We start from the raw sequence: 57,671 nt of genomic DNA on the forward strand, positions 1-57,671 counted from the left end.
ATACTTATATTAAAACAAATGATTTTCTTTAAAAATGTATCTTATCAAGTAGAGATAAAAGAGCTTTTTGATAATATTAACTTCTCAATCTTTCCTAATCAAAAAATAGGTCTTGTGGGCAAAAATGGTACGGGTAAAACGACACTTTTTAACCTTATAAAAGGCAATTTAACACCAGATAAGGGCGATATTGAGATTGCTAAAAATACCCGTATAGTTACTGTTAAGCAAGAAGTTGATGATTTCGATGCTAAAGTAATAGATTATGTAGTCAATGGTATAGAACCTTTAAAACAATTGAAGATCCAAATGCAAAAATCTTTAGAGTCTGAGAACTTTGTAGATTACTCAAAATATCATGAAGAATATGAATCTTTAGGAGGTTATGCAATAGAGTCTCAAGCTGGTAAATTGCTCTCAGGTTTAGGTTTTAGTATTAGCCATTTGCAACAAAAGGTAAAAGAACTCTCAGGTGGTTGGCAGATACGTTTAAATCTTGCTCAAGCACTGCTACAAGAGTCAGATATTTTACTACTCGATGAACCTACTAACCATTTAGATTTAGATGCTGTACTATGGTTAGAAGAGTATCTACAAGAATATAAAGGTTCTTTACTACTTATTTCACATGATAGAATCTTTCTAGATAATGTTGTCAAGCAAATATTTCATATCGATAATAAGAATATAGATACTTATACTGGTAACTATTCATCTTATGAAAAGCAGTCTTATGAGCAAAAAGTACTACAACAAAAGCAGTTTGAGAAACAACAAAAGCATATAGCTCATTTACAGAGTTTTGTTGATAGATTTAAAGCTAAAGCATCAAAAGCAAAACAAGCACAAAGTCGTGTCAAAATGTTAGAAAAAATACAGCGAATAGAAGCTGTTAAGTCAGATTCTGAATTTAGCTTTGAATTTAAGCAAGTTAAAGAGCATCTTGGAGGTACTTTGGTCAGTTTACAAAATACTGATCTTGGTTATGGCGATAAAAAAATTCTTAATAACGTAAAATTAAATATCTATAATGAAATGCGTATAGGTCTATTGGGTCTAAATGGGGCTGGTAAATCAACACTTATTAAATCTCTTATTGGAGATATTGAGATTTTATCAGGTAAGATAGAAAAACACCCAAATCTTAGAGTAGGGTATTTCTCGCAACATTCTTTAGATATGCTTGATCCTGAAGCCTCACCATTATTGCATATGCAACGCTTAGACTCACAAGCAACTCAAGAAAAGCTTAGAACTTTTTTGGGTAGTTTTAACTTTGTAGGAGACAAGGCTTTAGCAAAGGCAGGAACTTTTTCTGGTGGCGAGAAAGCTAGATTAGCTCTAGCAATGATTGTATATCAAGAGCCTAACTTTTTATTACTAGATGAACCAACAAACCACTTAGATATAGGCGTTCGAGAAGCTTTAACTGTAGCATTACAGAGCTTCCAAGGAGCTATAATATTAGTTTCGCATGATAGATTTTTATTAGAATCAACAGTTGATGAGTATATGCTAGTTGGTGAAGGGCAGGTTAAGCCTTTTGATGGTGATATGAAGGACTACTATAAGTACATTCTTGAAGTCAAAAAATCTGAGAATAATATATCAAATATAGCAGTACAATCTAATAATGATTCTAAAAATCAGGATAGAAAATTATCTGCTGATAAGAGAAAGCAACTTAAGCCACTTCAAGATAAAGTCAAAAAACTTGAAAGGGCATTAGAAAAATTACAACAGCAAGATCAACAAATGCAAGAGGCTCTCCAAAATCAGGATTTATATGATGATAAACAAAAACTTCAGCAAACTTTACTTGATCATTCTCAGCTAAAAGAAAAAATAGAACAAACTGAATTAGAATGGTTTGAAGCTTTAGAAGAACTTGAGGTTTTAAAAGAGTAAATAGTAGTTATGTTTTAAATTTTTGTAAGAGATATAAAAAAACTAATTATGAGAAAAATTAATAAAAAGTAGAATTAGTGCTGGTAAGCCTCATCCCAATTACCAGTTAGACCTGCAACCTCATATTCTGTTACTCGGTTTTCAAAGAAGTTTGTATGATCAGCACCGTTTAAGATCCACTCCAACCAAGTAAGAGGATTTTTATCAATATTATATATTTCATTCAAACCAAGCTGATTTAAACGTCTATCTGTAATATGACGAATATATTCTTTTACTTCATCAGCTTTTAGACCTTCGATAGTACCGATCTCATAAGCTAAATCAATAAATTTATCTTCAAGCTCAACGGCCTTGCTAGCCATTAGATATATTTCTTTTTTAAATTGATTATCAACTATATATGGATTTTCTTGGCAGTATATTCTAAATAATGCAGCATTACCTTCGACGTGCATAGATTCATCACGGATTGACCACTCAACGACTTTACCCATACCTTTCATTTTACCAAAGCGTTGGAAGTTAAGTAACATTGCAAATGATGCAAATAAGGCTACACCTTCATTAAATACTGTCTTAGCAAGACACAATCCCAAACCACGACGGGTATTAGGATTAGCATCCATCATAAAGTCAATTTTATCTGTCATTGCCTTATACTCTAAGAAAGCATGGTATTCAGAGTCAGGAAGACCAAGAGTATCATTTAGAAGGGCGTATGCTCTTTGATGAATACCTTCACGAGCAGCAAAGGAGCCGAGCATATTTCTAACTTCATTATTTTTGAACAATGGTATAAACTGATCATAGTAGTTTTGACCAACGGCTACATCAGATTGTGTGAATAGTCTAAGAATATTAGTAATATATTCTTTTTCAACTTTAGTGATTTTGCCATTTTTCCAATCAGTAACATCTTCTGACAAATCAATCTCATCTTCTATCCAGTGAGCTTTTTCATGTTTGACAGTTAGATCAACAGCCCAAGGATAGCTAAAAGGTTTATACGTTTTTGAAAAGGTTGTTAATGATGAACCTTTAACACGAGCGATAACCTCGCCAGCTCTAGCCATAAGGTTATCATAGCCACCTATATGAACATCGCCAATAAATATCTGTGGAACAGACTTAATATGCTCTTCAACAAGAAGAATATTCTTATTTACTTCAGCATAGAAATTTAATCTTTCTTGATCATCATCAAGAGTAATTTGTGTAAAAGGAATATCATTCGTGCCAAACCAGCTTTTAGCAAGGTCGCAAAAAGGGCAGTTCGTTTTTGTATATATTTTTACTTCCACCATTATTTACCTATTTTTTAGCTAAGATTTCTGTTGCATTGGCCTTAAGATCTGTAAAGCCACCAATATGCTCATCATCAATAAATATTTGAGGTACTGTTGAAATTGGGAATGCAACTTTACCACTTTGATTCATTTCTTCATAGAATCTAAGACGTTGAGAATGATCGTCTATTATAGTTTCTTCAAAAACTATTTCATTTTCATCAAACCACTGTTTAGCCCAAACACAAAATGGACAGCCATTTCTTGTATATATTTTTACTTTCATTTCTTATCCCTCACAAGCGACACATTCACTCTCAGATTGTTTTAGTTCTGAGAATTCTACAAGCCTATTCTTTTCAACTTTTTTAGAGATGTTTTCCGCTCTATTTGAAGTCTCAGTTCTCAAATAATATAGTCCCTTACAACCATATTTCCAAGCATTGAAATGCACTTTGTGAATATAACCACGTGAAGCACCAGCTGGAAAAAATATATTCAGAGACTGCCCTTGACACAGATGTTTTTGTCTTTGACCACCTAAGTATACTACCCAATCTTGATCCATTTCAATAGCTGTTTTGAATACAGACTTAATTTCATCGTTTAAGAAATCTAGTTGTTGGACCGAGCCACCATTAGTAATAATATCTGACCATACCTCTTCAGTATTTTTGCCAATTTTTTCTAGTTCTCTTTCTAGATATTTATTTTTTGTTAAGTGTGAGCCTACTCTAGTTCTAGATGTAAAAGCATTTGCTTTCCAAGGCTCTATACTTGGAGAAGTATTTAATATTAAGGAGCTATTAGCATTAGGAGCTATTGCTAGTAGATGAGCATTTCTGCGACCAGTACCAGCCATATCAGGAGCTTCTCCTTTTTCACGACCAAGTATTAGAGTTTCTTCTACAGCTTGTTCTTTTATACGCTTAAATATCTCTTCATTAATCTCTTCTGCTCTTTGAGATTCAAAAGGAACATTATGCTTTTGTAAATAAGAATGAAAACCCATAGCACCTAAGCCAAGACTTCTTTCACGAGAAGCACTATATCTAGCTTTAGCGATTTCATCACCTGCGTGATCTATAAAGAATTGTAGAACATTATCCAAAAATCTTATCAAATCTTTGATAAGAGAGGTATCTTTCCACTCATCATACTTTTCTAAATTAACTGAAGATAAACAACATACAGCTGTACGCTTTTCATCAGTTACTAAATGGATCTCGTTACATAAATTAGAACCTTTGATTCTTAAACCAAGTTCTTTTTGAGACTTTGGTAAAGCTCTATTTGCTGTATCAATAAAGTTTAGATATGGTTCACCAGTACGATAACGCGTTTCAAGTATAGTTTCCCATAATTTACGAGCTTTTATGGTATCTCTAACTGTTTTATCATCTGGATCTATAAGTTTCCAATCTTCATCATTAGCGACTGCCTGCATGAAGTCGTCAGTTAAGTTGACAGCATGGTGTAGGTTTAAGCATTTTCTATTTACATCACCTGTTGGAACACGTATTCCCACAAACTCAACTATATCAGGATGAGATATATCCATATATGCAGCATAAGAGCCTTTACGAGTTTTACCTTGTCTATAAGCAACCATGTCTGCATCAACAGTATGCATAAAAGGTATCGGTCCAGGTGCTTTGTCAGAGACAGCTCGGACACTTGACCAGTGACCGCCGACTCCACCACCTTTTACTGATAGCCATCTTAGTTCAGATGAGTGCTCAATAAGCCCCTCTAATGAATCAGGCACATAAGACAAGAAACAACTAATCGGTAATGATTTAACTTTTGCGCCTGGAAGTGGTGCATTTGAAAGCACCGGAGAAGCAAACATAAACCAGCCTTTAGATGCAGCATCATATATACGCTGAGCAAGATTAATATCGCCAAAAGAGTATGCTACAGAAGCTCTTGCAAAGGCATATTGTGGAGAAGGCTCATTCTCAAGACAATAATAATTAGTAAGTAGTTGCTGTGCTTGTTCTGAAAGCTCGCGATCCTTAGATATATCAATATCTATGCCAAGGTATTTTTCATTAGACATAATAAACAAAAACCCTATTTAATTTAAAGTATTTTCAATAAATACCAGATTACACATAAACTATACTAATCTAGTATAATTGAAATTTTAATTAGTGAAATTTTATCAATTTTTTATAATTTTAGAATACTAAAAAGTCAAATATTATACTTGACTTTGTTGAATCAGTTATGAGATGTAGACAGTACAACACTTACTGTCTAGACTTGTCAGAAAATTAATTTGCTAAAATTTCAGCAGCAGCTTTATTTAACTCTTTAACAGCGTTGATAGATACTTGTAGTTGCTCTTTTTCTTTTTCAGAAATTTCAACATGTATAGGTCTTACACCATTTGCAGAAATCTCAGTAGGCACCCCTACAAATAGATCTTCATCAACTCCATACATGCCAGCTTTTATTTTTGCAGCACATGGAAGAATCATTTTTTTATCTCTTAGATAACTTTCTGCCATTTGGATTCCTGCAGCAGCTGGAGCATAATAAGCAGAACCAGTTTTTAGTAGAGCTACAATCTCACCACCACCATTTCTAGTTCTAGCTACTATAGAGTCTAATCTTTCTTGGCTAATTTTACCTTCTTTGACTAGTTGCTCTAGAGATACACCCGCAACATTAGACATTTTTGTAAGAGGTACCATAGTATCACCATGTCCACCCATTACATAAGCTTGAACTTGTTGTACAGAAACATTTAGCTCATCTGCTAAGAAAGTTCTAAATCTAGCTGAATCTAGTACACCAGCCATCCCAACGATTTTATTATCAGGAACACCTGAGAATTTTTGTAGCATATTTACCATAATATCAAGAGGGTTTGTGATACATATTACAAATGCATCTGGGCAGTTGTGTTTGATACCTTCACCCACAGCCTGCATTACTTTGATATTAATGCCAAGTAAGTCATCGCGAGACATACCAGGTTTTCTTGGTACACCAGCTGTTACGATTACAACATCAGAGTGTTCTAGATCTTTATAATCATTTGTACCTCTAACTTTGAAATCAACCCCTTCGATAGGGCAAGTTTGTAATAAGTCTAGAGCTTTACCCTGAGGCATGCCTGGAGCTATATCAAAAAGAACTACATCGCCTAGTTGCTTGATTAGTGATAAATGAGCAAGTGTTCCACCAATATTACCAGCACCAATAAGCGCTATTTTTTTTCTAGCCATTAAAATCTCCTTAATTATGCTAAAAAATTAATCAAAAGATATCCGTGTAATTATAACTAATAGTTTGGCTGTTATCCAATGAAAACTTTTGTAACGATTATAGTTTATAATTATAATAGTTTTCAATAAAACTTATTTAATCATTTGTATGCTAAAAAAAGTCATCAACAATATTGGGTTACTGGTAGGGATTTGTGGTCTAATTATATTTATGTTTGGCTTGACTGAAACAAATATTAATCATAAAAACCTTATAGTATTTTTTGCAACTTTTTTCTTGTTTTTATCAGCCATCATTCAAAAAGAACCATTTTTTAGTGGTTTGCAAGGTATTGCATTTGTAAGTGCTATAATGGTTTTTTTTAATTTTTCTCAAATATATAACTTGGCAATATTTGTATTGCTTGCAGTTGTTTTTTTAATTATTTATTTTAGTAAATATAAAATAAATATCGCTAGAGTTTGTGCTTTTATAGGGCTTGTGGCTTTGTGTTTTGGTATACTATTAGGTAGAAATGAGCCTATGGTAGTATGTGGTATAGTGTTAGCTGTATATGCGATATTTTCTATTAGAGAAGGCTATTCTGTGGGTTGGGTATTTTTGATACTTAATCTGCTTTTTTCAGTTGTCGCTGCTAATGCGCTATTTGGTTTTATTTAACTAGGAAGATCAGTTATGAGAAAATTATCTTTTTTAGATAGAGTTGTAGAAGAAATTGATAGTTATGCAAGATTTACAAAATATCCTCTTAATCCTAATAGAAAGTCACCAAGCGCTAATACAGTAGATGGTCAATTATCGGATAATGATAAAAAACACGCTGCTGGATTAATGCGAGTGGATTATACAGGAGAGATTTGTGCTCAAGGACTTTATAGAGGGCAGGCATCTGTAGCAAAATCGGCACAAACCAAAGAACATTTATATCATGCTGCTGATGAGGAATATGACCATCTAGCATGGTGTGCGGAACGACTAGAAGAACTAGGGGCTAAGCCAAGTTTACTTAATCCTTTTTGGTATTGGGCATCATTTGGAATAGGGGCAACTGCGGGCTCTATTAGTGATAGTTTAAGTTATGGTTTCGTTGTAGAGACAGAAAAACAGGTTATGAAACACTTGGATTCACATTTGAAAAATTTGCCAGTGAATGATAATCGCTCACGAGAGATACTTAAACAAATGTATCTTGATGAATCAGAGCATGCTGTAGAAGCACAGAAGGCAGGGGGTAAAAAGTTACCTAAACCTGTAAAAGCTATAATGAAACTTCAGTCAAAAGTAATGACTACATTGGCGTATAGATTTTAGATCTTACAGTCTTTAAGCTGAGATTTATAAAGAGCTGTATAAGCTTTAACTTTATTTGCTATATTTTTATCCTCTTCAATCTTGGCTTTATTTTTGAATGTACCATCTTTGTAGCGTTTGAACCCAGTTGCTCCAAGCATATATGCGATATATAGATTTTCGCTATCACTCATTTTAAGTTTTAAAGATTTTGCAAGTTGCGACATATACCAGCCTATAAATTGTACGCTATCATCAAAATTATTTCTTTTGGCATTTGGCTTAACTTCATCTTGAAAATGTTTCCATGTGCTATTTATTGCTTGGGCATAACCGTAAGCTGTTGAATAGTTACTTTTTGCCTCAGCATCAAAGCGAGATTCTTGATAGATTAATCCCATTGCAAAAGCAGGAGAGAGGTTATATTTGTCTTGAGCTTTTTTAAGAGATGATTTCCAGCTAGGATTCTGATCTAGTATTTCACAAGCTCCCATATTAGCGTCAACTTGTATATCAGATGAAGTATTTGAGAAAAAAACTGCGACAATAACAATTATTATAATAAGTAGTATGTACCTAAGTCTGATCTTTTTTGGCATTCTTTAAATAAATTTTGGTTGTATTCTATTTATTAGGGTAAATGATATAGAAACGTATTTCTAGGGTTTGAAATATTTTTATTTATTAAATTCATCGCCAACAATATCGTTGATAACAATGCCTGCTATTGTGAGACCAAATAGTGATGGCATATAGCTGAGGGTTCCATTTGTTGCTCTAGATCTACCTTGTTGATTTGGCTCTGGATCACTTGGTGGAAGAGGATCAATGCCTTTTTGTGTTGAGAATACTGCTTTGATGCCCTTAGAAACATACTGTTTTTTTAATCTTGTTCGCATCGTTCGTGCTAGGGGGCATACGTCAGTTTTATATATATCTGTGACTTTTATTTGTGTGGGATCAGTTTTGCCTCCAGCTCCCATACTTGATATTGTTTTTAAACCTAGATCTTGATGAGCTATTTTCACGAGATTAACTTTAGCATTAAGAGTATCTATAGCATCAATTACATAGTCGTACTTCTCATTGCTAAGTAGCTCAAGGGTATTTTCTGGATTTATAAAAGTTTCTAAAGCATTAACCTTACAAAGTGGATTAATATCAATGATGCGTTGCTTCATAACTTCTACCTTAGGCTTACCAATAGTGCTATGTAAAGCAATAAGTTGGCGGTTAATATTTGATGAATCAACTCTGTCCATATCAACTATAGTAAGATTACCAATCCCCGCTCTAGCAAGAGCTTCAATCACATAAGAACCAACGCCACCACAACCTGCTACAAAAATATTTGCATTCTCAAGTTTTGTAATTCCAATTTCATTTACTAAAATACTAGTTCTTTGAGTAATTGCATCAATCATAATCTTATAAGTATACCTTATTCATATCATCAATATATTTATATGCGAAAATATTAGCATAAATTTCACCAGATATATGATCAACATCAGATATATTGAAGTTTGTAAATGGAATCCAGCTTAAAATACTAGTAGCTATTATTTGTTTATTATCTAGAGTGAAACCTGTGACATTATCATTGGCATCTTTCATGAATTTATCATAATTGAGAACTGTAACCACAGAATCCTCTTTAAGACTGAATAGAAATAGTGGTGTAGTTGTAGTTTTACCATAATCTATTATATCTGCATCTTTCATGGTTTGTATAAGTTCGTGATCTTTGAAAGTTTCTTTATTAAATAAATCATACATTGAATTATTTCCACTAGGAAAATAGTAATGAGATGCTGACTTTTGAGGATATTTACGATAGATAGAGTTATAAAATATGGCTAAAACAAAAGAAAATTCTGAAAACCTCTTTAATTTAAAGATATCTTGTAAATTATATTGTTTCCCATTTATATTACATAAAAATTGAAATGTACAATCCATGTTGAAGAAATTTTTATCAAAATCATTTATGCTAATATTTTTTTCAATATTACTATAGAATAGATATCCTATCATCGCATTAGTAATTAGAGCAGGCTTGAGCATAGTAGTTAATGATTTGTTATGTAGTTTATATTCTTTTACATTATTATTATCGATTAAAAAATTAAGAGTAATATTTGATATGTCGTAAGCTCCTGCTAAACCAGCTGCTGCTATGTAGTTATATAGAGTATCTAATTTACTTACATTCGGACAGTTTTTTTCATTTTCAAAACATTTTGCTGTCCATATTGAGTATGCACCGCCCTCAGAGTAACCAGCAGAAAAAAAGTTTATTTTTGTAGTAGATGATAAATCATATTTTTCTCTAATAATATTTGCAGAGCTATTAAGTAAATCAATAGCAGAATTAACAGTTTGTTTCGGATAAAAAACATAGGGATGATAATTAGAATAGTCTATGCCTTGGCCAATATAATCAGGAGCAACAACTATATAGCCATTTAAAGCATATATGGCAGCATATAAGTTATCGAACATTTGTGTAGTTATATTTTTACTTTTAAAGTTTGATGGAATGCCTGAATTATTAAAAACAGTTGGATGATAATATAAAATTATACCTTTGGGTTTATTTGTATTTGGCATCATTAAAAGTCCAGAGACTTTTGATGTAATTTCACCTGTGGCTGGGAAAGTATTTGTTGTGTAATATGAAATTTTGTCTAATGTAACTTCATTGATATTTTTATCTGCAAAATTATCAATATCTATTCCAGATAGTTTAGTTATATTTGTAACATTATTATTACATGCACTTTCAGAAACAGTTAGATTACAGAAATATTTATTTCTATAATTATCCTTGATGTCTTTAGCTTGCCATATACCAGTAGCTATTACATTTGCAGAAAGTAATTGGTAACTGATAGTTATGATTATTAAACAAAATAAGAGTTTTTTATACATTGATATCAATATTGTAAAAATGATATATTGATTATATCTATAGGAAGTTTAAATTACCATATGAAGCTAACTTAGATATAAACCCTATTCATATCATCAATATATTTATATGCAAATAGATTTGCATAAGTCTCACCAGTAACGTGATCTACTTCATTGATATCAAGTTGAACTGGTAGCCAATCTGTAGTATTCGTTAGAATTTTGTTGTTATCTAATACAAAACCATCAACAATAGCATTAGCATTTCGCATGAATTTATTATAATTAAGTCGAGTTACTACAGAGTCCTCTTTGAGTGCAAATAGATATAAAGGAGTTCTAGTTTTTTTACCAAAATCAACAATATCCGCAGCTTTCATGGTTTCAATGAGTTCTTTATTGGTAAATATTTTTTCATTAAATAAATCATACATTGAGTTATTACCAGTAGGTATGGCATAGTGAGAAGCTGATTCTTGGTTAGGAAATTTTTTATATAATGCACTATTAAATATAGCAGCAGCAAACTGATTGTTTGGTAAATGCTTTTGTAAGAATAATGTGTCAAAGTTATAATGCTTGCCTTCAATATCACATTTTTCTTGAGAGAAGGTTGAGCATTGCATTTCAAAGAAACCTTTATCAAAATCATTTATACTAATGGTTTTTGAAACGTTACTATAATTTAGGTAGCTCATAAAAGTATTTGCCATTAAATCAGGTTTTAGCATTGATGTGATAAGTTTGCTATGTAGGAAATACTTACTAGAATCATTGTTATCAGTCATGAAATTTAAAGTGGTCTTACTGACATCGTAGGCTCCACTTAAGCCAGCAGCAGCCCTATATCTGTATAGTGTATCTAACTTATCTACTCCTTCACAGTCGCCACGCCAGCCTAGACACTTGGCTGTCCATATAGAGTATGCACCACCTTCAGAATAACCAACAGAGAAAAGATTTAGCGTAGAGTTATCTTTTAGACTATATTTCTTACGAATATTAGAACTGACATCATTCAATAAATCGACAGCTGTATTTATGGTTTGTCTTGGATATAAAACATAAGGGTGATAGTTTTTATAGTCATCTCCCTGCCCAATATAATCAGGAGCAACAACAATATATCCATTAGCTGCATATACTCCAGCATAAACAGTGTTTAGATATAAACTAGTCTTATTTTCTTTATCTAGATTAGAAGGGACGCCAGCATTATCAAACACAGTAGGGTGATAGTATAAGACTACTCCCTTTGGATGATTGGTGTTAGGAAGCATTACAAGTCCAGATACATGAGATGTTATCTCCCCAGTAGCTGGGAAAGAATTAGTTGTCGTATATGATATTTTGTCAAGTTGGATATCTTTTATGTCTTGATTACCGAGAGAGCTAACATCTATACCATACTCGTTCATGTTTTTAAAATTTTTATCACAATCCTCTTTTGATAAATTTTTATTACAAAAATATTTTGTTTTAAAATTCTTTTCAATATCTTGAGTTGTCCATGTTGCTGTATTTACAACCTGTGAATATCCTAAACAGGAGAATAACATCACGCTCAAAAGTATACTTTTTTTCATAGTTTAAATCTGCTCTTTCTTATCTTAAGTTAATGTTTCTAACATCAGTGATAGTCATTCCAGCCTGTAATGCGCTAATAAGACCTGGTACGCCATCTTCAAACACGTGACATTCACGAGGTTTGAGATTGTATTGATTAGCTAATAGTGTAAATGCTTCAGGTGAGCTCTTGTTTGGGTGTGAGTCATCTGCTGTAATTATCTTATCAAAATAATCAGTAAGCCCTAAAACATCCAGAGATCTAAGTACATTGATTTTCTTACCACCAGATATGACAACCATAGGCATTTTATTATGATAATGTATAACCAAATCAACTATAGGTTGGATAGGTTTGGTTTGAATTAGTAGCTCATAAGAGGCTTCTTTAATTTTTTCAGCGATTATTGGGGTTTTAATATCACTAAACTTAAATACTTCTTTGAGTATGTACTCACTAGGAAGTCCGTTATATTTATCAAAGTCGATAGATTCTACTTCTGGTTTGGTATTTTTAAGTACACTAAGCCAAGCATCAATATGAATGTTCATATTATTTGCAATTGTGCCATCACAGTCAAAAATTAGAAGTTTAGTGTCATCATGAACAGGTAAAAGCATATTAAATTTTGTTAATAAGTATTATTATCAATATTATATACGATAAATACAGTTGACATAAGTATAATTAGTAAGCAAAATTACAAGCGCTAAATTCAAAAGAATAGACCGTAAAACTTTATATAAATGGAGGAAAAATTATGGTATTAGTAGGTAAAAAAGCCCCTTTATTCAATGCACCAGCTGTATTGGGAACTGGTGAGATTGTTGATAGCTATGACTTTGCTAAAGCTATGCAAGGCAAATATGCAGTTGTGGTATTCTATCCTTTAGACTTCACATTTGTTTGTCCATCTGAGCTTATCGCTTTAGATAAAAGAACAGCTAAGTTAAAAGAACTTGGTGTTGAAGTGGTTTCTGTATCTATAGATTCTCATTTTACTCATAATGCTTGGAGAAATACTCCAATTAATGAAGGTGGTATTGGCCCAGTTAAGTACACTATGGTTGCAGATATTAATCAAGAAATTGTTAAAGCTTATGATGTACAATCAGAAGGTGGTATGGCATTTAGAGGTACTTTTTTGATTGATAAATCTGGTGTTGTTCGTCATCAGGTTGTTAACGATCTTCCTCTAGGCAGAAACATGGATGAAGTGATCAGAATGGTAGAAGCACTACAATTCCATGAACAGCATGGTGAAGTTTGTCCAGCTGGTTGGAACAAAGGTGATGAGGGTATGAAAGCATCTCCTGAAGGTGTAGCTGAGTACTTATCAGGTCACGTTGTAGATTTATAATTTATCAATTACTCTATTATTCTCTATTTAAATTTTAATCAAAATTATAGCGCATAGATGAAAAATATTTTTCTAATACTAATAAGTTTGCTTATGCTGACTTATGATGCCTATGCCACAACTGATGTCGCAGATATAGATACTCAACAAAAATTAGTGAATACTGATGAGTCAAAAGGAAATGTTACTCAAGATGATTCAGCTCTAGATACTGTTGAGCAGTATGAAGGAGAATCTATCGCTCCAGGATCAACTTTTGATGTAGGAAAATCTCTTTTAAAGCTATCTCATGCAGATAAGGTTAAACCACCATTCTATCAAGGAATAAAAAATAATGTAATATTCTCTCAAGCAATGCTTAATACACAGCAAGAAACCGGTGATCCAGAATTTATTATTTTATCGCGTCAGAATGGTTTATTAAAAGAGGATTACTTATATGTAGGTGGTATGGCTTCCTTTACACCCACTTGGGGTAGAAATTCTCAAAATGGTGTATCTGCAAATTCAATTAATAATTATGCACTAGAATATTATGTGGCGAGTACATTGGGTGAGTGGACTTCTATATATGCCTCTTTAAGTACCTACACGATTAATGGTGAATGGTCTGCAACTCCGGGCGGAGTATATTTTATATTGGGTAATCTCAATAGATTACCTGTTTATACTTACGCTGCATTATCAACAGTAAACTTTGGTAGTTTTGATGAAACTACTAATATTATACCAACATTAACACGTTTATATTTTATGCAATCAGGTGGGAATGTTAATCTTTCATATAACAAAGATGGTTTGCAGACCAATTTTGTGTTTTTGGCTACATCTAAAGATGGTTTTTTGAAGGTAGCTAATGCATATGAGGGTAACTCCAAATTAAGCTTTTCTGTAAATATGAAATATACCCAAGACTTACAAAATGTTGGGGATTACTGGTATGCTGGTGCTGCTTACTCAAATGTTTCGGGTTTTACAAATGATCAAAATGATAATGTTGGTGTAGTAAATTTTAATTTCGGAATGAATATTAGTAAACTTGAATTTGTTAATGAATTTGTATTTACAGATAAAGGAGTGACATCTTTGACAGATGTATCCGGAGGTTTTAATTTAAGAGAAGCTTTTGCTTCATCAATATTTCCAGATTTAACTTCAAATCAATTTTTAACAAGTGGTGGTAATGTTTTTGGCTGGTCATCACAGCTTGATTATACTGCAAATGTAATGAATAAAGATCTAGTACCCTTTGTTAGTTATTCTCAGATTCAACAAGCATCGGATAATTACGCAGCATCAGTTGCTACTGGATTTAGATACAATGTTTTTGCTGATGGATGGCTAGGTTTTAGTTATACATATGTTAGAGGACAAGCAAAAAACTTCTCTGAACAAGATAACATTATGACTATGTACTTAAGAATATTTATTTAAAAATAGATTGCAAATAATATAATAAGATAAATAAATATAATGGATAGTAATTAGAGGTCTATAATGTTATATTAATCCACACTAAAGAAATTATAGGAATTTTATGTCTAGTTATCCTTTGTGTCCTAAATGTCAATCGGAATATGTTTATCAAGTTGATGAAATCTTAATATGTCCAGAGTGTGGTTATGAATGGCAACCAAATGAAAGTGCTGATGAGCAATTAGTTGTCAAAGATTCAAATGGCAATCTTCTTGTTGATGGTGATACAGTTACTGTGATTAAAGATCTAAAGCTTAAGGGCTCTTCGCAAGTTATCAAAGTAGGTACTAAAGTTAAAAATATTCGCTTGGTCAGCGGTGATCATGATATTGACTGTAAGGTCGATGGTTTTGGTGCTATGAAATTAAAATCTCAATTTGTAAAAAAAGTATAAAATGAAGCCTACGAGAATACTTTTTATTATAATTTTTGGATTTATATGTAGTTTTTGTTATGCATATTATATAGAAGAAAATGGTAAAAAAATTCCCGTAAGCAAAAGAGCAGCTGATACTATAGATGATATTGAAATAAAAGAAGGTGAAGCACTAACTCAGCAACAGATTGTTGACATAATACAACAAAATGACAAGGACTTAGATAATAAAGAATTGTAGTTTCATGTTTATAAAATTAGTGACCTTAGCAAGTATTTTAACAATATCTACATTTAGTGTGGCAGTTAGTGCTATGCCGGGCACGTATTCAAATACAAATACAAATACAAATACAAATACAAATACAAATACAAATACAAATACAAATACAAATACATCTAGCCTTGTTGGAAATAGTTATGATCCTGATAATATCCGTAGACTTGAATCTAATGCTTATAGAAGAGTTTTTCCTAACCAAGACTATATATTTAACAAAGCACCATTAAGTGTTGAACAACAAGAAAAAATCGAAAAGCAAGCAATTCAGGACTTATCAGTTAAAGAAGGTGAAGCTCTAACAGACAGTGAAAAACGCGCATTAGCTAAGAAGACCTTTGATACTAAAATCAATGAAGCTTTAAATATTGATGCTATAAAAACTTCATGGTTTAATGGTTTTAGGGTTAGTGAGACACTAACTCACGCGATGTTAAACGTACAATCAGATACTGGTGATCCATTGTTTATGCTTCAGGCAAGACAACAAGGCATTTTAGATGATAACTATATCTACTTTGGTACTAAAGTCGCTCTAATTGATTGGCAAAGACTAAATAAGGTACCTCCTGGTGGAGAGAGAAAATTTTTCTCGTATGCTGTAGATTTTTATGCCGCTTCAACAATTTCCAAGTGGTTTACATCTTTAGTTGGTTTTACATTATATCAAGATCATCGTGATGGTTTTAATATAGATCCCAATACTATATATTTGATTGTTGGTAATCTTTCTGAAAGTCCATTTTTTGGATATGTTGCCAACTCCACAGTAATGTATGGTAATTTTGATATTGTATCAAACTATGTATCAACTCTTACTAGAACATACTTTATGCAGTCAGGTGGTAATATTAATTTTTCTTATCATACTGATGATTTACATTTAAATGCTGTGCTTTTAGATGCAAATCCTAATAGCTATTTTGGAGTTACTAATGCACAAAGTAAAAGTGGCGTTGGATTTTCTCTAAATGGTAAATATGTTTATGAGATGGGGAATGTAGGAGATTATCAATATCTTGGAGCAGCATATTCTAATGTATCAGGTTTTCAGACCAAAAATGGTGGAAATGTTGGTGCATTTGATATTAACTATGGTCTTGCTATTTCAGATATAAACTTTGAAGCTGAGGCTCTTTTGACAGATAAAGGAGTTGGGGGTGTTAATAACTCTTCTTCAGTCAGTCCAAATAATATCGCTGGAGTTCCATTTTTTGGTTCTGTAAGACCTAGTGCTGCACTGATATATGATAATTTCTTAGGTACAGGAGAAAGCGTAGCTTCTTGGTCTTTACAATCGAGTTATACAGCTACAGTCTATGGTAAAAGACTTATCCCTTATATTGACTACTCACAGGTTTTGCAAAATAAATCAAACTTCGCTTATCAATATGGTGCTGGCGTAAGATATAATGCTTTCTATGGTTCTTGGTTAGGTCTAGATTATACAAATATTTATTCACGTAGTAGTAATTTTAGAGAAAGACAGAACTACCTTTCTCTAAGCTATACTATATATTTGTAGATAAGTATTGTTATAATTAAACATTAATAGTGTTAATGAGGTTTTTTTGATGTCTAGACAAGTTTTTATAGATACTGAGACAACTGGTTTTGATTATAAAATAGGTAACAGGATTATAGAATTTGGGGCAGTTGAGGTTATAGATAGAAAAGTTACAGGTAATAATCTACATTTCTATTGTAATCCTAATTATGAAGTAGAAGCAGGTGCCTTAGCTGTCCATGGTTTGACTAACGAATTTTTAGCAGATAAACCATCATTTGAAGAAAATGTTGACCAAATGATAGATTTTCTTAGAGGTGCTGAGATTATTATACATAATGCAGCATTTGATGTACCATTTATAAACTGGGAGCTTGGGCTTCTAAAAAACAATAAATACGGCACATTAGAGCAACATGTTGCAAAAATTGTTGATAGCTTAGAACTTGCTAGAAAAAAACATCCTCTTCAAAAAAATAATCTTGATGCTCTTTGTAAGAGATATCACATTAGAAATGATCATCGTACTTTTCACGGAGCTTTATTAGATAGTGAATTGTTAGCGGATGTCTATCTTGCTATGACTGGTGGACAGACTAATCTTGTCTTGCAAACTACAAAAAATGCTAGTAAGGATACTATAGATATAGATTTTGATAAATTAAAATTACGTTCAGCTAATGAAACCATTATTAATATATCTGAACATGATAAGTATCTTTGTAATATATTGAAATTAGAAGAGTCTGCTAAATGGTAAAAAAGATAATATTTCCTGAAGCCGATAAAGAAAATCTTACTTATGTGGGAGAGGATTTTTTTTCTAGAGATTTGTTTTTGGAAAAGACTACTTATCAAGCATGGTTGAAACTAAAACAAGCTGCAGAAAATGAAGGTGTTTGTTTATATATAGTATCAGGTTTTAGAAGCTATGAGTATCAGCAAAAAATAATAGATAGAAAACTAGCTAGTGGTCAAACTCTAGAACAAATCATGAAGGTGAATGCATTGCCAGGAGAAAGTGAACATCACACAGGTAGGGCAATTGATTTAACTACTGATGGTGAAAAAGAGGTCTTAACAGAGTTGTTTGAGGACACATTAGCTTTTAAATGGTTAAGTAAAAATGCTCATAGATTTGGATTTAAAATGAGTTTTCCTCGTAATAATGAATATGGATACATTTATGAACCTTGGCATTGGTGTTATCAAAATGAAGAGAAGTAAAGTAAATAAACTCCTAATACTATTTGTATCTATAGTTTTTTTAAGTTCATGCACAACTCCAAACAAAGAAGTGACAAAAATAAAATTTGCTTCTTATGACTATCCTTGGATATTTGCTCCTGTAAGAAAAGATCTTGTAGAAAATAATATATCTGAAGCAATAAACAAAAATAATGATATTGCCAACATAAAGCAGCTAAAAAATCTTAACTATCTTGAATCAGGAAGATTGCTTCAGCTTAATGATAATTACCCAGAATCAATAAAATTCTATGATCTAGCAATTCAATCTATACCCAAAAATCAAGAAGAATCATTAGAGCAAGCAAAAAAAATCTTATTAGACAAAAATACATACAATTATTATGATATTAAAACAGCTTATAATATACCAGACTATGCTATAAGTTTTTTATATACATACCAAGCTCTAAATTATTTAAAAACAAATGATGTTAATCAAGCTCTTAAGTCACTAGATAGTTTGGATACTGCTAAGATATGGCGTGATGAACAAGAGTTAATAGCAGGTGGTATGAAAGAACTTGCTAAGGAAGATCTTGACAGGAATGATATTACTAATGACAACTTAGGTTTAGATAGTTTCAAATCATTAAAGTCAATGCTTGAGTTTTCAGCAGTGATTCCAAATGCTTATGGTAATCCAATGACTTACTATCTAAAAAGTTTATTAGATTCAGCAGTTTCAAAAAACTATCAAGAATCATTAAATGATCTTGAAAATGCTCAAAAATATACAGTTGGTAATAGATACCTTGATCAAACTGCAAATGAATATCGATCTGCAGTAATTGGTCAAATATCACCTTTTTCTATGGGGATGGGTAGGATTGTAGTTTTTTATGAGCAGGGACTTGTTAATATTCGCAAGTCAGCTAAAGCTAATCTTGATCTAGGAAATATTGGTATCAGAAAGATGGAGTTTCCTGTATATAAAACTAAATATAGCTTTTTTGATCCTAAGAGAGTAACAATTTCTTCAGGTAAGAGTACATTAGTCGATACTTACACAGAAACTCTACTAGATACAACTTTGTATGCTATGAAGTCTCTCATCGAGAGTTATTCAAAGGTTGTTACTCAGAATGTTGTGATTGAGGCATTCAAGTATGATTATGATAAAAAATTTCCTTTAGGAGGTATTTTAGGAAGTCATCTTAAGTTTGATTTGTCAAATACAGATCCTAAAAGAGCAGATATGAGGTCTTGGCTATTATTACCAAATAGTATTGATTTATTTGAACAGCAAATCGATAGTGGTAATTATACAATTCAAGTTAATAATGTTCGTCAGAAGATAGATGTAAAGCAGGGTAAGACCACTTTACTTTGGATTGTAGACATTGGTAAGTTTAAGAAAGTATATTATTTTATTTTCTAGAATTATAAAATCTCACTTTAAAAACCACTTTAATTTTTTAAATAAATATATTTGTAATACTACAATAGATAGTAATATTATTAAAAAAATCCAAAAAGCATGAGTATTTTGAGAACCCGGTATTCCAGCAACATTTACTCCCATTAAGCCTGTTAAGAAACTCGAAGGCAGAAATAAAGCAGCTATTATGGAGAGGAAATACATTTTTTTGTTAATTTTATCACTAAGACTATTGCTAATTTGATCTTTAACTTCCTGCAAACGAGCATTGACTTCATCTAAATCTTCTACATATCTTATTTCACGATTATATATTTCAACTAAATAGCGTTTATGTGAATCTAATAGCCAGCTTAAATCACTCAAGCGTAATTGTTCAATTATATCTTTTTGTGGAACTATATAACGTCTTAAGACTATTATCTGTCTGCGTAAATTAGCTACAGATTCTCTTAGATCTGAATCAATTACATCTATAGTTTGTTCTTCTATATCTATAAGTTTATCATCAATATTAGCTAAGACAGGTTCAATACGAACCGATAATTTCTCTATCAAAAAAACTATAAAGTCAGCAGAGTTTTTAGGTCCTGTATTTTTTTTGAAACTTTCTATAATATCGTCGAATAAATCTAGATATTCAAAACTTGTACTAATTATACGATTTTTATCTATCCATAATCTTATTGAAGTCATATTATTTAGACAATCATTTCCGTTTGAATTAATACCTCTTAGAGTGATTAGCATGCCATCATTTATCTGTGTAAATCTGGATCTTGTTTTTTCAGCAATTAAAGCATCAGTGATAAAAGGATCTGATGAAGATAATTCTTTATTCAACCATTCTTTACTTTGAGGATCTTTTGCATCTAAATGTGTCCAAGTGATTTGTTCATTTACATCTAGTTCATTATGCTTTGGTTGTAATAATTTAGTTCCTCCTACACCATCTAAAATATAAGAAAATAATGTATTATTCATGTTATATAAAATATAAAACTAACCCATATAATAAATTCTAGCATTATTAATCAGATTTTATTAGGTTATATAAACAAAACTTTGTATGAAAGGGCCTGACTGTGTTTAAATGTTTTTGCCAAAAAATATATGCTAGATTATAAAGAGCTATATTGCTAAATAATCGATATCAGCTATATTAGCTTGAGGATCATAGTTTGATATGTAGAATTAATATAATTTATTAACAAAATCTAAATATAAAAAAGCTGATTCAATCAATAGTCCATAATATATAATCAATCTAACACGAATTATATTTACTCATAGCAGTCCAAGTGATATAAATTAAAGTACAAGAGGCGTAATTTTGAGGTATTTATGAAAAATATCGTAATACTTGGTGCCGGCAGAGTCGGGTCTTTAGTTAGTTGCTTACTGGTTGAAAGTGGTGATTATACTGTTCATTTAATTGATAGATACATTCCTCATGACAAACCAGTTTTAGAAAAAAATGTAGATAATTTGATATACGTGGAACTAGATGCCACTAACTCTTCAGACTTAAAAAACTATATGCAGCAGAATGATATAAAAACTATAGTTTCATGTTTACCGTTTTTTCTTAATAAAGATATAGCTAAGATAGCAGGCGAGTTAGAGCTTAACTACTTTGATTTGACAGAAGATGTAGAGGCTACTAACTATATCAAAAGTATAGCAGATAAAGCAGAAAATAGTTTCTTTGCACCTCAATGTGGCCTAGCTCCAGGATTTATAAGTATTGTATCTAATAATCTTATGCAAGAGTTCGACTCAATTGATACCGTACGTATGAGGGTAGGAGCTTTGCCTTTAAATGTTTCGAATACACTTCAATATGGTTTGACTTGGTCTACAGAAGGCCTAATAAATGAATATGCGAAGCCTTGCGAAGGAGTCGTTGATGGTGAAAAAAGAACTCTAGCGCCATTAGCAGATATTGAAGAAATAAAAATAGATGGACTTACTTATGAGGCTTTTAATACCTCTGGTGGTATCGGTTCGATGATCGAGACTTATGCAGGTAAGGTTAAAAACATAAACTACAAAAGTATCCGTCATCCGGGGCATTGTGATAAGATGAAATTCTTAATGCAAGATATGAAGTTAGGTGAAGATTTGGATACTATGGTTAAGATTATGGAGAGAGCAATTCCAAGAATTAATCAAGATGTAGTTCTTATATATGTATCAGTTGATGGTATCCGAAAAGGCTTAAAAGCAGAGCGTCATTTTGCGCAAAAATATCCCTCAAAACGTATGTTTGGTAAATATTTCTCAGCATTACAATTAACTACTGCAACAAGCTTGTGTGTAAGTATAGATCTATTGCTTAACTCTAAAGATAATCCTACAGGATTTATAAACCAAGAGTCTATATGTTTACAAGAGTTTTATGATAATAGATTCGGTAAGTACTATAGAAATTCAGGACTTTTGATACAAGCAGATTAATTTCGGGGGAAATAATGAGTATTTTACAAGAATTAAATTTAGGTTTAGAAGCACATATAACTGATGATAATAAAAATGTTATAGAAACTTTAAGTCCAGCAACTGGTGAGCTTTTAGCTAAAGTTAAAAATCAAAACCTAGATGATATGCAATATGCTATTACAAAGGCTGCTGAGGTTGCTAAACAATGGCGTCAAATTCCAGCACCTAAAAGAGGAGAGTTAGTTAGACTTATTGGCGAAGAGCTCCGTAAAAATAAAGATCATCTAGGAAGCTTAGTATCTCTTGAGATGGGTAAATCTAAGCAAGAAGGTGATGGCGAAGTTCAAGAGATGATTGATATGGCAGATTTTGCTGTAGGACAATCACGTATGTTATACGGTGTGATGATGAATTCTGAGCGTCACGATCATAGAATGTATGAGCAATGGCATCCATTAGGAGTAGTTGGAGTTATTTCTGCATTTAATTTCCCAGTAGCTGTGTGGTCTTGGAATGCTTTTATAGCTGTCATTTGTGGTAATACTGTAGTGTGGAAACCTTCAGAAAAGACACCATTATGCTCAATTGCTGTACACAATATATGTCAAAAAGTAATTCAAGAGCATGGTTATCCTGAAATTTTTTATACAATAATTTCTAAAGACATTGAGGTTTCAAAGGCATTAGTTAATGATGAAAGGGTAAATCTAATATCTTTCACAGGTTCTACAAAGGTTGGTCAAGATGTAGGACAACAAGTCGCTAAAAGATTTGGTAAGTCAATTTTAGAGCTAGGTGGTAATAATGCTACAATTATTGATGAATCAGCTAACCTAAAATTAGCAATACCAGCAGCTGTTTTTGGAGCAGTTGGTACAGCAGGGCAGAGATGTACTTCTCTAAGAAGACTATTTGTGCATGAATCAATCTATGATTTGGTCAAAGATAAAATGGTCAATGCCTACAAACAAGTTACAGTTGGAGATCCGCTAGATCAAAAAAATCTTATGGGACCTCTTATAGATCAAGCATCAGTTGATAATTTCTTAAAAACTGTAGATCAAGCTACAATAGAAGGCGGTAAAATTTTAACTGGTGGTAAAAAAATCGCAAAAACTGGTTTCTTTGTTGAGCCAACAATAATTGAGGCAAATGCTAATATGCCAATAGTAGCAGAAGAGAATTTCTGTCCTATTTTGTACATAATGTCTTTCAAAGATATTGATGAAGCAATCAAACTCAACAATAGTGTTAGATATGGTTTATCAAGCTCTATATTTACTGATAACATCCAAAATGCTGAGAAGTTTCTATCAAGTTTAGGTAGTGATTGTGGTATTGCTAATGTAAACATTGGTACATCAGGTGCTGAAATTGGAGGCGCGTTTGGTGGTGAAAAGCATACTGGAGGCGGTCGTGAAGCTGGTTCGGATGCGTGGAAGGCATATATGCGACGTCAAACTAGCACGATTAATTATGGTAAAGATTTACCATTAGCACAAGGAATCAAATTTAATCTGGAGGATTAGTTATGAGTTTTAATATTATAGATAAACTTTGGGATCAGTATATTGAGACTAATCCACATGTTAAGCAAGTTTATGAGGCATTTGTAGAGGAAGGTGAAAAGCCTGTCAATGATCATATAGCATTAAGAACCTTAGACAATCCAAAGATAGATATAAATGTATTATCAAAACCTTTTATAAATATTGGATATAAAGTATGTGGACATTATGACTTTGAGGTTAAGAAGCTAAAAGCGATACATCTTGAGCATAATGATCCTACTCAGCCTAAAGTGTTCATTAGTCAGCTTCTAGTTAGTGAATTTAGCCCGTTTTTACAAAAAACAATGGAAGCTTGTGTAGAAGCTATACCTAACAGTTTACTAAAGAATCCTGAAGCTTTGTTAACATCAGGTGCAAGTTGGAGTTTTATAAGTTACAAAACTTATCAAAAACTTCTCGAAGAGTCTGAGTATGCTGCTTGGTTTTATGCTTTTGGTTTTAGAGCAAATCATTTTACTGTTTTTATCAATGATTTGAAAAAATTTAGTGAAGTTTCTGAAGTTAATGATTTTCTAAAATTAAATGGCTTTGTATTAAATACTTCAGGCGGAGAAATCAAAGGGTCACCAGCAGATTATTTAGAACAATCAAGTACGGTTTCTGGAAAAGCAGAAGTTAAATTTATAGAAGGCAAGAAAGAGATTCCTTGTTGCTACTATGAGTTTGCAAAACGTTATCCTGATAATAGTGGTAAGCTGTATCAAGGATTCGTAGCCAAATCAGCAGATAAAATATTTGAAAGCACAAATGCTAAATAATCTATTTATAGTTTTTTGAGATTATTTCACTAACTTTGAGAAATAAATCTTCATAAATCGAGCTTTTACGCATGACTAAATCTATTTCTCTAAAGAAGTCACCATTATCAATATCTATATATTTAACATTTTCAGTTTTTGTACAAGCTGTTTTAGGAATTAATGTAATACCTTCATCAATAGATACCATCTGTCTTAGAGTTTCTATACTACTGCCTTTAAAGTCATTATTATTAAAATCTTTTAATGAACATAATCTTAAAGTTTGGTCTCTTAGACAGTGTCCTTCATCAAGCAACATAAGATTTTGTTTAACAATTTCAGTTATACAGATTTTTTTATTTTTTGCTAGTGGATTAGTTTTTGCAACAGCTACATAAAATTTATCGTCAAAAACTTTTTTTCTTTTAAATTGATAGTTATCCGTAGGAGTCGCCAAAAGAGCAAAGTCGATCTTGCCTTGGTCAAGCATATTTACAAGAGTATCAGTTTTTTCTTCAATTATAGATATACTTAAATTAGGGAATTCTTTTTTGATTTCAGGCAAAACCTTTGGCATTAAATATGGGCATAATGTTGGGAAAGCACCTATTGATATGCTTATTTTTCCATTATTTAAATGTAGTTCGGATATCTTTTTTAAGTTTTTTACTTCATCTAAGATCTTATAAGCTTGATTAACTATTTTCATACCAGCTTTTGTTATAAGTACTTGTTTTGTACCTCTTTCAAAAATTTGTATACCTATAAGCTCTTCAAATTTTTTTATCTGCATACTTAGGGCTGGTTGACTAACATAACACTTTTCTGATGCTGTAATAAAGCTTTTAGTTTCATATACAGAAATGATATATTCAAGAGTACGAGTATTCATATAAGTAAATCTTATAGCTAGTATAAATATAATATATTTTAAATTATTTATTAAAGCAATACAATAACAGTGTAACTTAACAAAACACAAGGAGTTAGACATGACTAAAAGAGTTCCTAATGTAACTTTTAAGACTAGAGTAAGAGATGAAAGTATCGGTGGATCAAACCCATTTAGATGGCAAGATGTAACATCTGCTGATATTTTTGATAACAAAAGAGTAATTGTTTTTTCATTACCTGGAGCGTTTACTCCGACTTGTTCTACTTATCAACTACCTGGTTTTGAAAATAATGCAGCTAGGTTTAAAGAGCTAGGAATAGATGAAATTTATGTTTTATCTGTAAATGATAGCTTTGTAATGAATAAGTGGATACAAGCACTAGATGTTAAAAATATTAAACCAATTCCTGATGGTAATGGAGAGTTTACAGAGGCTTTAGATATGTTAGTAGACAAATCAAACCTAGGTTTTGGCAAAAGGTCTTGGAGATATGCGATGATCGTTAACAATCACGAAATCGAAAAGATGTTTGTAGAGCCAGGTAAGCGTGATAATGCTGAAGATGATCCTTACGGAGAGTCTTCTCCTGAGAATCTTCTAAAATATTTAGAAGCTAAATAGCGATAAATGGAGTCTCTAATGAGCAATAAAGTAGTTCTAATAGGTGCAAGCGGAGTAATAGGATCAGCAACTTATAATAAATTTATAAATGCAGGTTATGAAGTTATTCCAGCAACATTTAGTGGAAGCAATGGTTCACACCGTATTGATATAGAGGATATAGAATCTATCGAAAATTTCTTTGAAAAAGTAGGTTCTTTTGATGCTTTAGTATCTACTACTGGTAAAGTAGCTTTTAAAGCTGTTGATGAACTAACTCAAGAAGACTGGAGTTTTAGTTTTAGAAGTAAGCTACTTGGACAAATTAATCTAGTGCAAATTGGTGCAAAGTATATCAATAAGGGCGGTTCATTTACTCTAACTACTGGGATATTAAATGTTGAGCCAATTGCTTTGGGTGTTGCAGCAGCTACAGTAAATGCTGCAGTAGAAGGATTTGTAAAAGCAGCAACTCTTGAATATAAAGATTTCCGTATAAATACTGTTAGTCCAACTGTAGTCAAAGAGGCGTTAGCAAAGTATGGGCCATTCTTTGTAGGCTATGAACCTATAGAAGCAGAAAAAGTAGCTAATGCATATCTTAAGTCAGTAGCAGGGATTGCTAATGGTAGTATTATAAAAGCCGGCTATTAATTTATAATTATTAAAAAACTATTCTACATTTAATTTCCTAATAATATTGACCAACTCTATTCATATATATACTATTTTATTAAGTATCTATTTTAAGATTGCATTCAATAAGTATTGTTGCGCTTAATAATGATTGATATTTATTTCAATAAGGAGAAAACATGAATAAGATATTAACTACAGCAAATGGCGCTCCAATTCCTAATGATAATACAAGTATTAGTGCAGGTACAAATGGTTCGCTAACATTTGATAACTTTCGATTATTTGAGAAGTTAGCACATTTTAATCGCGAGAGAATTCCTGAGCGTGTAGTACATGCAAGAGGTACTGGCGCATATGGTACTTTTACCCTTGAAAAAGACTTATCAGATTTGACAGTAGCTGATTTTTTAAGAGATCAGAACAAGCAGACTGAGGTTTTTGTGCGATTTTCTACTGTTGGAGGAGGTCAAGATTCTAGTGATTATGTTAGGGATGTGCGTGGTGCAGCTATCAAATTTTATACCAAACAAGGCAATTTTGATATTGTAGGAAATAACACACCAGTATTTTTTATAAGGGATCCCAATAAATTCCCTGACTTTGTACACTCACAAAAAAAGAATCCTCGAACTAATCTACCAGATCCTGTAGCACAGTTTGAATTTTGGTCAAGAAACCCTCAGTCTTTGCATCAGATGACAATATTGATGTCTGATAGAGGTATCCCAAAGAACTATAGGCATATGCATTTATTTAGCTCACATACATTAAGCTTTTATAATGAAAATGGTGAACGTTTTTGGGTTAAGTGGCATTTTAAAACACAACAAGGAATTAAAAATCTCACAAATGAAGAAGCATCTAGGCAGCCAAGCTATGGAGCTCAAAAAGATTTGTTTGATGCTATAGAGAGTGGTAACTATCCAAAGTGGGATGTTAAATTGCAAATTATGACTGAAGACCAAGCAAAGCAATACAGTATAAATCCTTTTGATTTAACTAAGGTTTGGTCTCATAAAGATTTTCCACTTCAAAAAATAGGTGTTTTAGAGTTAAACCGTAATGTTAATAATTATTTCGCTGAAGTAGAGCAAGCTACTTTTGCTCCTAATAATCTAGTGCCTGGTGTTGGTGCATCTCCAGATAAGATGTTACAAGCTAGACTACTAGCTTATCAAGATGCTCATAGATATCGAGTAGGTGTAAATGCAAGTCATATACCGGTAAATGCTTCAAAATGCCCCATGCATAATTATCAGCGTGATGGAGCAATGGCTGGTACAGCTCTTAATGTATCACAGAATGAAATGCCTAATTTTTATCCAAATGCGCATTCTGATTCACCTTCAGATGCTAAGCAATATATAGAGCCACCTTTAGAAATAGAGGGTTATATTGCTTATTATGATGCACAAGGCGAAGATAACTACTCACAAGCTGGAAATCTTTTTAGATTAATGAGCGAATCTCAGCAGCAACAGTTAGCTAATAATATTGCAGAAGGATTGGTACATGCTAGTCAAGAGATTCAAGAAATAATGCTTGACCAGTTTGCTCAAGCTGATGAAAACTATAGAGTTAAGGTCGAAAAAGCCCTTCAAGACATCTAGTTAGAAATTATTTTTGCTCAGATTATCTGACATCGGTAGAAATAACTCAAAATAGAACTGTGATATAAAATAAGTTTTTATTTTCTAATAGTAACTATTAAATGAAATTTTATATACTATTGACTTTCAAAAGTTTTTATAAAACATTATAGTATTAAAATCGAACCATAAATTTTGTACTTTATGAAAAAATACATATTAATCTTACTCAGTGTAGCTACTTTTAGTTTATCTTTTGCTATGAGTCCAAGTAGCTTTATCGCTAAACCGACTTCAGAGAAATATGAATCTGAAATTATGGATGCAGATGAACAAATCATAAAGTTCATAGCAAAGCGTCAAGAGTTAAGAAATCAAATGTTAGATCTTCAGAAAAATCAGAAGTTACCTAGTAATGATCCATTTGAAGATAAAGACTTGGCGGCTACGCGTACTAACTTTGCAATACAGTATAATGTAAGCCCTAAGCTGGTCGATCAAGTATTTGATATTCTAAATTCTTCGGCTCAAAAACCAGCAAAATAATATTTTAAATAAAGTTTATAAGAGGTGGTAATACAATGTCAATTTATGACTTTAAATTAACTAAGAATGATGGCTCAGAATATTCTTTACCTAATAATAAAGTTCTTTTGATAGTTAATGTTGCAAGTAAGTGCGGATTTACTAAGCAATATAAAGGACTTCAGCATTTACATAAATTATATCCTGATCTAGAGATAGTGGCTTTTCCATGTAACTCATTTGGCGGACAAGAACCTGGTAGTGATGAAGAAATCAAAAGTTTTTGTGAAACTAACTATGATGTTACATTTCCAATAATGAAAAAGACAAAAGTAAATGGTAAAGATGCGGAACCATTATTTGAATATCTTAAAGAAAGAGCAAAAGGTGTGCTTGGTACCGAAGCTATAAAATGGAACTTTACAAAATTTTTAGTATCAAAAGATGGTGAGACTGTCATTAGGTATGCACCTAAAACAATTCCTGAAGATCTAATATCTGATATCGAGAATTTTCTTAAAGATTAAGTCCAAAAATCTGTATAATTTATTTATCTCTGTTTTAAATTCTAAAATATGATTTCAACTTCATTATCTTATATATCATCTTTATTACTTATATGTAGTCTTATAGTTTTGTTATCAAGTAAGTCAAAATCAAAATTATTTGAATATTTTCCAGCGATTGTAATTATTTATTTTGTCATAGTAGTACTTTCAGCTATGGGATTTTGGGATTCAAAATCTTCAGAAATTATTCAAACAAGATTACAGCTTCAAGATTTAATATTGCCTGTGATGTTATTTTTGATGCTTATTCGTTGTGATATTAGAGTCGTTATAAAGCTCGGTAGAAAATTACTTATAGCATTTTTTGGAGCTACAGTAAGTATCATAATAGCTTTTGTCATAATGTATTTGACTGTTGGTAAGTATATATCGCCAGATGCTTGGAAAGGATTCTCAGCTTTATCAGCAAGTTGGATGGGTGGTACTGGTAATATGATAGCTGTTAAGCAAGCTCTTAGTACTCCTGATAATCAGATGGGCTATATACTATTGACAGATTCTATTAGTTATTCTATTTGGTTTGCTTTTCTGTTTGCGCTTATTTCTCGAGCAAATATATTTGATAAATGGACTAAAGCAGGTTGTATTGAAGAGCATATAAGTAAAGTTGATATTAACAATCCTTATGATGTCAAAGGCGATATTAACTTTGTTGGAATATTTGTATTAATTGCAATGGCATTTACTGCTACTGATATAGCAAAGATTTTATCAAGTTATTTACCAGCAACAGATTTAATATCTGCTAAGACTTGGACAATATTGCTAGTAACACTATTTGGGTTTGTAGGTGCTATGACTCCATTAGCCAAAATTAGAAGTGATAGTATTATTGCAAGTATCTTCTTATATTTTTTGGTCGCACTTATAGCATCAGGCTCAAGTTTCAAAGGGTTTTCTCAAGCACCGATATACATAGTTTGTGGACTTATGGTTCTTGTTATTCATGCTATACTTATGGTAATAATTGCCAAGATATTTAGGCTAAACTTAGCAATGTGCTCTATTGCCTCTTTAGCAAATATTGGTGGAATAGCAGGAGCACCAATATTAGCAAGTGCATATACTAGAAGTTTGGTATCTATCGCAGTTGTTATGGCTTTACTTGGGTTTTTGATTGGTACCCAAGGTGGATTAATTGTAGCTAAGATACTTTCAGGATTTGCAATATGAGTAAGATAATTGATATAAAAACATCTATCATAAAAATACCTCTTAAAAGAACATTTATAACAGCTGTACGAAGTACAAACCATATTGATTCCTTAGCAGTTGAGTTAACTTTAGATAATCAAGTTAAAGGTTATGGTGTAGCTCCAGCAACCACAGCGATTACTGGAGATACGTTGCAGGGTATGCAATATATTATTCGTGAGATATTTGCTCCAGTGATACTTGGCTCAGATTTATCTGATTACAAACAAACTTTAGAACTAGCTTTTAAAAAAGTGATGTTTAACTCCGCTGCTAAAATGGCTATAGATTTGGCGTATTATGATTTATTAGCCAAAGAGCAAAATATATCTGTTGCTAAATTACTTGGAGCTAAAGCAAATTCTATAGTAACTGATGTTTCTATAAGTTGTGGAAGTGATGCAGAAACTATACAAAATATTCAAAATGGTGTCGAAGCTAACTTTACAGCTATTAAGGTTAAAACAGGTGCTGATTTTAATAGAGATATCCTGTTGCTTAAAGCTCTTGATAATGAGTTTAGTAAAAACATTAAATTTAGGTTTGATGCTAATCAAGGTTGGAATCTAGCACAGACAAAGCAGTTTATCGAGGAGATAAACAAATATAGTTTAAATGTAGAGATAATCGAGCAACCTGTTAAATATTACGATATAAAAGCAATGGCAGAGATTACTAAATTTAGTAATATTCCTGTAGTTGCAGATGAGTCAGTATTTGATGCCAAAGATGCAGAACGAGTTATAGATGAACAAGCATGTAACATGATTAATATTAAACTTGCAAAAACAGGTGGTATTTTAGAAGCTCAAAAAATCAAGAAATTAGCAGACTGTGCAGGTATATCATGTATGGTGGGTTGTATGATGGAGTCACCAGCAGGTATTTTAGCTACAGCGAGTTTTGCATTAGCAGAAGGTATTACAGTGGCTGATCTTGATCCTTTAGACTGGGTAGCTAAAGATTTGTATAGTGATTATATTACATTTAATGAGCCTAATATTATTCTAAAAGATAATCTAAATGGTTTTGGTTTTAATCTTTAAGTAATACATATAACGATGAGTAAAGATAAAGTTATAATTTTGGTACATGGTTTTATTAAAAATAGTAAAGACATGTCATCTTTAGCTAATTTTTTAAAAGATGGTTATGATGAGGTTATAGCAGTTGACTTACCAACAACATTTGTAAGTGTTGATGTGGCAGTTAATAAACTATGTCAAATTGTAAAAAGTATTCCATCATCAAAGTCGTTGATATTTGTAGCTCATAGTATGGGTGGGATAATATCATGCATGACTATTGATAAATTACAGCTTACGAATGTTGAAAAATGTGTATTTATAGCTTCTCCATTTGCTGGCTCAAGAGTCGCAGATTTTGGTGATAGGATTCCTTTTTATTCTAGAGTACTAAAACCAAATAAAGATCTCAAAGTAACAGATAAGTATTTAGAAATCTGCAATAGAGTAGCAGAGAAAGTATCAGTAGGTCTTATTGCTGGTAATAAGTATTCTAAACTTAATTTTTTAGCAAGACTATGTCTGAGAAGTGAGCATGATGGTTTGGTAGAAGTATCATCAGTATTTTCTATAAACAGTCTTGATAGAATTACTATAAATAAAAATCATAGTCAAATTCATCATGATGAAGAAACTCTTACTAAAGTATCATTTTTCTTGAAGACAGGTAGGTTTATATCTTAAAAAATAATTTATATGCATATTATTCAGAACGAGGCTTACATGCCAGATTCATTTTTGGCTCTGAGAATGAATTGTGACCTACCTCATGAGCGTATCGACAATTTTTGTTGTTAAACTGAGTAGCTTCAAAGAATTTGTTATCATTAGTGTGTATTGAGAATCCTAGATTAAATAAGATCAAAGAGATGATCAATATAGCTATTTTTTTCATATTATTTCCGTCAAATTTTAATTTCATAGCTATTATGTCAGGTAATTTATATATGTAAAACTAATGATTTTTATACTATATATAAGATATACTTATATGCATGGTGTTTTCTAATTTCTAAAATTTGCTTTATGTGAATTTTGTCATGTAATTTGTGTTGGGTATAAAGATAATTTTATCTTATTATAGACTGTAGTAATTAAATTAATTGTTTGTAACGTGCAATTTTTAACAGAAAAACAAAACCGTGAAATTGAAGAGTATGCTATTTCTCAAGGATTAAACCTAATCGAAAATGCTTCAGATGAAATTGTTAAACTTATCTGTAATAAGTTTGATAAACAAAGTAAAGTTATAGTAATAGCGGGTTCTGGGAATAATGGCAGTGATGGAATTGCCGCAGCTATCAAGTTATTTAATTTAGGATATGATGTTGATGTTTATCGAGTTTTTCCAAAAGGCAATCAAGACAACCAAAACTATTATCAAGAGTTTTTAAAGTTAGAGACTCCTTTAGATAAATTGCCGGATATTAATAATTATGATGTCGTAATCGATGGAATATTCGGTATAGGATTAGATAGAGATTTACAAGGAGATATTTTAGAACTTGTTAAAGTTATAAATCAAAATTCAAAATACACATTAGCTATAGATGTACCAAGTGGATTAGGTGCTTTTAATGCCAAAGTATATGGTGAGGCTATCCAAGCTAATGAAACAATTACATTTTTAGCTGATAAGCAAGGGCTACATACTGGCGATGGTTTAGATTATGCTGGTCAGGTAACTGTCAAAGAGCTGATTGATAATCAAAATATCAATATTACTCAATCGGAGTATCAAGTTTATAAAAATGATATTCAAGATATAAATCTTGATAATATCCTTAGGAAAAAGAAAAATACCAATAAAGGTACTTATGGAAATCTAGCTATAATAGGTGGTAATATTGGTATGAATGGAGCTTTGCAATTAGCAGGTAAAAGCTCGTTATATAGTGGCTGTGGTAAGGTCTCGATGATATCTTTAGATAAAGACTTTCATGCCGATATGCCTATACCTGAGCTAATGACAAAATCTCTAGAAGATATTCCTAAAAATCTAAATACTTTCTCAGCTTTGGTAGTAGGTGTTGGTTTTGATACAACTGATGACTCTCAACAAGTTTTACAGTTAATAATTGATAATTTAACTCAACCAGCAATTTTTGATGCAGATGCCCTAAATATAATCTCAACTAATCAACAAATTAGAGAAAAATTTATCCGGTTAGAAAATAAAATAATAACACCACATCCTGCAGAAGCAGCAAGACTACTTGGTTGCACTACCAATGAAGTCCAAGATGATAGATTTGTAGCAGTTAGAGCGTTAGCTAAAAAATATAACTCCACAGTAGTACTAAAAGGAGCTGGTAGCTTAATTTGTAAAGATTATGAAATCTATATAAATACTACAGGAAATCAAGGTATGGCAGTAGCAGGTCAAGGAGATGTATTATCTGGAATCATTGGAGCGTTCTTAGCTCAAGGTTTAGATACGCTATCAGCAAGTAGATTAGCAGTATATGTTCATGGTTTAGCTGGAGATAATATCGTTAAAAAACTAGGTGGCTATGTTGGAATATTTCCTAGTAGAGTGGCTGAGGAGATTAGTATTATTTTGAATAATTATTAGTTGTCAATAAGTCATTTTTAAAACTCTTATCCAAAATCGTCAACACATCATCATGAAATCTTTCTCTTTTTTGCTGTGTGGATCTACCACAGAACAACTCAGCGAATCTACTAGTTGGCCATTCAGCGTCGACATGGATAGCTCCATCAATTTTGACAAGAGTATTATCTTTTAGACTTATTATGAAGTCTTTGTAGTTATTATTGGCATTACATGCGCTTGCTGGGGCAGCTATTATATAGGTTGGGCAATTTATATTCTTGGCGGCTTGAGAGCCAAGATTGCCTACATCTACAGGGTCTAATTCTATCCAAAGCTTGACTCTAGTATTCTCTGATGTCACTATCAAAGTAGCTAATCCTCCAGCAGAGAAACCAACTAAAGCAAGATCATTATTTATAATGCTCTTATAGTCGCTATTGCTATAGATATAGTTTATTAGCTCAGATATAAACTCAGCATTTTTACTATGATTAGCCCAAAATGGTAGATTGGGTACTACTACAAAATATCCATGATCTGCAAGGAAATTCCCCCAACCAGACATATTATCTTTTGATCTTGAGAAACCATATACTACGATAACTACTGGTAAACTTCGATTAGATTTTTGATAAAAAATATCGTAGTTGGAGCCAGCAATATTTAGAGAAATATTAGCCGTTTCTTTGATAGTTTTAGATGAGTTTTTGCTATTTTGAGCATTTGACATACTAAAAGTAAAAACTGTTGCAAATATAGAAGATAAAACAAAACTAAGAAAAAACTTAGTTTTTATCATGAGATTTAATCAAGAATCAATTTCGATATCGCTAAACTGTATATCCATAACGTTATTTTGAGCATCAACTACTTCTACATAAGTTATAGTTTCACCACCTTTTAGAGTTACTTCTTTAAGAGCTTTTGATAGTAATTCAGTCTTAGGAGTTAGTACTAATGTCCAGTTATCTGTAGTACCGCTGAATTTAGTATTGAAATTATCGTAGATTACTTTTGAGTCACCCTCTAATACAGACAAGAATATCTTAGTGAATGAGAACACCATTGGGCTATCTTCTTCACCAAATACAGATTTTGGACTATCTGCAGTCTTAATTGTAATAGTATCTTTTGTTGCTTTTAGAGAAGATTTAAACGGTTTCTCTTGGTTCCACTCTAAACCATCTTTCTTAGATAGCTCAAATTCACCAGATGCAAGAATAGGCTTGTCTAAACCTTGAATTTTGCGTGATTGGATGAAGTGACCAGAGTAGTTATCATTTTTGACTAGCTGTTCTTCTACTTTAGCAAAGTCTGCTGACGGAGCAGCATAGACTAATCCACTAACTAATATACTTGTAGCAATCACAACTTTTTTGAACATTATATATTCTCCTGTATATTCTATAAATTAACAACATCAGCTTTACAAACTAAGCATTGTAAATATTACATTTATTCGCTGAATATACTAGAGCTATAGTATAGATATTAACAAAAATTAATAATCTGCTTGTGCTTTAGTAGATGTTATTGTTAATTTTTTTTAGATTAAAAAGGTGTAACATCATCAATTACATTACCAACAATTTGGAAGGGAAGCTTTAATATGCAGCTATTTAAACTAATACAATAAACAGTTAATGTAGCAACTAAAAATATTTTCTTTAAATTCATTTTTTATAGGATAGTATTTAACATTTATTTATATAATACCTAAGTAATTTATACATTTGTAGATCTTATTTATTAGTAATACTTGTTCAATTAGATATTTGTTATAATTAATGCTAATAAATTTAGATTGTCTATTTGGATAAATATTGTGAAACATCAACTTAAATGGATGGCATGGGAGACAACTAGGCGTTGTAATCTTAAATGTGTACATTGTCGTTCATCTTCAGAATGTGAAGTAGTAGGACATCGAGATTTTTCTACCGAGGAAGGCTTTAGAATCATTGATAATATAGTTGAGTTTGCTAAACCTGTATTAGTACTCTCTGGAGGAGAGCCTCTTTTACGAGCAGATATTTTTGAGCTAGCTGAATATGGTGCTAGTAAAGGTCTACGTATGGCTTTAGCTACTAACGGCTCATTAGTCACTGATGAGATTTGTGAGAAAATTAAAAACTCAAGCATAAGTATAGTATCTCTAAGTATAGATGGAGCTACAGCTGAGACTCATGATGATTTTCGTAGCCAAAAAGGTGCCTTTGAAGCAACAGTAAATGCTGCAAAACTATTTAAGAAACATGGTATACCATTCTTGATAAATTCATCATTTACCAAACGTAATCAACACGAGATCAAGGATGTTTATAAACTAGCAAAATCTCTTGAGGCTACAGCATGGTATCTATTTATGATAGTGCCAACAGGGCGTGGTGAAGAGCTTATGCAAGAGCTAATAGATATAGATGATTATCAAGATATTCTAAACTGGCATTACGATATGGAAGCAGATGAGCAAGATATGCTTGTGCGTCCAACTTGTGCGCCACATTATTATCGTATTCGTTTTGAGCGTAATAAAGAAGATGGAGCAAAAGTTCGATCAAGAGCTCTTAGCTTTGGTACTGGTGGTGGTAAAGGTTGTATAGCTGGGCAAAGTATATGTTTGCTAGATGTTGATGGTAATGTCTACCCGTGTAGCTATCTACCTGTTAGTGCAGGGAATGTTAAAGAAAAATCATTTGCAGATATTTGGAAAAATAGTGATGTGATGCATGATATGCGTGATTTTAGTGCTTATGAAGGTAAATGTGGTTCATGTGAATTTATCAAAATTTGCGGAGGTTGTAGAGCTAGAGCTTATAATATTCATGGTAGCTATCTTGCAGAAGAGCCATTTTGTAATCATATGCCAATTAAGCTGAAACAATCAGAAAACAACAAAAATAAATAAGTCATTAAAGCCAAGTATCGCGAATAAATCTTGAAGTTACTGTCTTTCTAAACCAACAACAGCTGACATATCTATGATCTGTTTGATTTCATTCGGAGATGTTACTTTTAGCCCAGAATCTTGCTCAGCTGGCGGGATATCATAGAAGTTCATCGCATTTAGATCATAAGTAACATAACCGTTATCTATATTCATAGCATAAACTCCTACAGGACCTGTGCCTTGATATACAGCATTATCTTTATATGCTACAGTTAGATTCTTGAGATCTTTAATAGTTGTCCATAGTGTCATAGATTTCTCATAAGGTGGTACAGAAGCATTGGCAATTATTGATGCTGCATGAAATATAGCTTCTCTATTAGATTTTGGCTCAAGCATCAGTTCAGATAATATATAAGATCTAACAAATCTTGCAGCTGCACTAAAATCTCCAGGTAGTCCAACTAATTGAGCTACTTCTGGACGAGAACTTGAAATTGTATCAGCATAATTAATAACTCTATCACTAAATTTAGGATTACTATTATTTACTGATGGTTGTAGTAGTGATTTATATTCTTCGATATTGCTTAGATGCCATTCGTAAGTAGGTGCATTAGTTAAGACATTACCAGCATTTTTATGAATGTACATTTTACCATCAATAAACTCTATCACAGCACTGTTGCCATTAGCATCTCTTAGACACATGTGAAGAGGAATATTTTTTATATATATGCCATCTTTTAACTTTACAGCACTATTCACTATCTGACACTCAGATATTAATTTAAGAGCATCTGCTACATCTTTTGCCATAGCTAACAAAAAATTACCTAACTCATACACCGCTAGTGCAGGCCTATTATCATTATCATCATAACTTGGATATACCGTACCATCTAAATACAAGATACTATATGAAAAGCCTTGAGTGTTTAAACCATCTGTTACATAACTCTCAAATCCTAATCTACAAAAGTAACCATATTTTGAAGTCCACTTAGCGATTCTGCTTTCAGGAATTTTATCAGCATCTATTACAACATCTGTTACATTTTCAATACCGACATAACCCCAACCATTTTTAAAGGCAATATTTATTGGAAAATCCATAGATCTTGCTTCGATTTTGTATTGATTTTTATTTATAAAAACATTAGTACACATATTAATCTTACCTTTCAAATTTCATTGCTGGTGCTATACTTACAATATTAATACTACATTATTTTGGAATATAAGAGAATGACTCAAGAGTTTAATAAGATTGTTTTGTACCGAATGGTAACACCAGAAAAAACTTGTCCGTATGGTTTAAAAGCAAAAGCGTTATTTGAAGAAAAGGGGTGGTGTTTTGAAGACCATATTTTAAAAACTAGAGCTGAAACAGATGCTTTTAAACATAAGTATAATTTAGAAACTACACCTTTAATATTTATTGATGATAAACAAATTGGTGGTTATAGTGATTTGCTTGAGTTCTTAGGTCAGAAATGAATCAGCAGTTAAAATACTTTGTTTTGTCAACTAAGGTATTACCTGAACATATCGATCCAAATAATCATCTTAATAATATTGTCTATCTTCAATGGATGCAGGATGTGGCTATTGAGCATGTCAAGGCTAATAAGGTTTTTGACTTAACGGAGTCTCAAGGACTTACATGGTTTGCTAAGAAGCATACTATAGAGTATCTATCTCAAGGATTCTTAGGTGATGATATCGCTGTAGTTACGTGGGTAGAGAGTATTACTAAAATTTCTACATTTAGAAAATATCATATTTATAGAAAGTCAGATAAAGCTCTACTGTGTAAAGCAGATACACTGTGGGTAATGATAAATGCTCAGAAGGGCAGACCTGCAAAAATCCCAACAGAACTGGTTGAAATATTTGATAAGTATAATGATTTTGAGATTGATAATATTGAGAGCTTAATTTAAGTAGGGTTCTAAACTATTTTTTATTATTTTTAATAACCTCAACTGGACCGTGATCATCACAATGATTACCATGAGGATGATGTAATCTACCATCAACAATATAGTCTATGTGATCACCATGTGGTACTGCTTCATGACCACAATCCGGACCATGTACGTGATCACAGCATTCATCTTTGATTGGTTTACATTCATCAGGATTCTTAGTTGTGACATCTAGAGTATGTTCATCATAATGCCCATTATGTTCATGATGAAGGTGACCATCGTGTAGATAGTCGTAATGATCGCCATGTTTGATTTTTGTATGACCGCAGTTATCTTGGTGTTTATGTTCGTGGTTTTGATGTGTTTTACATTTGCTCATGGCACTTCTCCTCTTTAGTTTTGTACATTTATTTTAGCATTTTTTGCCTTAGACCCTCAAATAAATATATCGTAGCCGCTTGAGCTACATTTAAAGATTCAATATTACTTAGAGTAGGAATCATTGTCTTTTCACCTACTGAAAAGTCCTCTATACCATTGGCTTCTTCTCCAAAGACTAAGACACTGTTACTCAACTTAAATTCTTTAGAATAACAAGAAACTCCCTCATGTGGTGTTGTCAGCCAAATTTTTCGTTCTTTTAGTGTGGGGTAATTCCTTACAGCGCTTAGATTTTCAAAATATCTGAATTTCAGACTAAATTGTGCACCCATACCAGCTCTTATAGCTTTGGGGTTAAAAGGATCTACAGTACCATTTATAAGTACAATCTCTGTCAAACCAACTGCTATAGCAGTTCTCAATATAGTACCAATATTACCAGGATCTTGTATTCTATCTAGCACTAGTATGAAATCATCTTTAAATTCAAAATCAGATGATGTATCTTTTTTCTTGGCTAAGATTAGCACTCCTTGAGAGTTTTGTGTTTGTGTCAATTCATTAAGATCTTTTTCAGAGAGAATATATTTTTTATCTACAGGGTAGCTAATGTTATCAGTGTTTTCTGTTGTCAATAGTGCAATCAAGTCTTCTTTAGGTAATCTTGATAAGGCTTCATCACAGCATCTTAATCCTTCTATAACATAGTAGATAGATTTTTTTCTACCTTGAGGTGAGTGAAGCTTCTTTATTTCTTTGATTAATTTTTGACTTAGATTTTTCATTAAGCTATTAGCTATAATATTTTGCTAGATATTGTATGTTTTTTAGTACTTAGAATAAATAGTTACGGTATGTATTTTTGATATAGGTAGCTATAAATGTTAAGGTAATACAACTGTTATCAAAAAATAGGAATATTATGCAACGAGAAAAAGGTGCTTATGCTCCAGTTTTTTATCCTGCTATTATTTTAGCTATTGTCCTGTCATTGTCAGGAATTTTTTATCCGAATCAATTTGCTAGTCATATCCAAAATCTACAAAATTTAATTCTAGAAAAATTTGGTTGGGCTTATATATTGGCAATGAGTGTTTTTTTATGTTTATGTTTGATCCTAATGTTCAGTCGCTTTGGCGATATCAAGTTAGGTCAAGAACATGATTTACCTGAGTACTCTAATATTTCATGGTTTGCTATGCTGTTTGCAGCGGGTATGGGAATTGGTTTGATGTTTTATGGAGTAGCAGAACCATTGAAGCATTTTTTAGCTCCTCCTAATATGTCTTCAGATGAGTTAGTACTTGTTAAAGAAGCTATGAATACCACATTTTTCCACTGGGGTATAGAAGCATGGTCAGTATATGCAATTGTAGGTTTATCATTAGCATATTTTGCTTATAGACATGATTTACCTTTATTACCTCGATCGGTACTTTATCCAATATTAGGCAGACATATATATGGTCCCTTAGGTCATGCTATTGATGTTTTTGCAGTACTAGGAACATTGTTTGGTGTAGCAACATCTCTAGGATTTGGTGCAATGCAGGTGAGTGCGGGGATGAGCTTTTTGACAGGTTTACCAGATACTGTAAATATGCAAGTTATTTATATCGTAGTTATAGTCGCATTAGCAACAATATCTGTAGGATTAGGACTTGAAAAAGGCATTAAGGCACTAAGTAATTTTAATATTATATTGGCAGTATTATTACTAGTTTTTATACTATTGTTGGGTAATTCATCAGTATTGGTACGCGATTATATTCAAAATATTGGTTACTATTTAAGTACTATAGTAAATCAGACCTTTAATTTGTATGCTTACAATCAAGAAAATCAAGAATGGCTAAAAAGTTGGACATTATTTTATTGGGGATGGTGGATAGCTTGGTCGCCATTTGTCGGAATGTTTATTGCTAAAGTATCTAGAGGTAGAACAATCCGCCAGTTTACTATAGGTGTATTGTTTATCCCTGTTGGGTTTACATTTTTATGGATGACAGTCTTTGGCAATTCTGCTATTGAAATAGCTATGAGTGGTAATGGTGAAGCTCTTATTAATGCTGCAAATAATAATATACCTGTAGCATTGTTTGAATTTTTACAACATTTTCCATTCTCAACACTATTATCAGTTTTGGCAGTATTTTTAATAGTGACATTTTTTGTAACATCTGCTGATAGTGGAGCCTTAGTTATAGATATTTTAGCTACAGGTAATGCCAAACAATCAATAACATTACAGCGTATTGCTTGGTCAGTACTTAGCGGTTTACTTGCAATATCATTAATTTTAGCAGGTGGTTTACAAGCTTTACAATCAGCTACTATAATTAGTGCTTTTCCATTGTTGTTTATTTTATTTTTGATGTGTGTTTCACTAATTAAATCTTTAAGATTAGATTATCTAAGGCTTAAAAGTATTGAGACACATTCAACTGTTGTTCAATTTGCAAAAGCAAACACATCTTGGCAGAAAAGATTAGAAGCTATTGCTCATAAACCATCAAAAGATCAGGCTATAGAGTTTTTACAAAAAGATGTTACAACAGCTATAATTGAGGTTGCAACTGAAATGGGAAAAAATGGTATTAATACAGAAGTGATTAAAGACCATGATCATATACAACTAGCTATTTCAATAGAAGGTAATGAAGATTTTATATATAGTGTGATGCTAAGATCATATCAGTCAAAATTAGGTAATTATAATAGGGTAGAAGTACTTCTAAGTCATGGAGGTCAGTATTATGATATTATGGGGTATTCAAAAGACCAAGTCATTGCAGATATTGTCAACCAATATGATAAGCATTTGCACTATTTGCACCTAGTTGTTGCAGATAAGGATATTGTTAATTAAGCATCGCATAGTTAAGATTAAGTATCCATGCAAAACCTACCCATAAAAGATATGGTATAAGCAAATATCCAGCAACTTTATTTATATCCATAAATATTTTAAGATTCCATGCAATAAATATCCATAAAATAGAAATTTCTAAAAGAGCTAAATCAATATTATGCCAGCAAAAAAATATAAAGCTCCATAAGAAGTTTAAACCTAGCTGTATTGCGTAGATAATAAATACCTTTTCTCTAAGAGCTTTTTGTTTGAATACTAGCCATCCAGATATTGCAATCATAATATACAAAACCGTCCAAACTGGAGCAAATATCCAGTTAGGTGGAGCAAAAAAGGGATATTTTAGTTTTGCAAACCATGTTGGAATACTTGTTGCGGTTAAAGCCCCAACAGACATACCTATACCCAAAATAACTATTATGAATACAGCGAGTGAGATGTAGTCTTTATTTTTTATATTACAATTCATACCAATTTCTCCAATATTGTGCTAAAAAATAGCTTTTAATATCATATAAATATTGTAGATTAGAATATACATTTTTTTGAGTTTATATGATAATTATTAACAATATTTAACAGCTAGGAATATTTTAATGTTAAAAACGAAGAGCTTAACATCACATCAATACGAGATAATAATTAACAAAGATACAGAGCATCCTTTTACAGGTAGATACAATGATATAGATCAAAAGGGTACATATATCTGTCGTAATTGCGGTACGCCGTTATTCAAGGCTGATAGCAAATTCATCTCAACTTGCGGTTGGCCAAGTTATGATATTCATATTGATAATAATGTAAAACAATTACCCGATGCTGATGGCAGAAGGACAGAAATTCTATGTAATAATTGTGATGGCCATCTTGGACATATATTTCATGGAGAAGGATATACTAAGTTAAATACACGTTACTGTGTGAATTCAGCATCTGTAGATTTTGTACCAGTAGAAAGTCTGGGAGAAACAGAAGAGATTATTGTAGCTGCAGGATGTTTTTGGGGTGTAGAATATTACATGAAAAAACTGGATGGAGTTGTATTTGCAGAATCTGGATATTGTGGTGGAGATCAGCCAAACCCTGATTATAGAAAAGTTTGTGCAGGGAATACTGGATATTTAGAAGTTGTTAGAATAATTGTTGAGAAGAAAAAAATATCTTTAGAAGAAGTTTTAAAATATTTCTTTGAAATACACGATTTTGAGCAGGTTGATGGCCAAGGTCCAGATATTGGCGAGCAATATAAATCGGCTATATTTTATTATGATGATAAACAAAAACAGATTGCAGAAGATATAAAATCTGAACTTAGTGATAAAGGCTACAAGGTAGCTACAGATATTAGAGAGGCTAAACCTTATTATGTAGCGGAAGACTATCATCTAGACTACTATATGAAGAAAGGGACACTGCCATATTGTCATACTCGTAAAAAAATATTTTAAATCAAATTATTACACATCTTTAATTGGCGAAAAGTCTATTTTTAATACCCATGAATATGACAACTGAAATTACTATAAATGCTAATTGTTGAACAGGGATACCGACCATTAGCTTTGATATTGATAGAAAACTTAAGAAAAAACCCGCCAAAGCAGCAACCATAAATTTAACTAGTCTAATTATCGCATTGCCAGCAGCATAACCTTCTTTGAGAATATCAAGGGCTTTTGATGTTGTTATAATATTCACTAGTGCAAAACAGCCTGTTGCTAGAGCGTTTAATACAATAAATATATAAATATCATTCAAGAAATATGAGTTTAATATATTAAGTAATATTACTATTATAGCCAAGTAATAACCAATAATAATAAGCTCTCTTTGATTATGTGCGGTCTGTTTTCTTTTGATAAAGTTACCAGCAAAGATTATGCCAAACATATTTAATGCAAACAATATACAGTATTGAGTATACCCAAGATGAAAATATTCAATAATTAGATTTGATGATGTGCTAATAAAACTAAACAATGCACCAAAACATAGGGCTCCAGTCAGAGCTGCGATGACAAATGGTAAGTTAGCCATATGAATGAGATATACCTTAAAGCTTCTAGCTAAGCTCTTAGAACGTTTATGTATAGGATGAGTTTCTGGCATAACAATTGTAATAACCAACAAAATAACACCATAAATAGTTAAGAAATGGAAAATATCTTGCCATCTTCCAGTTGTGTAAATAATAATACTGCCTATTATAGGTGCAACTATTGGCGCAATCATAAATATCATAACCATTGTTGCTACAGTTTTTACTAACCTTTGACCTCTATAGCAGTCTTTTAGTATGGCCATAGCCGCAACAGACGCTGGAGAGTCTCCAAGACCTTGTAAGAATCTCATTAATATCAAAGTATCAAAGCTATGTGTAAATGAGCATAAGATAGTACTTACTATATAAATAAGCATACCAATAATAAGTATTTTTTTACGACCAAAACTATCTGATAATGCACCCCAAAAAAACATACCTACACCAAAACCTATAAAGTATGTAGATATAGTAATAGCGAGCTTATTTACATCAACATTAAAGAAACTACCAATATTACCAAAAGCAGGAATATAAGCATCTATAGCAAAGGGTGGTAGTGCCACAAAGATTACAACAAAGAAAACAAGATATTTGCTACCTTTTCTAATTTGAAACATAAGAATTATAGTGATTAATTTTGATGATATATTTTAACAGATAAAGTCGCTAATATTTAGTAGTTAAATATCATGATTAGGAATAGAAGTAATATAAAGAATATGTAAGATTAATTATGCCTCAATATCATCTTTATTATTAGATTGATCTGCTGTTATTGAGCTACCAGAATCTGTTACTGGAGATTCTGTTACATTTGATTGAGCTTGAGTATCATTTACTGCAGCAGTAGCAGTAGCAGTAGCAGTAGCAGTAGCAGTAGCAGTAGGGGTTGTAACTACTGTAGTATTGTTTGTAGCAGTTACAGTTTTTGGAGCTGTTTTAGCTTTATCTATCGCAGATTGGATATTATCAGCATCTGTATAACCACCTATTACAGTTGTATTATCAGCATTAGCATTGACAGCTGGAGCAATCACTAAGAATGGCGTACCTTGAATACCTAGATTTTCAAAACCTAGTTTTAAAGTATCTCTTAGATGATCAGCAATTTTATCATCTTTGATAGCCTTTTTAACTTTAGTTAAATCAGCTCCACATTGAACTGCAACCTTATCAATAGTAGAGTCTTTTAGTTTACCCTCATCTTCACCTGTAGCGAAGATACCATTATGATACTTAACATAAGCATCTGTACCATATAATTTATATATTGCAGTACCTACTTCAGCAGCATATTCAGAGGCAGGAGCTCTTTCACCAAATATAGGGAATTCCGCAAAAACTACTTGTACGTTACTGTTATCTTGCATTACTTTTTCAATTTGTGGAGCAAGTTTTGAGCAGTACATACACTGATAATCAAAGAACTCATATACAACTACTTCTGGATCTTTTACATCAGATTTAGGTGTAAGATCAGAGCCATAAATGCTATCTTTAACTTTTAGGAAGCTAGAAACTCTTTCCTCACTCATTTTCTGTTGTACTTTATTACGTAGATTATCCATGTTTTTTGCTATTTCTTCTGGAGATATAGCTGGTTTTTTTGCATTTAAAGCGTCAGAAAAACCTTCAATAATTTTATCATTGTTTAGATTGTATGATTTTACATTTTTATCAGCTTCGATAGTTGCACCCATGCCATAACCAATAGTATAGCTAGCATTTTTTGTAACAGCATCAGTACCTTGCACAACCGGAGCTGTAGTAGCTACAGAAGATCCGGAATTTGTAGCAACATCCTTAGCCGACTTATCTTTACTTGAACTATCTGAACATGCAACCAAGCTTGTTGCAATTGCAGCAACGGCCAAAGCCTTTAATAATTTCTTTTTAGTCATTATAATTAGCTCCCTTAATTATTTTTTCTGAGCAGCTACTGCTTGTTGTTGAAATTGTAACATTGCATTTTGCATTTGATCTGGAGTAAGTTTAGACTTGCTTCCAGATATTCCATCTGTTAGACCACTAACCACTTCTTGGTTATCTGTCGTTATGTTGTTTTGATCCATTTGAGTTTTTAAAGCTTGTCCCATAGTATAGCCAACAGAGTAGCTAAGATCATCTTGATTATCTGCTGCTGCGAAAGCACCACCAATAAGTGAACCAGCAACTAATGGCGCTAAAAATAGAGTTTTAGTTAATTTCATTATTTAATTTCTCCTTTAGTTTGGAAATGTCTATCCTAAGTTATTCTAACAAACCGGGATTAAATCACAATCATTTATCTATTTTACTTAGATTAATTTGTTTATTTAACGCCCATTTTATATGTTCTAAGACAATTTCTCTGTCTAGAAATTCATTTTTCTTATTTTCTAATGATAGTATATTTTCTGGTTTATATGGTGAGTTTCCGATACCAATAGCTATATTTCTTATCCAAGCATCATAACCAATTCTTCTGATTGCCGAACCTTGTGTATATTTATCAAAATCTTTTCTAGTCCATGAGAATAGTTCAAGAAGAGGTTTATTTATTAAAAAAGCTCTCTGTTGGAAGTCCTTTTCTGTAGTTATGGGGGCATTATTGTTAAAAGGACAAACTAATTGACAATCATCACAACCATATATTCTTGTGCCAATTTTATCTCGAAGCTCTAGAGGTATAGATCCTTTGTTTTCTATTGTTAGATACGAGATACATTTTCGCGAATCGATCATTTTACCATGTTGAATTGCTCCAGTTGGACATAGCTTGATACATGCTTGGCATTTGCCACAAGAATCTTGATGCTTTGGAAGAGTAGGTAAATCTGACAAATCAAGATTACTATAAATTACACCAATAAAGAAAAATGAACCTTGTATTTTATTCATAAGCATAGAGCTTTTGCCTTGCCAGCCTAATCCTGCTTTTTCAGCTAGCGGACGTTCAAGTACTGGAGCACTATCTGTAAAAACTCTGAATTGATGATCACCTGTAAGCTCATTTATATACTCACCTAATCGTTGAAGTTTTTTCTTCATTACTTTGTGATAATCTCTACCATGAGCATATATAGATATGTCTGCAATATCTGTTGAGGATTTTAGTCTCTTAACTTCATTTTTGATAGCTATAGTTCTGTTAAGATAGTTTAATGTGGCAACAATTACGCTATTAGTGCCAGGTACTAATTCATTTGGAACAAATCTCTTTGAGCCATGCTTTATCATGTACTCAAGATCTGCATGATAGTTATTTTCTATCCATTTGTTATAGTAAGGAATATATTCAGATAAATTGCAGTCAGCTTTAGATATAGATGATAAACCAAGGCTATCAGTAGCAAAATTTTGTACTTGTTGCCACTGCATTGCAGAAAGCTTTAGCTTCATTATTAGTCTTCTTTGCGTTTGATATCCCAAAGTTTTTCTAGTGCGTAAAGTTCCCTAGTTTCTTCTAGCATTATATGTACAACAATGTCACCGATATCAACTAAAACCCAGTCAGATTTATTATCGCCTTCAATACCTAGTATTGTAATTTTGTTATCTTTAAGTTCTTGTTCTAAATTTCTTGCTAGTGATTTAGCGTGAGTAGTAGATGATGCTGTAGTAATTACTATGTTATCCATCATATCAGTAAGATGTTCAACGTTAATAGATTGAATATCTTGGCCTTTTAAATTATCTAAAGCTTCTAGAACGATTTGTAGTCTTTGATCAGTCGTCATGAATTATTTTAATTATTGTTTCATAAATTTGGACTAAGATTATAACATAAGTTAGCTTAAATAATGATATCATTATATAAACAAATAGTTTCAGGAGATCATAGATGAAGAATAAGAATCTATTTCTATTCGTACTTTTAGTTATTTTAACTGTGATAGTTTTGGTTTTATTTTATAGGTTTGCTCAATGGTATGAGCAGATATTAGGGACTATATTTTCTTATATTGTAATGATTACAATATTGTTATTTGTATTTGCGCCTTTTAAGTTTATCAAAGATAAGAAAGCAAAAGTAAATATGCTCAACTATTTCAAATATTTAGGTATAACCATTCTAGAAATAGTTAAGATAATAGTTAATATAGTTAAGCAAGCAGCCTTAACCTTGGTATATCTTGTCTCTCGATTATTTGCCAAAGATCTACAAGAAAAATAATCAAATTCGAATTTTTAAATGCAATATACAGCTGAACAACAAAAAATAATAACTCATGATTTAGATAAACATGCCTTAGTTTCTGCAGTTGCTGGGAGTGGAAAAACTCAAACTTTAATAGCAAGAATTGAGTATCTAATTGACAATAAAGTTCCACCAAATAAGATATTGGTTCTAATGTATAACAAATCAGCTCAACTTGATTTTGCAGAGAGACTTAAAAAGGTTATTAAAGCTGATATTGCAAGGTTAGTTAACGTAAGAACAATGCACTCATTAGGAAATAGTTTCTTACAAGCTTTTGCAAAAGCAGGATTTGTTAAGGCAGATAAGATTCTTAAAGAGTATGAAATAGATGCAATTATTTCAAAGCTACTTAAGCTATATCAAAAAGAATTTAAAATAACTAAAGATATTGATAACGAAAGAGTCGAAACATTTAAAGAATATATTTCATTATTGAAATCAGACTTATCTCTTACTAACAAAAAACTCAATGAACTTAATACTAAAGAGAAAAAACTTTTAGATAAAGTGTTTTTAGAGTTTAGCAAAGAATGTGAGCAACAAAAAGCTATTACTTATGATGATATGATTTATCTTCCAGCAAAGCTTTTTGAAAAAGATAAAAATAGCATAGCTCAAGCAAGTAGCTTATATTCTCATATAATCATAGATGAATATCAGGATATCAATCAGGCACAACAGTTTTTTTTGAAGTGTTTAGTTGGAGAAAACACTTATGTTATGGCCGTAGGAGATGTTGATCAGACAATATATCAATGGCGTGGTTCTACTCCATATTATATGTTAGAAGGTTTCAAAAAAGATTTTAAAAATGTAAAACAATATAGTTTATCTTACACATTTAGATATGGTGATTTAGTATCTTTGATGGCAAATAATATTATTACTAATAATAAAAAACGCCATGATAATCTATGTATTACATACCCTAAATTAAATAAAACAACTGATATTAGTATCCTCGATAGTAGTGATAAAGTTGTCCTTAAACTTAAAGCATTGATTGATAGTGGTGTCAAAGCTAGCGATATAGCTATTCTTGTGCGTAAGTATAATTCAACAACGGTATTTGAGTTAAGCTGCCTGTATCATGATCTAGCTTATAGCGTGGTTGCAGATAAGAATATTTTTAGTGAAAATCTATTTAAAGCTATATATGGGTATTTGATGCTGTTTAACAAGGGTAGGGGTTTTGCTAAACACAGTATCGATCAACGAATTGAGTTTATAAAAGCTATGCTTGATTATCCGTCACTATATCTCAAAAAAGATGTTAAGCAAAATTTGGCAAATAAAATAGCTCAAGATATTTCAGCTAGCATGAATATAATTTCAGAATTGACCAAAACAGTTGATAAACCATTTAAAGAAAAAAATATATTAGCAGTATCAGCTAGTTGGAGAGCTATTTTTAATAATACTCGGATTAAAAAGTCAGAAAGAGCGATAAGTTTTATATTAGAAACTTTAGATCTCGAAAAACAAATTTCTAAAGTCTCTGGAGAGACGCACTCAAGCAAATCTAAATTACAAATTATAGATGGAATGAGTAGTTTTGCTAAAGGTAAGAAAAGCTCATTGTCAGAATTTATTGAACTTTTATATGAGCTATACATAAAATCAAATCAGCAGGGTGAAAATGATCCGAATCAGATCCAGATCATGTCAATGCATAGAGCCAAAGGTTTAGAGTGGGATTATGTTGTTGTACATGATGCTACAGAAGGAGGCTTTTTCGGTGAAAAAAACTCTAAGGCTTGTGATGAAACAATCGAAGAGGAGCGAAGATTATTCTACGTTGCTATTACACGAGTCAAGAAACATTTGTTCATAGTATCATCAGATGATATTAATCGTTTATCATCATGGTATGAGATCAAAAAAAATACCTATCCGAAAGATTTGAAATGTAAAAATAGTTTAAGATTTTTGTATGAAGGTAACTTGATAGATTGTCAAAATCATCTAGAGATTATTAACAATATCTCTAATGAGGATAACAAATTTTCTAACAAGATATTTAAACGTTATTATGAGAGTTTATCAAAATAGAATTAATTAGCCTTATTATCTTGCAATGCTTCGTTTGGAGTATCTACTTTCGGCGCTAACTCATCTTTAGACTCAAAAGGTTGATCTGAGAAGTACATAGCTGGGTGAGCTATTATTTTATTATCATCAATTTTGTTACACCATTGGCCATTTTTGTCTATACTAGCTGAGAAACCATCTAGAATTTGGATATACTTCTTCCAGCATTGCGCTTTGAACATAGGCTTTTTGCCTGTTGTTACATTAGTCTTAAGCCATGTTTTACCATTATCAGAAGATTCTAAATACGTGATTAAACAGTAGTCATGTGGTTTTGGCATTTCCGCTTCTTTTGCGGCCGCTTCAGCTGCTTTTTCTTCAAGTTTGGACTGATAGTGAAAGTAGTATGCAATACCAGATATTGCTACTACTACACTGATAATTACTGAAAAGATAAATATCTTTTTTTTCATTTTAAAACTTACACAAAACCAACAACTTATTTACGATTATATACTTATTTATATTCAAATGCGATTGGTAGAGTTTATTTTGTTTACTAAAATGGTTTATAATACTAGCTGTTTTGAATTTAATTTAAATATCTGTAGCGCTATCTACTGGAAGGTAAACTATGATTTCTACTAAAGAGTTACGTAATAAATTTATAAGCTATTTTGAGTCTAAAAACCACTCGCATCAACCAAGTTCATCTTTAATACCATTTGGTGATGATACTTTATTATTTACGAATGCTGGAATGGTGCAATTTAAAGATGTTTTTTTGGGATTAGAAAAGAGAGATTTTTCTAGAGCTGTTACAGTTCAAAAGTGTCTTAGAGCCGGTGGTAAGCATAATGATTTGGATAATGTAGGTTATACAGCTAGACATCATACTTTTTTTGAGATGCTAGGTAATTTTAGTTTTGGTGATTATTTCAAAAAAGATGCTATCAGCTTTGCATGGGAATTTTTGACTAAAGAGATCAAATTACCTGTTGAGAAATTATGGGTAACTATATATGCAACAGATGATGAAGCATTTGATGTATGGCACAATCATATTGGTTTACCAAAAGAAAGAATTATTCGTATAGACTCAAATGATAACTTTTGGTCAATGGGTGATACTGGCCCTTGTGGTCCATGTACTGAGATTTTTTATGATCATGGTGAAGATGTTGCTGGAGGATTACCTGGCACTCCAGATGAAGATGGAGATAGATATATCGAGATCTGGAATATAGTATTTATGCAGTTTAATCGTCATGCTGATGGTACAGTTACGGATTTACCTAAACCATCTGTTGATACTGGAATGGGCTTAGAAAGAATAGCAGCTGTACTACAAGATGTTCATAGTAATTACGATATAGATTTATTTCAAGCATTGATTAAAAAAGCTCAAGAAGTAACTAATGCTGATGATATAAATTCACCTTCTTTAAAAGTGGTGGCAGATCATATACGTTCATGTGCTTTCTTAATTGCAGATGGAGTCTTGCCATCGAATGAAGGTAGAGGATATGTTCTAAGAAGAATTATTCGCAGAGCAATTCGTCATGGTAATAAACTAGGCGCTAAGGATATATTTTTCTACAAGTTAGTAGCAGAGCTTATTAACCAAATGGGTGAGGCATATCCTCAATTAATAGATAAGAGAGAACTTATTGAAAAGACTCTTATAAAAGAGGAAGAGTTGTTTCTAAGGACTATTGAAAATGGTATCAAAATTTTTGATACAGAAATTGCGAGTCTAAAATGCGATACTATTTCTGGAGAGATAGCATTTAGACTTTATGATACATATGGTTTTCCTTTGGATTTGACTGCTGATATGGCTCGCGAGAAAGGTCTAAAAGTTGATGAAGAAGCATTTAAAGAGCAAATGCTAAAACAAAAGCAAAGGTCAAAAGAAGCAGGGAAGTTCAATGTTGATTATAACAGCATTATTAATTCACAAGCAAAGTCAAATTTTAGAGGCTACTCGACATTAATTGAAGATGCTAAAGTACTTGAGATATATCAAGATGGACAACCTGTTAATACAATTCAAGCTGAAAGCACGGCTGTTATAGTTCTTGACAGAACACCGTTTTATGCTGAATCTGGCGGTCAGGTTGGTGATAAAGGTGTTTTAGAAGGTGTCGGTGTTGAATTTATAGTTGAGGATGTGCAAAAATCTGGTGAAGCAATTTTACACATTGGTAAACTGTCTAAGGGTATACTAAATACTTATGATGAAGTAACCGCGAGGGTCAATGATTCAGTAAGACTTGCTACTGCTGCTAATCATAGTGCTACACATTTATTACATAAAGCTTTAAAGATTGTCTTAGGTAGTCATGCTGAGCAAAAAGGCTCACTTGTTGATGATAATAAATTAAGATTTGATTTTACGCATGATAAGGCTATATCACGTGTTGAAATTGAACAGATCGAAACTCTAGTTAATCAACAAATCAGAGCTAATTATCCTGTTGCTACTATAGAAACATCTCAAGAAAAAGCCAAATCTCTAGGAGCAGAAGCTTTATTTGGTGAGAAATATGGAGATATTGTTAGAGTGATTTCAATGGGAGATTTCTCTATTGAGCTTTGTGGAGGAACTCATGTTGCATATACTGGAGATATTGGTTTATTTAAGATAGTGTCAGAAAGTGGTATTGCATCTGGTATTAGAAGAATAGAGGCAATAACAGCTGATAAAGCTATAAAATATACTTTTGCTATCGAAAATAAACTAGCTGCAATAAAAGAAATTACCAAGTCAAATGACTCTAACCTATTAGATAAACTACAGTCAATGTTAGAGCATCTTAAGAATCAAGAAAAAGAAATTGCTAAACTTAAAAAAGATATTTTATCAGGAGCAAATAGCAATATTAAAGAGTCTTCAATAGATGGTATCAAATTAATAATAGCTAATTTAGAAGGTGTAGATATCAAAACACTGCGAGAAAAAATTGATGATTACAAGTCAAAAAATGATAAGATGGTAGCAGTGTTAAGTACTATAAATGCTGATAAAGTGCAGTTTGTGATTGGAGTTAGTAAATCTATAACATCATTAATCAAAGCCGGAGATATAGCTAAGGAATTTAGTGGTTATATAGATGGCAAAGGCGGTGGTCGCCCAGATATGGCTCAAGGTGGCGGTAATAACTCTACCAATATTGATAAAGCTCTAAGTGATTTAGAAAAGTATATTTCAATTAACATAAAAAAGTAGAGTTTGCTCTTGAAAAGATTGTATAGACATTTATTGGTATTCATTGGAATCTTTGGCTCGTGTATTAGTGCTGCAGCTAATACTGTAGCTGACTATACAGATACAGTAAAACAGTCTATACAAAATTCACCGCAATATAAGTTTATAGGGTTTCAATTAGATTCTAGACAGATGAATCCAGCCATTCAACTTGGAAGATTATTACCAAGTATAGATATTGGAGGATCTATAAAAGCTACAAATATACTAGATCAAAGAACTATGGCCGATGGTGATATTGCTGGTGGTCGCTTTGATTCAATTAAAGGGTTGGTCTCGTTGACACAACCTTTATATGATTATGGAGCTTACAAAGATCTTCAGTCAGCTCAGGAAGTAGCTCAGTTTGCTCAGCAAGACTATAGAACAAATTATCAACAATTCTTGTATGATACAAGCTATGCATATTTTAACTTAGCTAAGGCGATAAAAAATGTTGAATATACTTCATATAATTTAAAAGCCAACAAACAAAGCCTAAATGAGTTAGAGAGTAAATTTAAAGCAGGTACAGCTGATATTGCGGATTACGAAACTGTTAAGGCAAACTATTATATTGCAGAAGCTAGTTATGCAGCTGCTCAGAGAGAAGAAAGAGTTGCACATGCTGAATTACGTAAGTTTACTAATAATGATGATGATGTTGTCTTGTATAGTAATGATTTTAAAATAAAAGAGCCATCACCTAATACTGAAGAAGGTTGGGAAGAGCTTACAATGCGTAGTAGTCCATCATACTTAGGTTCTATGCATACAAAAGAAAGCAATTACTATAATTATCAGTCAGCCACTAGCTCATTTATGCCTAAAGTTAATTTTGAAGTTAAATATTCTCCTGGTTTTAATGATGTTAGTTCACTAGGTAATCCGGTGTTTGATAATTTCTTACCCTCAAAAGGTACAGTTAATGCTTTTTATTTCGGTATTAATCTTACTTGGAATATTTTTGCTGGTGGTACCAACTATGCTGAATTAAAAAAAGCCGCGTATGATTATCAGTCCTCAGAATTTGATATGATTCAAACAGGAAGGGTCGCTCAAAATGATGCTATGTATGCTTTTAGATTTGTTGAGCTTAAAAAGAAAGAGATAGAATCATTGCGCAAGTCTGTTGCAGCAGCAAAAATTGCGTATGAAAAATATAAAGAAAGGTATGATCAAGGAACAACAACTATTACTCAGTATTTCATACTTTTAAACAATTATTATCAGTTTCTAATTCAGTTAAACAATACTGAGTTTGATTATATTATGGGCTTTTTGAGCTTATATAAAACAGCCGGTATTTTTACATCAAGTACAGTGCAAGATTTTAATAACTGGCTAATACTAAATCAAGATGTGGAGCTATAAAGTTATGCATATTTCAACGAGATTACAATGTTTTTCTTTACAAAAAGAATTTGATTCTAAGCCTATTTATCTAATACATAAGACTAATTTTGATAACTGGCTTAGTCAGCAAGATTCTTTTAGTCAAAATTTCATTAAACAGTTTGCTGATAAGAAAATAATAGCTATACCTGGTGAATCGGGAAGTATTCAAAAGATTATCTGTATTATTTGTGAAAATATGTATAGTTTAGCATCTTTGTCTAGTCAGTTAAGCAAAGGTAATTATCATATAGAATATTCAGAAATTTCTGATTTATCATTGCATTATATTGGTTTTGGGTTATCAAGTTACAAGTTTGAAAAATATAAGTCTAATCAACAAGGTGTAGATGTAAAATTATTTTTACCAATACAATATAAACACATATTAACAACAGTTGAAGCAGCTTTTATTGTTAGAGATATGATTACAACACCTGCTGAAGATATGGGCCCTGAAGATATTTCTAATATTATCAAATCTATTGCTAAAGAATTTGATGCCAGCTTTGAGGAAATAGTTGGAGAAGAGCTCAAAAATCAAGGATACATGGGTATTTATACTGTAGGTAAAGCAAGTCATAGGTCTCCAAGATTAGTTAAATTAAATTGGGGTAATGAAAATCACCCTAAAGTTTCTATAGTGGGAAAGGGTGTTGCTTTTGATACAGGTGGGCTTGATATAAAAGCATCGCAATTTATGTTACTGATGCATAAAGATATGGGTGGTGCTGCAAACGCTATAGGTCTTGCTTATATGATTATGAAACATAATCTTCCAGTAAGGTTAACTCTATCAATACCTACAGTTGAGAATGCTGTAGATGCGAAGTCATATCGTCCTAGTGATATCATTAAAATGAAAAATGGAACTACTGTTCAAGTTACAAATACTGATGCAGAAGGAAGATTGATTTTAGCTGAACCACTACATGAAGAGGCTACTAAAAATCCAGAATATTTAATAGACTTTTCAACTCTAACAGGAGCTGCAAGAGTGGCTGTTGGTGATAAAATTTCAGCATTTTTCTGTAATAATGATGATGTTGCAAGAGATATTTATAATTATGGGGAAATCGAGCAAGATCAGACTTGGAGACTCCCGTTAGCTGACTGTTATAGAAAAAATCTTGAAACAGAATTCGCAGATATATCACACTGTGAGCTGTCAACTTTTGCCGGAGCCGTAAAAGCAGCACTATTTATGGAGCATTTTGTAGGTATTGAGAATGCTCCTACTTGGATTCATTTTGATATAATGGCTTGGAATGTTGCTAACTCTCCAGGTAAACCAAAAGGTGGAGAAATGATGGGTGTTAGAGCAATGTTTAAAATGTTGGAAGAGAAATACAGCAAATAAATTTTAAATAATTAATATTTACTTTATTTACTAATACTCTCGAAGTTGTATACTTTATTAATGAAGTGTAAAAATTTTATTAAAAAATTATGCAAAAATCGTTATTAGAACAGCTTAAAGAAGTAACTATGGTAGTCGCTGATACTGGTGATTTTGAGTTGATTAAGAAATACAAACCTGTTGATGCTACTACAAATCCTAGTTTGATACTTAAAGCTGTTAAAGATCCAAAATACTCTAAATTAGTTATAGATACTATAGATAAGTTTAAACAGAATAATCCTGAGCTTAAGAGGGATGAGCTTATTAGAGAGATTGCTATCGAGATACTGGTGTTTTTTGGAATAAAAATATTGGATGTGATTGACGGCAAAGTATCTAGTGAAGTAGATGCAAGAGTATCTTTTAATTCTGCAGAAACAATTGATTATGCTAGAAAAATAATCAAAAAATATGAATCTCATGGAATATCAAAAGATCGAGTTTTGATAAAAATAGCAGCTACCTGGGAAGGTATAAAGGCCGCTAAACTTTTACAAAAAGAAGGTATCAATTGTAATTTGACACTTATTTTTGATAAAGTTCAAGCACAGGCTTGTGCTGAGGCTGGAGTTTATTTGGTATCACCTTTTGTAGGAAGAATTACAGATTGGCAAATGCAACAAAACAAACTTGATGCTTTTCCTGATGTTAATGACGATGATGGTGTTAACTCTGTAAAATCGATATATAAGCTATACAAAGATTGTGGGTTTAAAACAATCGTTATGGGAGCAAGTTTTAGAAGTGCTAATCAAGTAGTTGCTCTTGCTGGTTGTGATGCTTTGACTATATCACCGGTATTACTTGAAGAGCTTGAAAATAATTTCGGGAAATTAGAAGTTAAGTTAAAAAAATCTAATGATGTAAGTACACAAGTACCACAAGTTACCGAGTCTAATTTCCGCTGGCAGATGAATGAAAATCCTATGGCGACTAATAAGTTAGCAGAAGGAATTAGACAGTTCGCAAAAGACACTGTTGAATTAGAAAATATAATAACAAAATATCTATAATTAAGAGGTTAATATGAAAAAAACTTTATTAGTATCAGCATTGAGTTCTATTTTTATGGCTCCATTTGTTTCTTTTGCTAATGATGAT

The 57,671-nt window shown here is 32.0% G+C and carries 60 protein-coding genes (1 of these 60 cut by a window edge); 35 read left to right on the forward strand and 25 right to left on the reverse strand.

Translation table 11 applies throughout. The annotated features are described in order from the left end of the window. Positions 1-18 precede the first annotated feature (18 nt). Entirely contained in the window at positions 19-1,908 is a 1,890-nt protein-coding gene (locus FTPG_RS06465) for an ABC-F family ATP-binding cassette domain-containing protein (protein WP_004287626.1), read from the forward strand. A 74-nt stretch (positions 1,909-1,982) separates the two neighbouring features. Here the strand turns inward: FTPG_RS06465 and FTPG_RS06470 are convergent, their stop codons facing one another. The 4 genes from FTPG_RS06470 to mdh all read right to left on the reverse strand — a co-directional run bounded on the left by FTPG_RS06470 (position 1,983) and on the right by mdh (position 6,436). Then, complete coding sequence (locus FTPG_RS06470) at positions 1,983-3,215, reverse strand: ribonucleotide-diphosphate reductase subunit beta (protein WP_004287627.1); 1,233 nt, start codon at positions 3,213-3,215, stop codon at positions 1,983-1,985. 7 nt (positions 3,216-3,222) lie between these two features. Further along, positions 3,223-3,483: a glutaredoxin gene (locus FTPG_RS06475; protein ID WP_004287628.1), complete on the reverse strand. Its 261-nt coding sequence runs from the start codon at positions 3,481-3,483 to the stop codon at positions 3,223-3,225. 3 nt (positions 3,484-3,486) lie between these two features. Then, on the reverse strand, positions 3,487-5,259 hold the full coding sequence (locus tag FTPG_RS06480; RefSeq protein WP_004287629.1) for a ribonucleoside-diphosphate reductase subunit alpha: 1,773 nt from the start codon (positions 5,257-5,259) through the stop codon (positions 3,487-3,489). Between the two features lie 217 nt (positions 5,260-5,476). Further along, positions 5,477-6,436 (reverse strand): malate dehydrogenase, encoded by a 960-nt coding sequence (gene mdh / locus FTPG_RS06485; protein WP_004287630.1) that lies wholly within the window; start codon positions 6,434-6,436, stop codon positions 5,477-5,479. Positions 6,437-6,584: 148 nt separating this feature from the next. On the opposite strand from mdh, the gene FTPG_RS06490 reads away from it, so the two are divergent. Together FTPG_RS06490 and coq7 are read left to right on the forward strand one after the other, a co-directional pair. Continuing rightward, a complete protein-coding gene (locus FTPG_RS06490) occupies positions 6,585-7,097 on the forward strand; it encodes a hypothetical protein (protein ID WP_004287631.1) in 513 nt (170 codons plus the stop codon). Between the two features lie 15 nt (positions 7,098-7,112). Further along, the gene (gene coq7 / locus FTPG_RS06495) at positions 7,113-7,748 is read left to right on the forward strand and encodes a 2-polyprenyl-3-methyl-6-methoxy-1,4-benzoquinone monooxygenase (protein WP_004287632.1); all 636 of its coding nucleotides are present in this window, start codon (positions 7,113-7,115) and stop codon (positions 7,746-7,748) included. On the opposite strand, the gene FTPG_RS06500 is transcribed toward coq7, so the two are convergent. The 5 genes from FTPG_RS06500 to FTPG_RS06520 all read right to left on the reverse strand — a co-directional run bounded on the left by FTPG_RS06500 (position 7,745) and on the right by FTPG_RS06520 (position 12,830). After that, the gene (locus FTPG_RS06500; protein ID WP_004287633.1) at positions 7,745-8,326 is read right to left on the reverse strand and encodes a transglycosylase SLT domain-containing protein; all 582 of its coding nucleotides are present in this window, start codon (positions 8,324-8,326) and stop codon (positions 7,745-7,747) included. The genes coq7 and FTPG_RS06500 overlap by 4 nt on opposite strands. 78 nt (positions 8,327-8,404) lie before the next feature. Continuing rightward, complete coding sequence (locus tag FTPG_RS06505; protein ID WP_004287634.1) at positions 8,405-9,151, reverse strand: tRNA threonylcarbamoyladenosine dehydratase; 747 nt, start codon at positions 9,149-9,151, stop codon at positions 8,405-8,407. A gap of 4 nt (positions 9,152-9,155) precedes the next feature. After that, entirely contained in the window at positions 9,156-10,661 is a 1,506-nt protein-coding gene (locus tag FTPG_RS06510) for an alpha/beta hydrolase family protein (protein ID WP_004287635.1), read from the reverse strand. Positions 10,662-10,732: 71 nt separating this feature from the next. Beyond that, a complete protein-coding gene (locus FTPG_RS06515) occupies positions 10,733-12,229 on the reverse strand; it encodes an alpha/beta hydrolase family protein (protein WP_004287636.1) in 1,497 nt (498 codons plus the stop codon). Between the two features lie 19 nt (positions 12,230-12,248). Further along, positions 12,249-12,830 carry an HAD family hydrolase gene (locus FTPG_RS06520; protein WP_004287637.1) on the reverse strand — a complete coding sequence of 194 codons (582 nt, stop codon included), beginning with the start codon at positions 12,828-12,830 and terminating at the stop codon, positions 12,249-12,251. A 140-nt stretch (positions 12,831-12,970) separates the two neighbouring features. Between FTPG_RS06520 and FTPG_RS06525 the strand changes: the two genes are divergently transcribed. From FTPG_RS06525 to FTPG_RS06560, 8 genes are all read left to right on the forward strand, one after another. Beyond that, complete coding sequence (locus FTPG_RS06525) at positions 12,971-13,570, forward strand: peroxiredoxin (RefSeq protein ID WP_004287638.1); 600 nt, start codon at positions 12,971-12,973, stop codon at positions 13,568-13,570. A gap of 57 nt (positions 13,571-13,627) precedes the next feature. Then, positions 13,628-15,004 (forward strand): hypothetical protein, encoded by a 1,377-nt coding sequence (locus FTPG_RS06530; RefSeq protein WP_004287639.1) that lies wholly within the window; start codon positions 13,628-13,630, stop codon positions 15,002-15,004. A gap of 103 nt (positions 15,005-15,107) precedes the next feature. Then, complete coding sequence (locus FTPG_RS06535; RefSeq protein WP_004287640.1) at positions 15,108-15,440, forward strand: zinc ribbon domain-containing protein YjdM; 333 nt, start codon at positions 15,108-15,110, stop codon at positions 15,438-15,440. A 1-nt stretch (position 15,441) separates the two neighbouring features. After that, on the forward strand, positions 15,442-15,663 hold the full coding sequence (locus FTPG_RS06540) for a hypothetical protein (protein ID WP_004287641.1): 222 nt from the start codon (positions 15,442-15,444) through the stop codon (positions 15,661-15,663). Between the two features lie 4 nt (positions 15,664-15,667). Next, complete coding sequence (locus tag FTPG_RS09800) at positions 15,668-17,227, forward strand: hypothetical protein (protein WP_004287642.1); 1,560 nt, start codon at positions 15,668-15,670, stop codon at positions 17,225-17,227. A gap of 49 nt (positions 17,228-17,276) precedes the next feature. Then, on the forward strand, positions 17,277-17,969 hold the full coding sequence (dnaQ, locus tag FTPG_RS06550; RefSeq protein ID WP_004287643.1) for a DNA polymerase III subunit epsilon: 693 nt from the start codon (positions 17,277-17,279) through the stop codon (positions 17,967-17,969). After that, complete coding sequence (locus FTPG_RS06555; RefSeq protein WP_004287644.1) at positions 17,963-18,436, forward strand: M15 family metallopeptidase; 474 nt, start codon at positions 17,963-17,965, stop codon at positions 18,434-18,436. The genes dnaQ and FTPG_RS06555 overlap by 7 nt, the downstream gene beginning before the upstream one ends. After that, the gene (locus tag FTPG_RS06560; protein ID WP_004287645.1) at positions 18,423-19,838 is read left to right on the forward strand and encodes a COG3014 family protein; all 1,416 of its coding nucleotides are present in this window, start codon (positions 18,423-18,425) and stop codon (positions 19,836-19,838) included. Before FTPG_RS06555 ends, FTPG_RS06560 begins: the two co-directional genes overlap by 14 nt. A 12-nt stretch (positions 19,839-19,850) precedes the next feature. Here the strand turns inward: FTPG_RS06560 and FTPG_RS06565 are convergent, their stop codons facing one another. Next, complete coding sequence (locus FTPG_RS06565; RefSeq protein ID WP_004287646.1) at positions 19,851-20,822, reverse strand: zinc transporter ZntB; 972 nt, start codon at positions 20,820-20,822, stop codon at positions 19,851-19,853. Between the two features lie 360 nt (positions 20,823-21,182). Here FTPG_RS06565 and FTPG_RS06570 point away from each other — a divergent pair, with 360 nt between their 5' ends. The 3 genes from FTPG_RS06570 to FTPG_RS06580 are packed head-to-tail and all read left to right on the forward strand — an operon-like array spanning position 21,183 to position 24,609. Beyond that, positions 21,183-22,298: a saccharopine dehydrogenase family protein gene (locus FTPG_RS06570; RefSeq protein ID WP_004287647.1), complete on the forward strand. Its 1,116-nt coding sequence runs from the start codon at positions 21,183-21,185 to the stop codon at positions 22,296-22,298. Positions 22,299-22,312: 14 nt separating this feature from the next. Further along, entirely contained in the window at positions 22,313-23,809 is a 1,497-nt protein-coding gene (amaB, locus tag FTPG_RS06575) for an L-piperidine-6-carboxylate dehydrogenase (RefSeq protein WP_004287648.1), read from the forward strand. Positions 23,810-23,811: 2 nt separating this feature from the next. Continuing rightward, entirely contained in the window at positions 23,812-24,609 is a 798-nt protein-coding gene (locus FTPG_RS06580) for a DUF1338 domain-containing protein (protein ID WP_004287649.1), read from the forward strand. Between the two features lies 1 nt (position 24,610). Here FTPG_RS06580 and oxyR read toward each other — a convergent pair whose 3' ends face one another. Beyond that, positions 24,611-25,483: an oxidative stress transcriptional regulator OxyR gene (oxyR, locus tag FTPG_RS06585; RefSeq protein ID WP_004287650.1), complete on the reverse strand. Its 873-nt coding sequence runs from the start codon at positions 25,481-25,483 to the stop codon at positions 24,611-24,613. 100 nt (positions 25,484-25,583) lie between these two features. Between oxyR and FTPG_RS06590 the strand changes: the two genes are divergently transcribed. The 8 genes from FTPG_RS06590 (at position 25,584) to FTPG_RS06625 (ending at position 32,312) form a co-directional block, all read left to right on the forward strand. After that, on the forward strand, positions 25,584-26,108 hold the full coding sequence (locus FTPG_RS06590) for a peroxiredoxin (RefSeq protein ID WP_004287651.1): 525 nt from the start codon (positions 25,584-25,586) through the stop codon (positions 26,106-26,108). An 18-nt stretch (positions 26,109-26,126) separates the two neighbouring features. Continuing rightward, the gene (locus FTPG_RS06595) at positions 26,127-26,741 is read left to right on the forward strand and encodes a short chain dehydrogenase (protein WP_004287652.1); all 615 of its coding nucleotides are present in this window, start codon (positions 26,127-26,129) and stop codon (positions 26,739-26,741) included. A gap of 161 nt (positions 26,742-26,902) precedes the next feature. After that, positions 26,903-28,336, forward strand: coding sequence for a catalase (locus tag FTPG_RS06600; RefSeq protein WP_004287653.1), 1,434 nt, complete (start codon positions 26,903-26,905; stop codon positions 28,334-28,336). Positions 28,337-28,519: 183 nt separating this feature from the next. After that, positions 28,520-28,861: a chorismate mutase gene (locus tag FTPG_RS06605; RefSeq protein ID WP_004287654.1), complete on the forward strand. Its 342-nt coding sequence runs from the start codon at positions 28,520-28,522 to the stop codon at positions 28,859-28,861. Positions 28,862-28,896: 35 nt separating this feature from the next. Then, on the forward strand, positions 28,897-29,367 hold the full coding sequence (locus FTPG_RS06610; protein ID WP_004287655.1) for a glutathione peroxidase: 471 nt from the start codon (positions 28,897-28,899) through the stop codon (positions 29,365-29,367). A 48-nt stretch (positions 29,368-29,415) separates the two neighbouring features. Continuing rightward, a complete protein-coding gene (locus FTPG_RS06615) occupies positions 29,416-30,582 on the forward strand; it encodes a DUF819 family protein (protein ID WP_004287656.1) in 1,167 nt (388 codons plus the stop codon). Beyond that, on the forward strand, positions 30,579-31,649 hold the full coding sequence (locus tag FTPG_RS06620; protein WP_004287657.1) for a dipeptide epimerase: 1,071 nt from the start codon (positions 30,579-30,581) through the stop codon (positions 31,647-31,649). The genes FTPG_RS06615 and FTPG_RS06620 overlap by 4 nt, the downstream gene beginning before the upstream one ends. A gap of 15 nt (positions 31,650-31,664) precedes the next feature. After that, positions 31,665-32,312, forward strand: coding sequence for an alpha/beta fold hydrolase (locus tag FTPG_RS06625; RefSeq protein ID WP_004287658.1), 648 nt, complete (start codon positions 31,665-31,667; stop codon positions 32,310-32,312). Between the two features lie 19 nt (positions 32,313-32,331). Here the strand turns inward: FTPG_RS06625 and FTPG_RS06630 are convergent, their stop codons facing one another. Further along, positions 32,332-32,523 carry a hypothetical protein gene (locus FTPG_RS06630; protein WP_004287659.1) on the reverse strand — a complete coding sequence of 64 codons (192 nt, stop codon included), beginning with the start codon at positions 32,521-32,523 and terminating at the stop codon, positions 32,332-32,334. 219 nt (positions 32,524-32,742) lie between these two features. Here FTPG_RS06630 and FTPG_RS06635 point away from each other — a divergent pair, with 219 nt between their 5' ends. Further along, positions 32,743-34,203 (forward strand): bifunctional ADP-dependent NAD(P)H-hydrate dehydratase/NAD(P)H-hydrate epimerase, encoded by a 1,461-nt coding sequence (locus FTPG_RS06635; protein WP_004287660.1) that lies wholly within the window; start codon positions 32,743-32,745, stop codon positions 34,201-34,203. Here the strand turns inward: FTPG_RS06635 and FTPG_RS06640 are convergent. The 3 genes from FTPG_RS06640 to FTPG_RS09945 all read right to left on the reverse strand — a co-directional run bounded on the left by FTPG_RS06640 (position 34,184) and on the right by FTPG_RS09945 (position 35,862). Continuing rightward, a complete protein-coding gene (locus FTPG_RS06640) occupies positions 34,184-34,915 on the reverse strand; it encodes a poly(ethylene terephthalate) hydrolase family protein (RefSeq protein WP_235264329.1) in 732 nt (243 codons plus the stop codon). The genes FTPG_RS06635 and FTPG_RS06640 overlap by 20 nt on opposite strands. A 78-nt stretch (positions 34,916-34,993) precedes the next feature. Next, positions 34,994-35,569 carry a LolA family protein gene (locus FTPG_RS06645; RefSeq protein WP_004287662.1) on the reverse strand — a complete coding sequence of 192 codons (576 nt, stop codon included), beginning with the start codon at positions 35,567-35,569 and terminating at the stop codon, positions 34,994-34,996. A 167-nt stretch (positions 35,570-35,736) separates the two neighbouring features. Beyond that, positions 35,737-35,862, reverse strand: coding sequence for a hypothetical protein (locus FTPG_RS09945; protein ID WP_268745991.1), 126 nt, complete (start codon positions 35,860-35,862; stop codon positions 35,737-35,739). 148 nt (positions 35,863-36,010) lie between these two features. On the opposite strand from FTPG_RS09945, the gene FTPG_RS06650 reads away from it, so the two are divergent. Further along, the gene (locus FTPG_RS06650; protein ID WP_004287663.1) at positions 36,011-37,093 is read left to right on the forward strand and encodes a radical SAM/SPASM domain-containing protein; all 1,083 of its coding nucleotides are present in this window, start codon (positions 36,011-36,013) and stop codon (positions 37,091-37,093) included. Positions 37,094-37,129: 36 nt separating this feature from the next. On the opposite strand, the gene FTPG_RS06655 is transcribed toward FTPG_RS06650, so the two are convergent. After that, on the reverse strand, positions 37,130-38,245 hold the full coding sequence (locus tag FTPG_RS06655; protein ID WP_035722561.1) for a linear amide C-N hydrolase: 1,116 nt from the start codon (positions 38,243-38,245) through the stop codon (positions 37,130-37,132). A gap of 78 nt (positions 38,246-38,323) precedes the next feature. Between FTPG_RS06655 and FTPG_RS06660 the strand changes: the two genes are divergently transcribed. After that, a complete protein-coding gene (locus FTPG_RS06660) occupies positions 38,324-38,575 on the forward strand; it encodes a glutaredoxin domain-containing protein (protein ID WP_004287665.1) in 252 nt (83 codons plus the stop codon). Next, positions 38,572-39,021 (forward strand): acyl-CoA thioesterase, encoded by a 450-nt coding sequence (locus FTPG_RS06665; RefSeq protein ID WP_004287666.1) that lies wholly within the window; start codon positions 38,572-38,574, stop codon positions 39,019-39,021. The genes FTPG_RS06660 and FTPG_RS06665 overlap by 4 nt, the downstream gene beginning before the upstream one ends. A gap of 13 nt (positions 39,022-39,034) precedes the next feature. Here FTPG_RS06665 and FTPG_RS06670 read toward each other — a convergent pair whose 3' ends face one another. Next, positions 39,035-39,388, reverse strand: coding sequence for a hypothetical protein (locus FTPG_RS06670; protein WP_004287667.1), 354 nt, complete (start codon positions 39,386-39,388; stop codon positions 39,035-39,037). A gap of 28 nt (positions 39,389-39,416) precedes the next feature. After that, complete coding sequence (locus FTPG_RS06675; RefSeq protein ID WP_004287668.1) at positions 39,417-40,175, reverse strand: TrmH family RNA methyltransferase; 759 nt, start codon at positions 40,173-40,175, stop codon at positions 39,417-39,419. A 137-nt stretch (positions 40,176-40,312) separates the two neighbouring features. Between FTPG_RS06675 and FTPG_RS06680 the strand changes: the two genes are divergently transcribed. Then, a complete protein-coding gene (locus FTPG_RS06680) occupies positions 40,313-42,259 on the forward strand; it encodes a BCCT family transporter (protein ID WP_004287669.1) in 1,947 nt (648 codons plus the stop codon). Here FTPG_RS06680 and FTPG_RS06685 read toward each other — a convergent pair. Then, entirely contained in the window at positions 42,252-42,731 is a 480-nt protein-coding gene (locus tag FTPG_RS06685) for a TspO/MBR family protein (protein ID WP_004287670.1), read from the reverse strand. The genes FTPG_RS06680 and FTPG_RS06685 overlap by 8 nt on opposite strands. Before the next feature lie 127 nt (positions 42,732-42,858). Here FTPG_RS06685 and FTPG_RS06690 point away from each other — a divergent pair, with 127 nt between their 5' ends. Next, complete coding sequence (locus tag FTPG_RS06690) at positions 42,859-43,713, forward strand: bifunctional methionine sulfoxide reductase B/A protein (RefSeq protein WP_004287671.1); 855 nt, start codon at positions 42,859-42,861, stop codon at positions 43,711-43,713. Positions 43,714-43,732: 19 nt separating this feature from the next. Here FTPG_RS06690 and FTPG_RS06695 read toward each other — a convergent pair whose 3' ends face one another. From FTPG_RS06695 to rsfS, 5 genes are all read right to left on the reverse strand, one after another. Then, on the reverse strand, positions 43,733-44,926 hold the full coding sequence (locus FTPG_RS06695) for a multidrug effflux MFS transporter (protein WP_004287672.1): 1,194 nt from the start codon (positions 44,924-44,926) through the stop codon (positions 43,733-43,735). 114 nt (positions 44,927-45,040) lie between these two features. Next, positions 45,041-46,210: a DsbA family protein gene (locus FTPG_RS06700; RefSeq protein ID WP_035722563.1), complete on the reverse strand. Its 1,170-nt coding sequence runs from the start codon at positions 46,208-46,210 to the stop codon at positions 45,041-45,043. Between the two features lie 18 nt (positions 46,211-46,228). Further along, positions 46,229-46,519, reverse strand: coding sequence for an FKBP-type peptidyl-prolyl cis-trans isomerase N-terminal domain-containing protein (locus FTPG_RS06705; RefSeq protein ID WP_004287674.1), 291 nt, complete (start codon positions 46,517-46,519; stop codon positions 46,229-46,231). Between the two features lie 70 nt (positions 46,520-46,589). Next, positions 46,590-47,690, reverse strand: coding sequence for a tRNA epoxyqueuosine(34) reductase QueG (queG, locus tag FTPG_RS06710; protein ID WP_035722565.1), 1,101 nt, complete (start codon positions 47,688-47,690; stop codon positions 46,590-46,592). 2 nt (positions 47,691-47,692) lie between these two features. Further along, positions 47,693-48,028, reverse strand: a complete 336-nt coding sequence (gene rsfS, locus FTPG_RS06715; protein WP_004287676.1) for a ribosome silencing factor — start codon at positions 48,026-48,028, stop codon at positions 47,693-47,695. Positions 48,029-48,132: 104 nt separating this feature from the next. Here rsfS and FTPG_RS06720 point away from each other — a divergent pair, with 104 nt between their 5' ends. Next, on the forward strand, positions 48,133-48,465 hold the full coding sequence (locus FTPG_RS06720; protein WP_004287677.1) for a hypothetical protein: 333 nt from the start codon (positions 48,133-48,135) through the stop codon (positions 48,463-48,465). 18 nt (positions 48,466-48,483) lie between these two features. After that, positions 48,484-50,544, forward strand: a complete 2,061-nt coding sequence (locus tag FTPG_RS06725) for an ATP-dependent helicase (protein ID WP_004287678.1) — start codon at positions 48,484-48,486, stop codon at positions 50,542-50,544. Between the two features lie 2 nt (positions 50,545-50,546). Here FTPG_RS06725 and FTPG_RS06730 read toward each other — a convergent pair whose 3' ends face one another. Beyond that, entirely contained in the window at positions 50,547-50,996 is a 450-nt protein-coding gene (locus tag FTPG_RS06730) for a hypothetical protein (RefSeq protein ID WP_004287679.1), read from the reverse strand. Between the two features lie 161 nt (positions 50,997-51,157). Here FTPG_RS06730 and alaS point away from each other — a divergent pair, with 161 nt between their 5' ends. The 5 genes from alaS to FTPG_RS06755 form a co-directional block, all read left to right on the forward strand. After that, on the forward strand, positions 51,158-53,755 hold the full coding sequence (gene alaS / locus FTPG_RS06735; RefSeq protein WP_004287680.1) for an alanine--tRNA ligase: 2,598 nt from the start codon (positions 51,158-51,160) through the stop codon (positions 53,753-53,755). 9 nt (positions 53,756-53,764) lie between these two features. Then, positions 53,765-55,147, forward strand: coding sequence for a TolC family protein (locus FTPG_RS06740; RefSeq protein ID WP_004287681.1), 1,383 nt, complete (start codon positions 53,765-53,767; stop codon positions 55,145-55,147). A gap of 4 nt (positions 55,148-55,151) precedes the next feature. Beyond that, entirely contained in the window at positions 55,152-56,528 is a 1,377-nt protein-coding gene (locus FTPG_RS06745; protein WP_035722693.1) for a M17 family metallopeptidase, read from the forward strand. Between the two features lie 89 nt (positions 56,529-56,617). Next, positions 56,618-57,583: a transaldolase gene (tal, locus tag FTPG_RS06750; protein ID WP_004287683.1), complete on the forward strand. Its 966-nt coding sequence runs from the start codon at positions 56,618-56,620 to the stop codon at positions 57,581-57,583. A 13-nt stretch (positions 57,584-57,596) separates the two neighbouring features. Next, positions 57,597-57,671: the 5' end (the start) of a hypothetical protein gene (locus FTPG_RS06755; protein ID WP_004287684.1), read on the forward strand. The gene runs 411 nt beyond the window's last position; 75 of the gene's 486 nt are visible here — the first part of the coding sequence; the start codon lies at positions 57,597-57,599; the stop codon falls past the right edge of the window.

Source organism: Francisella philomiragia subsp. philomiragia ATCC 25015 (assembly GCF_000156715.1).
Lineage (GTDB): Bacteria > Pseudomonadota > Gammaproteobacteria > Francisellales > Francisellaceae > Francisella > Francisella philomiragia.

What these genes read in the sequence shown, in the direction of transcription:
- FTPG_RS06725 (WP_004287678.1), top strand. Translation starts at nt 48,484, where the DNA reads ATGCAATATACAGCTGAACAACAAAAAATAATAACTCATGATTTAGAT.
- FTPG_RS06655 (WP_035722561.1), bottom strand. Translation starts at nt 38,245, where the DNA reads ATGTGTACTAATGTTTTTATAAATAAAAATCAATACAAAATCGAAGCA.
- FTPG_RS06660 (WP_004287665.1), top strand. Translation starts at nt 38,324, where the DNA reads ATGACTCAAGAGTTTAATAAGATTGTTTTGTACCGAATGGTAACACCA.
- FTPG_RS06565 (WP_004287646.1), bottom strand. Translation starts at nt 20,822, where the DNA reads ATGAATAATACATTATTTTCTTATATTTTAGATGGTGTAGGAGGAACT.
- FTPG_RS06705 (WP_004287674.1), bottom strand. Translation starts at nt 46,519, where the DNA reads ATGAAATTAACTAAAACTCTATTTTTAGCGCCATTAGTTGCTGGTTCA.
- rsfS (WP_004287676.1), bottom strand. Translation starts at nt 48,028, where the DNA reads ATGACGACTGATCAAAGACTACAAATCGTTCTAGAAGCTTTAGATAAT.
- FTPG_RS06510 (WP_004287635.1), bottom strand. Translation starts at nt 10,661, where the DNA reads ATGTATAAAAAACTCTTATTTTGTTTAATAATCATAACTATCAGTTAC.
- FTPG_RS06475 (WP_004287628.1), bottom strand. Translation starts at nt 3,483, where the DNA reads ATGAAAGTAAAAATATATACAAGAAATGGCTGTCCATTTTGTGTTTGG.
- alaS (WP_004287680.1), top strand. Translation starts at nt 51,158, where the DNA reads ATGATTTCTACTAAAGAGTTACGTAATAAATTTATAAGCTATTTTGAG.
- mdh (WP_004287630.1), bottom strand. Translation starts at nt 6,436, where the DNA reads ATGGCTAGAAAAAAAATAGCGCTTATTGGTGCTGGTAATATTGGTGGA.
- FTPG_RS06590 (WP_004287651.1), top strand. Translation starts at nt 25,584, where the DNA reads ATGACTAAAAGAGTTCCTAATGTAACTTTTAAGACTAGAGTAAGAGAT.
- FTPG_RS09945 (WP_268745991.1), bottom strand. Translation starts at nt 35,862, where the DNA reads ATGAATTTAAAGAAAATATTTTTAGTTGCTACATTAACTGTTTATTGT.
- FTPG_RS06480 (WP_004287629.1), bottom strand. Translation starts at nt 5,259, where the DNA reads ATGTCTAATGAAAAATACCTTGGCATAGATATTGATATATCTAAGGAT.
- FTPG_RS06690 (WP_004287671.1), top strand. Translation starts at nt 42,859, where the DNA reads ATGTTAAAAACGAAGAGCTTAACATCACATCAATACGAGATAATAATT.
- FTPG_RS06695 (WP_004287672.1), bottom strand. Translation starts at nt 44,926, where the DNA reads ATGTTTCAAATTAGAAAAGGTAGCAAATATCTTGTTTTCTTTGTTGTA.
- FTPG_RS06630 (WP_004287659.1), bottom strand. Translation starts at nt 32,523, where the DNA reads ATGAAAAAAATAGCTATATTGATCATCTCTTTGATCTTATTTAATCTA.
- FTPG_RS06530 (WP_004287639.1), top strand. Translation starts at nt 13,628, where the DNA reads ATGAAAAATATTTTTCTAATACTAATAAGTTTGCTTATGCTGACTTAT.
- FTPG_RS06645 (WP_004287662.1), bottom strand. Translation starts at nt 35,569, where the DNA reads ATGTTCAAAAAAGTTGTGATTGCTACAAGTATATTAGTTAGTGGATTA.
- FTPG_RS06465 (WP_004287626.1), top strand. Translation starts at nt 19, where the DNA reads ATGATTTTCTTTAAAAATGTATCTTATCAAGTAGAGATAAAAGAGCTT.
- FTPG_RS06675 (WP_004287668.1), bottom strand. Translation starts at nt 40,175, where the DNA reads ATGAAAAATCTAAGTCAAAAATTAATCAAAGAAATAAAGAAGCTTCAC.
- FTPG_RS06600 (WP_004287653.1), top strand. Translation starts at nt 26,903, where the DNA reads ATGAATAAGATATTAACTACAGCAAATGGCGCTCCAATTCCTAATGAT.
- FTPG_RS06700 (WP_035722563.1), bottom strand. Translation starts at nt 46,210, where the DNA reads ATGACTAAAAAGAAATTATTAAAGGCTTTGGCCGTTGCTGCAATTGCA.
- FTPG_RS06745 (WP_035722693.1), top strand. Translation starts at nt 55,152, where the DNA reads ATGCATATTTCAACGAGATTACAATGTTTTTCTTTACAAAAAGAATTT.
- amaB (WP_004287648.1), top strand. Translation starts at nt 22,313, where the DNA reads ATGAGTATTTTACAAGAATTAAATTTAGGTTTAGAAGCACATATAACT.
- FTPG_RS06605 (WP_004287654.1), top strand. Translation starts at nt 28,520, where the DNA reads ATGAAAAAATACATATTAATCTTACTCAGTGTAGCTACTTTTAGTTTA.
- tal (WP_004287683.1), top strand. Translation starts at nt 56,618, where the DNA reads ATGCAAAAATCGTTATTAGAACAGCTTAAAGAAGTAACTATGGTAGTC.
- FTPG_RS06570 (WP_004287647.1), top strand. Translation starts at nt 21,183, where the DNA reads ATGAAAAATATCGTAATACTTGGTGCCGGCAGAGTCGGGTCTTTAGTT.
- queG (WP_035722565.1), bottom strand. Translation starts at nt 47,690, where the DNA reads ATGAAGCTAAAGCTTTCTGCAATGCAGTGGCAACAAGTACAAAATTTT.
- FTPG_RS09800 (WP_004287642.1), top strand. Translation starts at nt 15,668, where the DNA reads ATGTTTATAAAATTAGTGACCTTAGCAAGTATTTTAACAATATCTACA.
- FTPG_RS06540 (WP_004287641.1), top strand. Translation starts at nt 15,442, where the DNA reads ATGAAGCCTACGAGAATACTTTTTATTATAATTTTTGGATTTATATGT.
- FTPG_RS06555 (WP_004287644.1), top strand. Translation starts at nt 17,963, where the DNA reads ATGGTAAAAAAGATAATATTTCCTGAAGCCGATAAAGAAAATCTTACT.
- FTPG_RS06665 (WP_004287666.1), top strand. Translation starts at nt 38,572, where the DNA reads ATGAATCAGCAGTTAAAATACTTTGTTTTGTCAACTAAGGTATTACCT.
- FTPG_RS06640 (WP_235264329.1), bottom strand. Translation starts at nt 34,915, where the DNA reads ATGTCAAATGCTCAAAATAGCAAAAACTCATCTAAAACTATCAAAGAA.
- dnaQ (WP_004287643.1), top strand. Translation starts at nt 17,277, where the DNA reads ATGTCTAGACAAGTTTTTATAGATACTGAGACAACTGGTTTTGATTAT.
- FTPG_RS06625 (WP_004287658.1), top strand. Translation starts at nt 31,665, where the DNA reads ATGAGTAAAGATAAAGTTATAATTTTGGTACATGGTTTTATTAAAAAT.
- FTPG_RS06730 (WP_004287679.1), bottom strand. Translation starts at nt 50,996, where the DNA reads ATGAAAAAAAAGATATTTATCTTTTCAGTAATTATCAGTGTAGTAGTA.
- FTPG_RS06470 (WP_004287627.1), bottom strand. Translation starts at nt 3,215, where the DNA reads ATGGTGGAAGTAAAAATATATACAAAAACGAACTGCCCTTTTTGCGAC.
- FTPG_RS06490 (WP_004287631.1), top strand. Translation starts at nt 6,585, where the DNA reads ATGCTAAAAAAAGTCATCAACAATATTGGGTTACTGGTAGGGATTTGT.
- FTPG_RS06560 (WP_004287645.1), top strand. Translation starts at nt 18,423, where the DNA reads ATGAAGAGAAGTAAAGTAAATAAACTCCTAATACTATTTGTATCTATA.
- coq7 (WP_004287632.1), top strand. Translation starts at nt 7,113, where the DNA reads ATGAGAAAATTATCTTTTTTAGATAGAGTTGTAGAAGAAATTGATAGT.
- FTPG_RS06580 (WP_004287649.1), top strand. Translation starts at nt 23,812, where the DNA reads ATGAGTTTTAATATTATAGATAAACTTTGGGATCAGTATATTGAGACT.
- FTPG_RS06615 (WP_004287656.1), top strand. Translation starts at nt 29,416, where the DNA reads ATGATTTCAACTTCATTATCTTATATATCATCTTTATTACTTATATGT.
- FTPG_RS06610 (WP_004287655.1), top strand. Translation starts at nt 28,897, where the DNA reads ATGTCAATTTATGACTTTAAATTAACTAAGAATGATGGCTCAGAATAT.
- oxyR (WP_004287650.1), bottom strand. Translation starts at nt 25,483, where the DNA reads ATGAATACTCGTACTCTTGAATATATCATTTCTGTATATGAAACTAAA.
- FTPG_RS06525 (WP_004287638.1), top strand. Translation starts at nt 12,971, where the DNA reads ATGGTATTAGTAGGTAAAAAAGCCCCTTTATTCAATGCACCAGCTGTA.
- FTPG_RS06720 (WP_004287677.1), top strand. Translation starts at nt 48,133, where the DNA reads ATGAAGAATAAGAATCTATTTCTATTCGTACTTTTAGTTATTTTAACT.
- FTPG_RS06685 (WP_004287670.1), bottom strand. Translation starts at nt 42,731, where the DNA reads ATGAATTGTAATATAAAAAATAAAGACTACATCTCACTCGCTGTATTC.
- FTPG_RS06535 (WP_004287640.1), top strand. Translation starts at nt 15,108, where the DNA reads ATGTCTAGTTATCCTTTGTGTCCTAAATGTCAATCGGAATATGTTTAT.
- FTPG_RS06595 (WP_004287652.1), top strand. Translation starts at nt 26,127, where the DNA reads ATGAGCAATAAAGTAGTTCTAATAGGTGCAAGCGGAGTAATAGGATCA.
- FTPG_RS06620 (WP_004287657.1), top strand. Translation starts at nt 30,579, where the DNA reads ATGAGTAAGATAATTGATATAAAAACATCTATCATAAAAATACCTCTT.
- FTPG_RS06505 (WP_004287634.1), bottom strand. Translation starts at nt 9,151, where the DNA reads ATGATTGATGCAATTACTCAAAGAACTAGTATTTTAGTAAATGAAATT.
- FTPG_RS06515 (WP_004287636.1), bottom strand. Translation starts at nt 12,229, where the DNA reads ATGAAAAAAAGTATACTTTTGAGCGTGATGTTATTCTCCTGTTTAGGA.
- FTPG_RS06680 (WP_004287669.1), top strand. Translation starts at nt 40,313, where the DNA reads ATGCAACGAGAAAAAGGTGCTTATGCTCCAGTTTTTTATCCTGCTATT.
- FTPG_RS06500 (WP_004287633.1), bottom strand. Translation starts at nt 8,326, where the DNA reads ATGCCAAAAAAGATCAGACTTAGGTACATACTACTTATTATAATAATT.
- FTPG_RS06520 (WP_004287637.1), bottom strand. Translation starts at nt 12,830, where the DNA reads ATGCTTTTACCTGTTCATGATGACACTAAACTTCTAATTTTTGACTGT.
- FTPG_RS06670 (WP_004287667.1), bottom strand. Translation starts at nt 39,388, where the DNA reads ATGAGCAAATGTAAAACACATCAAAACCACGAACATAAACACCAAGAT.